The organism is Rhodobacter capsulatus SB 1003 (genome assembly GCF_000021865.1).
Classification (GTDB): domain Bacteria; phylum Pseudomonadota; class Alphaproteobacteria; order Rhodobacterales; family Rhodobacteraceae; genus Rhodobacter; species Rhodobacter capsulatus_B.
Window position 1 is genome coordinate 3,419,258 of sequence record NC_014034.1, and the last position, 54,218, is coordinate 3,473,475.

58 protein-coding genes (2 of these 58 running past the window's edge) are annotated in these 54,218 nt (G+C 67.5%); 20 read left to right on the top strand and 38 right to left on the bottom strand.

Going from position 1 to position 54,218, the window contains the following annotated elements; all coding sequences use genetic code 11:
* Positions 1-965, bottom strand: partial view of a YcjF family protein gene (locus tag RCAP_RS15905; protein ID WP_013068917.1) — the 5' portion only. Its footprint begins 40 nt before the window's first position; 965 of the gene's 1,005 nt are visible here — the first part of the coding sequence; it begins with the start codon at positions 963-965; its stop codon lies beyond the left edge, outside the window.
* The gene (locus RCAP_RS15910) at positions 962-2,386 is read right to left on the bottom strand and encodes a YcjX family GTP-binding protein (RefSeq protein WP_023911927.1); all 1,425 of its coding nucleotides are present in this window, start codon (positions 2,384-2,386) and stop codon (positions 962-964) included. The genes RCAP_RS15905 and RCAP_RS15910 overlap by 4 nt, the downstream gene beginning before the upstream one ends.
* 106 nt (positions 2,387-2,492) lie before the next feature.
* Between RCAP_RS15910 and truA the strand changes: the two genes are divergently transcribed.
* Positions 2,493-3,260, top strand: a complete 768-nt coding sequence (gene truA / locus RCAP_RS15915) for a tRNA pseudouridine(38-40) synthase TruA (RefSeq protein WP_013068919.1) — start codon at positions 2,493-2,495, stop codon at positions 3,258-3,260.
* Between the two features lies 1 nt (position 3,261).
* On the opposite strand, the gene RCAP_RS15920 is transcribed toward truA, so the two are convergent.
* The 3 genes from RCAP_RS15920 to RCAP_RS15930 all read right to left on the bottom strand — a co-directional run bounded on the left by RCAP_RS15920 (position 3,262) and on the right by RCAP_RS15930 (position 6,813).
* On the bottom strand, positions 3,262-5,142 hold the full coding sequence (locus RCAP_RS15920; protein ID WP_080514658.1) for a polysaccharide biosynthesis protein: 1,881 nt from the start codon (positions 5,140-5,142) through the stop codon (positions 3,262-3,264).
* A gap of 184 nt (positions 5,143-5,326) precedes the next feature.
* Entirely contained in the window at positions 5,327-5,932 is a 606-nt protein-coding gene (locus RCAP_RS15925; protein ID WP_013068921.1) for a sugar transferase, read from the bottom strand.
* The gene (locus RCAP_RS15930) at positions 5,929-6,813 is read right to left on the bottom strand and encodes an NAD-dependent epimerase/dehydratase family protein (RefSeq protein WP_013068922.1); all 885 of its coding nucleotides are present in this window, start codon (positions 6,811-6,813) and stop codon (positions 5,929-5,931) included. Before RCAP_RS15930 ends, RCAP_RS15925 begins: the two co-directional genes overlap by 4 nt.
* Positions 6,814-6,897: 84 nt before the next feature.
* On the opposite strand from RCAP_RS15930, the gene RCAP_RS15935 reads away from it, so the two are divergent.
* From RCAP_RS15935 to RCAP_RS15995, 13 genes are all read left to right on the top strand, one after another.
* The gene (locus RCAP_RS15935; protein WP_013068923.1) at positions 6,898-8,022 is read left to right on the top strand and encodes a polysaccharide biosynthesis/export family protein; all 1,125 of its coding nucleotides are present in this window, start codon (positions 6,898-6,900) and stop codon (positions 8,020-8,022) included.
* Between the two features lie 81 nt (positions 8,023-8,103).
* Complete coding sequence (locus RCAP_RS15940; RefSeq protein ID WP_013068924.1) at positions 8,104-8,970, top strand: branched-chain amino acid aminotransferase; 867 nt, start codon at positions 8,104-8,106, stop codon at positions 8,968-8,970.
* Between the two features lie 56 nt (positions 8,971-9,026).
* Entirely contained in the window at positions 9,027-9,482 is a 456-nt protein-coding gene (locus RCAP_RS15945; protein WP_013068925.1) for a universal stress protein, read from the top strand.
* Positions 9,483-9,545: 63 nt separating this feature from the next.
* Entirely contained in the window at positions 9,546-10,112 is a 567-nt protein-coding gene (locus RCAP_RS15950; protein WP_013068926.1) for a NifU family protein, read from the top strand.
* On the top strand, positions 10,102-10,734 hold the full coding sequence (tsaB, locus tag RCAP_RS15955; RefSeq protein ID WP_013068927.1) for a tRNA (adenosine(37)-N6)-threonylcarbamoyltransferase complex dimerization subunit type 1 TsaB: 633 nt from the start codon (positions 10,102-10,104) through the stop codon (positions 10,732-10,734). The genes RCAP_RS15950 and tsaB overlap by 11 nt, the downstream gene beginning before the upstream one ends.
* Entirely contained in the window at positions 10,734-11,153 is a 420-nt protein-coding gene (gene rimI, locus RCAP_RS15960; RefSeq protein ID WP_013068928.1) for a ribosomal protein S18-alanine N-acetyltransferase, read from the top strand. Before tsaB ends, rimI begins: the two co-directional genes overlap by 1 nt.
* Before the next feature lie 135 nt (positions 11,154-11,288).
* A complete protein-coding gene (locus RCAP_RS15965; RefSeq protein ID WP_013068929.1) occupies positions 11,289-12,383 on the top strand; it encodes a BMP family lipoprotein in 1,095 nt (364 codons plus the stop codon).
* The gene (locus RCAP_RS15970) at positions 12,383-13,975 is read left to right on the top strand and encodes an ABC transporter ATP-binding protein (protein WP_013068930.1); all 1,593 of its coding nucleotides are present in this window, start codon (positions 12,383-12,385) and stop codon (positions 13,973-13,975) included. Before RCAP_RS15965 ends, RCAP_RS15970 begins: the two co-directional genes overlap by 1 nt.
* Positions 13,975-15,078 carry an ABC transporter permease gene (locus tag RCAP_RS15975; protein ID WP_013068931.1) on the top strand — a complete coding sequence of 368 codons (1,104 nt, stop codon included), beginning with the start codon at positions 13,975-13,977 and terminating at the stop codon, positions 15,076-15,078. Before RCAP_RS15970 ends, RCAP_RS15975 begins: the two co-directional genes overlap by 1 nt.
* A complete protein-coding gene (locus RCAP_RS15980; RefSeq protein ID WP_013068932.1) occupies positions 15,078-16,052 on the top strand; it encodes an ABC transporter permease in 975 nt (324 codons plus the stop codon). The genes RCAP_RS15975 and RCAP_RS15980 overlap by 1 nt, the downstream gene beginning before the upstream one ends.
* Positions 16,036-16,836, top strand: a complete 801-nt coding sequence (locus RCAP_RS15985; protein ID WP_013068933.1) for a purine-nucleoside phosphorylase — start codon at positions 16,036-16,038, stop codon at positions 16,834-16,836. Before RCAP_RS15980 ends, RCAP_RS15985 begins: the two co-directional genes overlap by 17 nt.
* A gap of 72 nt (positions 16,837-16,908) precedes the next feature.
* Positions 16,909-17,829, top strand: a complete 921-nt coding sequence (locus RCAP_RS15990; RefSeq protein ID WP_013068934.1) for a sulfite exporter TauE/SafE family protein — start codon at positions 16,909-16,911, stop codon at positions 17,827-17,829.
* Complete coding sequence (locus RCAP_RS15995) at positions 17,826-18,584, top strand: TIGR02186 family protein (RefSeq protein ID WP_013068935.1); 759 nt, start codon at positions 17,826-17,828, stop codon at positions 18,582-18,584. The genes RCAP_RS15990 and RCAP_RS15995 overlap by 4 nt, the downstream gene beginning before the upstream one ends.
* 5 nt (positions 18,585-18,589) lie before the next feature.
* On the opposite strand, the gene RCAP_RS16000 is transcribed toward RCAP_RS15995, so the two are convergent.
* From RCAP_RS16000 to RCAP_RS16010, 3 genes are all read right to left on the bottom strand, one after another.
* Positions 18,590-18,826 carry an Lrp/AsnC family transcriptional regulator gene (locus tag RCAP_RS16000; protein WP_013068936.1) on the bottom strand — a complete coding sequence of 79 codons (237 nt, stop codon included), beginning with the start codon at positions 18,824-18,826 and terminating at the stop codon, positions 18,590-18,592.
* 72 nt (positions 18,827-18,898) lie between these two features.
* The gene (locus RCAP_RS16005) at positions 18,899-20,440 is read right to left on the bottom strand and encodes an ATP-dependent DNA helicase (RefSeq protein ID WP_013068937.1); all 1,542 of its coding nucleotides are present in this window, start codon (positions 20,438-20,440) and stop codon (positions 18,899-18,901) included.
* A 162-nt stretch (positions 20,441-20,602) separates the two neighbouring features.
* Positions 20,603-22,576 (bottom strand): protein meaA, encoded by a 1,974-nt coding sequence (locus tag RCAP_RS16010; protein WP_013068938.1) that lies wholly within the window; start codon positions 22,574-22,576, stop codon positions 20,603-20,605.
* Between the two features lie 209 nt (positions 22,577-22,785).
* Here RCAP_RS16010 and RCAP_RS16015 point away from each other — a divergent pair, with 209 nt between their 5' ends.
* The 3 genes from RCAP_RS16015 (at position 22,786) to RCAP_RS16025 (ending at position 25,947) form a co-directional block, all read left to right on the top strand.
* Positions 22,786-23,118: a hypothetical protein gene (locus RCAP_RS16015; RefSeq protein WP_013068939.1), complete on the top strand. Its 333-nt coding sequence runs from the start codon at positions 22,786-22,788 to the stop codon at positions 23,116-23,118.
* A gap of 178 nt (positions 23,119-23,296) precedes the next feature.
* Complete coding sequence (ccrA, locus tag RCAP_RS16020) at positions 23,297-24,589, top strand: crotonyl-CoA carboxylase/reductase (protein ID WP_013068940.1); 1,293 nt, start codon at positions 23,297-23,299, stop codon at positions 24,587-24,589.
* 149 nt (positions 24,590-24,738) lie between these two features.
* Positions 24,739-25,947, top strand: coding sequence for an ROK family transcriptional regulator (locus RCAP_RS16025; protein WP_013068942.1), 1,209 nt, complete (start codon positions 24,739-24,741; stop codon positions 25,945-25,947).
* Here RCAP_RS16025 and RCAP_RS16030 read toward each other — a convergent pair.
* The 6 genes from RCAP_RS16030 to RCAP_RS16055 form a co-directional block, all read right to left on the bottom strand.
* The gene (locus RCAP_RS16030) at positions 25,944-26,615 is read right to left on the bottom strand and encodes a glycosyltransferase family 2 protein (RefSeq protein ID WP_013068943.1); all 672 of its coding nucleotides are present in this window, start codon (positions 26,613-26,615) and stop codon (positions 25,944-25,946) included. The genes RCAP_RS16025 and RCAP_RS16030 overlap by 4 nt on opposite strands.
* A gap of 3 nt (positions 26,616-26,618) precedes the next feature.
* Positions 26,619-27,731: a ceramide glucosyltransferase gene (locus RCAP_RS16035; protein WP_013068944.1), complete on the bottom strand. Its 1,113-nt coding sequence runs from the start codon at positions 27,729-27,731 to the stop codon at positions 26,619-26,621.
* On the bottom strand, positions 27,728-28,525 hold the full coding sequence (locus RCAP_RS16040) for a UDP-2,3-diacylglucosamine diphosphatase (protein WP_013068945.1): 798 nt from the start codon (positions 28,523-28,525) through the stop codon (positions 27,728-27,730). Before RCAP_RS16040 ends, RCAP_RS16035 begins: the two co-directional genes overlap by 4 nt.
* A 184-nt stretch (positions 28,526-28,709) precedes the next feature.
* On the bottom strand, positions 28,710-29,282 hold the full coding sequence (locus tag RCAP_RS16045; protein ID WP_013068946.1) for a biotin transporter BioY: 573 nt from the start codon (positions 29,280-29,282) through the stop codon (positions 28,710-28,712).
* Complete coding sequence (locus RCAP_RS16050; protein WP_013068947.1) at positions 29,272-29,904, bottom strand: energy-coupling factor transporter transmembrane component T family protein; 633 nt, start codon at positions 29,902-29,904, stop codon at positions 29,272-29,274. Before RCAP_RS16050 ends, RCAP_RS16045 begins: the two co-directional genes overlap by 11 nt.
* Complete coding sequence (locus RCAP_RS16055; protein ID WP_013068948.1) at positions 29,898-30,602, bottom strand: energy-coupling factor ABC transporter ATP-binding protein; 705 nt, start codon at positions 30,600-30,602, stop codon at positions 29,898-29,900. The genes RCAP_RS16050 and RCAP_RS16055 overlap by 7 nt, the downstream gene beginning before the upstream one ends.
* Before the next feature lie 106 nt (positions 30,603-30,708).
* On the opposite strand from RCAP_RS16055, the gene RCAP_RS16060 reads away from it, so the two are divergent.
* Positions 30,709-32,454, top strand: a complete 1,746-nt coding sequence (locus tag RCAP_RS16060; RefSeq protein ID WP_013068949.1) for an ABC transporter ATP-binding protein/permease — start codon at positions 30,709-30,711, stop codon at positions 32,452-32,454.
* On the top strand, positions 32,451-34,112 hold the full coding sequence (gene cydC, locus RCAP_RS16065) for a thiol reductant ABC exporter subunit CydC (protein WP_013068950.1): 1,662 nt from the start codon (positions 32,451-32,453) through the stop codon (positions 34,110-34,112). Before RCAP_RS16060 ends, cydC begins: the two co-directional genes overlap by 4 nt.
* A 12-nt stretch (positions 34,113-34,124) precedes the next feature.
* On the opposite strand, the gene RCAP_RS16070 is transcribed toward cydC, so the two are convergent.
* Complete coding sequence (locus tag RCAP_RS16070; RefSeq protein ID WP_013068951.1) at positions 34,125-35,525, bottom strand: cytochrome P450; 1,401 nt, start codon at positions 35,523-35,525, stop codon at positions 34,125-34,127.
* A gap of 196 nt (positions 35,526-35,721) precedes the next feature.
* Between RCAP_RS16070 and RCAP_RS16075 the strand changes: the two genes are divergently transcribed.
* Positions 35,722-36,477 (top strand): Crp/Fnr family transcriptional regulator, encoded by a 756-nt coding sequence (locus RCAP_RS16075; RefSeq protein ID WP_013068952.1) that lies wholly within the window; start codon positions 35,722-35,724, stop codon positions 36,475-36,477.
* A gap of 6 nt (positions 36,478-36,483) precedes the next feature.
* Here the strand turns inward: RCAP_RS16075 and RCAP_RS16080 are convergent, their stop codons facing one another.
* The 23 genes from RCAP_RS16080 to nifX all read right to left on the bottom strand — a co-directional run.
* Positions 36,484-37,902, bottom strand: coding sequence for a cytochrome P450 (locus RCAP_RS16080; protein ID WP_013068953.1), 1,419 nt, complete (start codon positions 37,900-37,902; stop codon positions 36,484-36,486).
* An 85-nt stretch (positions 37,903-37,987) separates the two neighbouring features.
* A complete protein-coding gene (msrA, locus tag RCAP_RS16085; protein WP_013068954.1) occupies positions 37,988-38,656 on the bottom strand; it encodes a peptide-methionine (S)-S-oxide reductase MsrA in 669 nt (222 codons plus the stop codon).
* 11 nt (positions 38,657-38,667) lie between these two features.
* A complete protein-coding gene (locus RCAP_RS16090; RefSeq protein ID WP_013068955.1) occupies positions 38,668-40,506 on the bottom strand; it encodes a cytochrome c biogenesis protein DipZ in 1,839 nt (612 codons plus the stop codon).
* Positions 40,507-40,509: 3 nt separating this feature from the next.
* The gene (gene msrB / locus RCAP_RS16095; protein ID WP_013068956.1) at positions 40,510-40,980 is read right to left on the bottom strand and encodes a peptide-methionine (R)-S-oxide reductase MsrB; all 471 of its coding nucleotides are present in this window, start codon (positions 40,978-40,980) and stop codon (positions 40,510-40,512) included.
* Between the two features lie 87 nt (positions 40,981-41,067).
* Positions 41,068-42,033 carry an NAD(P)H-binding protein gene (locus tag RCAP_RS16100; RefSeq protein ID WP_013068957.1) on the bottom strand — a complete coding sequence of 322 codons (966 nt, stop codon included), beginning with the start codon at positions 42,031-42,033 and terminating at the stop codon, positions 41,068-41,070.
* Between the two features lie 129 nt (positions 42,034-42,162).
* Positions 42,163-42,369: a TOBE domain-containing protein gene (locus RCAP_RS16105; protein ID WP_013068958.1), complete on the bottom strand. Its 207-nt coding sequence runs from the start codon at positions 42,367-42,369 to the stop codon at positions 42,163-42,165.
* A gap of 159 nt (positions 42,370-42,528) precedes the next feature.
* Positions 42,529-43,362, bottom strand: coding sequence for an SIR2 family NAD-dependent protein deacylase (locus RCAP_RS16110; protein WP_013068959.1), 834 nt, complete (start codon positions 43,360-43,362; stop codon positions 42,529-42,531).
* Between the two features lie 2 nt (positions 43,363-43,364).
* Positions 43,365-43,577 (bottom strand): putative nitrogen fixation protein NifT, encoded by a 213-nt coding sequence (gene nifT / locus RCAP_RS16115; protein ID WP_013068960.1) that lies wholly within the window; start codon positions 43,575-43,577, stop codon positions 43,365-43,367.
* On the bottom strand, positions 43,574-43,927 hold the full coding sequence (locus RCAP_RS16120; protein ID WP_013068961.1) for a nitrogen fixation protein NifZ: 354 nt from the start codon (positions 43,925-43,927) through the stop codon (positions 43,574-43,576). Before RCAP_RS16120 ends, nifT begins: the two co-directional genes overlap by 4 nt.
* Positions 43,928-43,930: 3 nt before the next feature.
* A complete protein-coding gene (locus tag RCAP_RS16125) occupies positions 43,931-44,668 on the bottom strand; it encodes a 4Fe4S-binding leucine-rich repeat protein (protein ID WP_013068962.1) in 738 nt (245 codons plus the stop codon).
* A gap of 7 nt (positions 44,669-44,675) precedes the next feature.
* A complete protein-coding gene (gene nifB, locus RCAP_RS16130; protein ID WP_013066310.1) occupies positions 44,676-46,169 on the bottom strand; it encodes a nitrogenase cofactor biosynthesis protein NifB in 1,494 nt (497 codons plus the stop codon).
* Between the two features lie 168 nt (positions 46,170-46,337).
* Complete coding sequence (nifA, locus tag RCAP_RS16135; protein ID WP_013068963.1) at positions 46,338-48,077, bottom strand: nif-specific transcriptional activator NifA; 1,740 nt, start codon at positions 48,075-48,077, stop codon at positions 46,338-46,340.
* A 239-nt stretch (positions 48,078-48,316) separates the two neighbouring features.
* A complete protein-coding gene (gene nifW / locus RCAP_RS16140; protein WP_013068964.1) occupies positions 48,317-48,655 on the bottom strand; it encodes a nitrogenase stabilizing/protective protein NifW in 339 nt (112 codons plus the stop codon).
* Positions 48,656-48,684: 29 nt separating this feature from the next.
* Entirely contained in the window at positions 48,685-49,830 is a 1,146-nt protein-coding gene (gene nifV, locus RCAP_RS16145; RefSeq protein ID WP_013068965.1) for a homocitrate synthase, read from the bottom strand.
* An 11-nt stretch (positions 49,831-49,841) separates the two neighbouring features.
* Entirely contained in the window at positions 49,842-51,002 is a 1,161-nt protein-coding gene (locus RCAP_RS16150; RefSeq protein ID WP_013068966.1) for an aminotransferase class V-fold PLP-dependent enzyme, read from the bottom strand.
* A gap of 2 nt (positions 51,003-51,004) precedes the next feature.
* Positions 51,005-51,412, bottom strand: a complete 408-nt coding sequence (locus tag RCAP_RS18705; protein WP_013068967.1) for a NifU family protein — start codon at positions 51,410-51,412, stop codon at positions 51,005-51,007.
* A 10-nt stretch (positions 51,413-51,422) separates the two neighbouring features.
* Entirely contained in the window at positions 51,423-51,743 is a 321-nt protein-coding gene (locus RCAP_RS16160; RefSeq protein ID WP_013068968.1) for an iron-sulfur cluster assembly accessory protein, read from the bottom strand.
* Between the two features lie 166 nt (positions 51,744-51,909).
* Positions 51,910-52,359 carry a hypothetical protein gene (locus RCAP_RS16165; RefSeq protein ID WP_013068969.1) on the bottom strand — a complete coding sequence of 150 codons (450 nt, stop codon included), beginning with the start codon at positions 52,357-52,359 and terminating at the stop codon, positions 51,910-51,912.
* The gene (locus RCAP_RS16170) at positions 52,346-52,888 is read right to left on the bottom strand and encodes a nitrogen fixation protein NifQ (RefSeq protein ID WP_013068970.1); all 543 of its coding nucleotides are present in this window, start codon (positions 52,886-52,888) and stop codon (positions 52,346-52,348) included. The genes RCAP_RS16165 and RCAP_RS16170 overlap by 14 nt, the downstream gene beginning before the upstream one ends.
* Positions 52,872-53,177 carry a ferredoxin III, nif-specific gene (gene fdxB / locus RCAP_RS16175; RefSeq protein WP_023923722.1) on the bottom strand — a complete coding sequence of 102 codons (306 nt, stop codon included), beginning with the start codon at positions 53,175-53,177 and terminating at the stop codon, positions 52,872-52,874. The genes RCAP_RS16170 and fdxB overlap by 17 nt, the downstream gene beginning before the upstream one ends.
* A gap of 13 nt (positions 53,178-53,190) precedes the next feature.
* Positions 53,191-53,388, bottom strand: a complete 198-nt coding sequence (locus RCAP_RS16180) for a CCE_0567 family metalloprotein (RefSeq protein WP_013068972.1) — start codon at positions 53,386-53,388, stop codon at positions 53,191-53,193.
* A 1-nt stretch (position 53,389) separates the two neighbouring features.
* Entirely contained in the window at positions 53,390-53,860 is a 471-nt protein-coding gene (locus RCAP_RS16185; protein WP_013068973.1) for a NifX-associated nitrogen fixation protein, read from the bottom strand.
* On the bottom strand, positions 53,860-54,218 hold the 3' portion of the coding sequence (gene nifX / locus RCAP_RS16190) for a nitrogen fixation protein NifX (protein WP_013068974.1). 121 nt of this gene lie beyond the right edge of the window; the window shows 359 of its 480 coding nt (coding positions 122-480); its start codon lies beyond the right edge, outside the window; its stop codon occupies positions 53,860-53,862. The genes RCAP_RS16185 and nifX overlap by 1 nt, the downstream gene beginning before the upstream one ends.

Consider the following 54,218-nt stretch of genomic DNA (forward strand, 5'->3'; position numbering starts at 1 on the left):
GCGCCGCCGGTCAGTTGCGTGACTTTCGGGCGGGGCAGGGCCGCGAAGGGCATCGGCCGGCAGACCTCCATCGCGGCAATGCCGACGCGGGCGGTCAGCGCGCCGTTGATCACGCCTTCCCCGAAGCGGCGCGAGATTTTCGCGGCCAGATGGCCCCCGGTCATCGTCTCGATCAGATCATCGCCCGCCGAGACCGCGCCGGTGGCGATCACATGCGTCATCACCGTGCGGGCGAGCCGCAGCGCGCCAAGGCTGCCCGCGCGGCCGCCGTAAATCTCGGCGACGCCGCGGATCATCCGCAGGTTCGCAATCAGCGCGGTGGCCACATCGGCGAGCGCCAGCGGCACCAGCGCCGTCACCGTCGCCACCGTGCGCGCGGCCGCCTCGATCTCCAGCCTTGCGGCGGCATCGAGCGGCGCCATGAGTTCCGTTTCGGTCAGCCGCAGCAGGGTTTGCGTGTCAAGCTGCTCGGGCGCGCGCTCGCGCAGGCGGGCAAGCGACCATTTCATCTCGGGCCGGGCGGAATAGAGCTTCGCCATCCGGTCCACCGCCTTGCGCGCGGCGCGCAGATCGTCGCGATGGCCCGCCTCGATCACCTCCTGATGCAGCTTGTCGAGACGGCCAAGCTTGGCGAAGGCCGTCAGCTCGCGCAGACCGACCAGAGCGCAGGCGATCAGGAACAGGATCAAAAGCCCCGTCGCCACCCAGCCCAGCATGGGATTGGCGGCGAAGAGCCCGGTGACAAAGTTCCAAAGCGCGACCGTGATCAGAAAGCCCACCAGCGCCCCGGTCGCCTGCCAGAAGAACCGTGTCAGGCGGGACCGCGGTCTTGCGGCCAGTTTCGCCGCGATCTGCATGGCGCGGCCCTGCGGCGGCGCATCGAAGGCGGGTTGGTCGATCACCGGCGGCGCCTCGGCGGGCGAGGCGGGCGGGGCGTCCAGTTCCAGAATGACAGGTCGTTTCACAGCTTGTCCCCGATCAGGAATTCGGCGGCGCGGTCGATGCGGATATGCGGCGGGCCCTCGCCCGGGCGCAGCACGCCGGGCGCGGGCGCAAAGTTCATCAGGCCGAAATCGGCATCCAGCCACTCCTCGGCGCCGTCGCGGGCGGGGGTGAGGAGTTCCGCGGGATCGGCGGGCAGCTCGCCCGGATACAGCGCGACCGAGCGGCCATCGGCGAGCCGCCCCCGCACCGCGGGCAGGTCTTCGCCGGAATGGGGAATGATGTCTTCGGTCGTCGTGCGCAAGCTGGCCAGCGACATCGCCGCGGTTTCCGCCCCGGCAAAACTGGCCCGGTCCTTGGCCTCGCGCAAAAGCGCCTCGGTGATCGCGGTCAGTTTCGCATGCTGGATGTGGTGCAGATGGTCGGCCTTGGTCGCGGCAAAAAGGATGCGTTCCACCCGTTTCGCGCCCAAAAGCGTCAAGAGGAACCCGGGCACGCCGGGGCGGAAGGCCGTCAGGATCGCCGCCATCGACTGGCGCAGATCTTCCAGCGCGGCAGGCCCGGCATGGATGGCGCCCAAGACATCGACCAGCACCACCTGCCGGTCGATCCGAGCGAAGTGGTCGCGAAAGAAGGGCTTCACCACCTCGCGCTTGTAGGCGTCAAAGCGGCGTTCCATCTCGCGCCCCAAAGAGTCGCGCGGATAGCTGGCGGGCGGGATCGGCGCGAAGGTCAGAACGGGCGAGCCCGCCATTTCCCCCGGCAACAGGAACCGCCCCGGCGAGCAATCGGAAAACCCCGCCTCGCGCGCGGCGATCAGATGCTCGGTGAAGCTCTCCGCCAGCGCCTTGGCCGCGGTTTCCGAAAACCTTGCGTAAAGGTCGATCTCGTCCAGCGTTTGCAGGAAGGCATCCGAGCCCGGGCGGCCGGGCAGACGGTCAAGGACGCCCGCCGACCAGTCCTCGAAGCTTTTCTCGATCAGGCCAAGGTCCAGCAGCCATTCGCCGGGATAATCCACGATATCCAGATGCACGGTGCGGGGCTTGTAAAGCGCACCCAGCATCCCCGAGGGCTGCAGCCGGAAGCTGAGCCGCAGTTCGGAAACCGCCCGCGTGCCCTCGGGCCAGGCGGGCGCGGGGCCGGTCATGCAGGCGAGATGGTGTTCGTAATCGAACCGCGGCACGGTGTCGTCGGGCTGCGGCTTGAGATAGGCGGCGCGGATCCGCCCGGCCCCGGTCAGCGCGGGCATCCGGCCGCGGTCGAGCAGATTGGCGACCAGCGAGGTGATGAAAACCGTCTTGCCCGCCCGCGAAAGCCCGGTGACCCCAAGCCGGATCACCGGCTCGAACAGGGCTTCGGAAACCGAGGAGCCAAGCCCCTCGATGCTGCGGCCGATGTCCTCGGCAAGGTCGGTGATGCCCACTGCGCTGCCTTTCCCGGTCATTCTTGTCATGGCGAAGATAGGCATAGCGGCCGCCGATTCACAGAGGGGAAAGCAGCGCACCCCCGGGGGCATTGCGCAAAGCCAAAAGCCGCGCTATCGCCGGGACATGCCCAGATTTGCCTTCAGGATCGAATATGACGGCGGCCCCTTTGCCGGGTGGCAAAGGCAGGCCGTCCTGCCCTCGGTGCAGGGCGCGGTGGAGGCGGCGCTGGCCCGGCTTGAACCCGGAGAGCACACGATTGCCGCGGCCGGGCGGACCGATGCCGGGGTGCATGCGACGGCGCAGGTCGCCCATGCCGATCTGGCGAAGGACTGGGACCCGTTCCGGCTCTCCGAGGCGCTCAACCACCATCTGCGTCCCGATCCGGTGGCGATCGTGGCCTGTGCCCGCGTCGGCGACGATTTCCACGCAAGGTTTTCCGCGCGCGAGCGGCGCTATCTGTTCCGGCTGGTCAGCCGCCGCGCCCCCGTGGTGCATGACCGCGGCAAGGTCTGGCAGGTGCAGAACCCGCTTGATGTCGCGGCGATGCGCGAAGGGGCGGCGCAGCTGATCGGGCTGCATGATTTCACCACCTTCCGCGCCGCGATGTGTCAGGCGAAATCGCCGGTGAAGACGCTCGACGAGATCACGATCGAGGAGATCGCCCTGCCGAGCGGGCGGGAATATCGCTTCCATCTGCGGGCGCGCAGCTTCCTGCACAATCAGGTGCGCTCGATCGTCGGCACGCTGGAACGGGTGGGGGCTGGCGCCTGGGCGCCCGAGGATGTCGGCCGGGCACTGGCCGCGCGCGACCGGGCGGCTTGCGGGCCGGTCTGTCCGCCGCAGGGGCTTTACCTGTGCGGCGTCGGATACCCCGAGGATCCGTTCGCCTGAATCATTCGGCGGGCAGGTCCGCCGCCTGCTCGGTGCGTTGCGCCTGCACGACCTGGCATTGCAGCGCCGAAGCGGGCAGGCTTTGCGGCGCATATTCCGGCACCGCCCGCGCCACCACCGCGATCACGTCGGTATCCGAGCCGCGGTCGATCGCCTCGCGCAGATCGCGCAGCGCCGCCGCCGTGGCCAGTTCCGACAGGTGATCTTCCCGCACCGAGATGATCTTCGGATGCGCCGTCGTCTGCGCGCCCTTGCGCACCATCAGTTCCTCGTGCAGCTTTTCACCCGGACGCAGCCCGGTGGTGACGATCTCGATATCGCCCTCGGGGTTGCGCGCGTCGCGCACGGTGAAGCCCGAAGTCTCGATCAGCCGCCGCGCCAGATCGATGATCTTCACCGGCCTGCCCATGTCCAGCACGAAGACCTCGCCGCCCTCGGCAAAGGAGCCCGCCAGCAGCACCAGCCGCGAGGCCTCCTGGATCGTCATGAAATAGCGCGTCACCCGTTCGTCGGTCAGCGTCACCGGACCGCCGCGGGCGATCTGTTCCTGAAACAGCGGCACGACCGAACCCGAAGAGCCCAGCACATTGCCGAACCGCACGATCGAGAACACCGTCCGCGCCGGCCGCGCCGCCAGATCCTGCACGATCAGCTCCGCCAGCCGCTTCGAGGCGCCCATCAGATTGCCCGGCCGCACCGCCTTGTCGGTGGAGACCAGAACGAAGCGCTTGACCTGCGCATCCCGCGCCGCCCGCGCCAGCACGGCCGTGCCCAGCACGTTGTTCGCCATGCCCGCCCGGGCGTTGATCTCGACCAGCGGCACATGCTTGTAGGCGGCAGCATGCAGCACGATGTCGATGCCGTAGCGTTCCAGCACCTGCATCACCTGCACCCGGTCGGCGACCGAACCCAGAACCGCCACGATCTCGACCCCGGTCGCCTCGGCCAGAAGCCGCATCTCGGCCTCGGCATTGTAAAGCGCCAGCTCGGACAGTTCGTAAAGCACCAACGTCTTCGGACGGCAGGCGACGACCTGACGGCACAGTTCCAGCCCGATCGAGCCGCCGGCGCCGGAAATCAGCACATTGGCATCGCGATAGGCATTGCGGCCCGCGGTCAGCTCGTGGTTGAGCGGGTCACGGCACAACAGCGCCGCGGCGCCGACCGGGCGCATCAGGTCAAGCAGCTCCTGACCGCCGTGGATCTGCGTGAAGGCGGGCAGGCTGTGCACCTGCAGCCCCAGCTTTTCCAGCCGCTGCGACAGGAAGGTCTGCTTGTCGGTCGACACCGAGGGCATCGCCAGAATGACCTGATTGATCTTGTATTGCTCGATCACCCGGGCGGCATGGACGCCGGAATGGATCGGCACGCCGTTCATCGTCATGCCCGCCAGCGTCGCGTTGTCGTCCAGAAAGGCGCAGACGACGAAATCGTCGCTGTCGCGCAATTCCCGCGCCAGGGCCATGCCGGTGCGGCCCGCGCCATAGATCGCCACCCGCGACAGGGTGCGGGAATTGCGATAGATCGCGGTCAGGATCTGCGTCAGCGTCAGCCGGGTGAAGAAGAAGACGGTGAAGTAAAGCAGCCCGAAGACCACATGCAGCCCCGGCGACTGCTCGACCGCGGCCAGGTTCGATTGCACCGCCGAGGTGATCGCCAGCACCGAGGCGAGGACCGCCGAACGCCCCACCGCCTCGCCCTGATATTCGCGCAGCTTGATCCGCGACAGGCCCAGAAGGCTGCTCAGCACCCCGGCTTCGGCGATCAGCAGCGGCTGCTCGAGCACATGCGCCCGCAGAAGCGGCAAAAGGGCGGTGCCCTCGTTCAGCAGCACCAGCGCAAGGCAAAAGCTCAGCGGCACCAGCAGAAGATCGATCGCCATCAGGATCGAGGACTTCTGCCTGCGGCTGAGCGAGATAATGGACTTCAAGAGCACCGCCAGCCCCGCTCCGAGATATGTATTGCGAGTGCAGCATAGCCGGTGCCCGGTTTCGGTCAACGGGATGCATCCAAAATCAGCGGCTTGTCGCTAAACCATTGCAAAAAGGACGCGCCATCGGCGGCAATCAGCTTATCATCCGTGCAATGGTGCGCCCGATCAGCCGCAAATCGAGGCAGACAGAGGCGTGACGCGCATAAATCAGGTCAAGCTTCGCCTTGGCCGGGATGCAGATGCGGCAATAGAGGCGGTCGGTCTCGGCGGCGCTGCGCGAACGCGCCAGCAGCCATTCCTCGTGCCGGTGGTAGTGGATCGAGGCAAGCCCGGTCACGCCGGGACGCGATTTCAGCACCTCGGCATAGATCTCCGGGAAGCGCTCGACATAGGAGCGCAGCGGCGGACGCGGCCCGACAAAGCTGATGTCGCCGCGCAGGATGTTCCACAGCTGCGGCAGCTCGTCGAGCCGGAAGCGGCGCAGCACCCGGCCGACCGGGGTGATCCGCCCGGCCTTGTCGCCGCCCGAGACGCCCGCATCGGTGGCGACCACGGTCATGGTGCGGAACTTCCACAGCCGAAAGGCGGTGTCGGGCGTCTTCATCCGCTCGGCGGCGTAGAAATAGGGGCGGCCCTGGGTCAGCGCCAGCGCCGCCAGCACCACCGCCGCGATCAGCGCGATCACCGGCAGGATCAGCAGCGCGAAGCCGATGTCGAAAAGCCGTTTCGTCAAGGTCATGCCCGTCCCTCCTCCAGCCGCAGATCGGCGATCAGCCCCGCCGCGGTGACCGGCAGATCGGGCACCAGATCCAGCGCCAGCGCCCGCGCGACCGCCAGCTCCACCGTGGCGATCGCCCCGGGGGGCGCGGGATCGGCCTGCCAGCTTTCCCCCGCCGCGCGCAAGAGCGCCTCCATCCCCACCACCCCGGGCAGCGCCAGATTGATCACCCCGGGCAGGGCCGCGCCGCTGGCCGCCAGCCGCACCAGCCGCGCCAGCCCCCGCGCCAGCGCCTGCGGCCCGATATAGCTGCGCCGCGGCGCAAGACCGTCGGGGAAAACATGCAGCCGCCGCCCGCCCGGCGGCGCGGGCTGCCCCAAAAGCGCATCCGCCCCCGCGACATTGCCGATCCGCAGCACCACCGCGCCGGGCCGCCCGGCGGCCACCGCCTCCATCGCCACCTTGGCGCGGCCATAGTCCGAAACCGGCGCGGGCGCGTCTTCCTCGGCACAAAGCGGACCGGCGGGCCGTCCGTAGACCGCCGCCGAGGAGGCCAGCAGGACCGGCCGCCCCCCGGCGCAGTCCAGAACCGCCGCCGCCAGATCGCGATGCGCCGCCATCTCTGCCGCCGTGCCCCGGGTCGGACCGGCCAGCAGCAGCACCGCCTCTGCCGCCCGCACCGCGCGCACAAGGGCCTCGGGCGCGGCCAGCGGATCGAAGACCACCGTCGGCCCGCCGAAAGCGGCGAAGTCCCCGGGCCTGCGGGCCTGCCACACCAGAGGCGGCGCGGCGGTGCCGGGCAGGCTCCAGACCCGCCGCAACAGCCCGCCCAACCGCCCGGATCCGCCCAGAACGAGCAGGCGCGGAAACTCTGGCTTGAGGTTTGATGTGAATGACCGCATAGACTTGGCTGCCGTGGATCTGCTGACTCGTCGTTGCAGCGAGCCTTAGCACCCGATGCGCGGCGCGGAAACGGGGGAACGTGAATGGCTTCGAAACCGGGACTCATCGTCGCCGTGATGCTGGCTGTGGCCGCTTCGGGCTGCACCTTGCCACGCGGCGCGGCGATGCAAAGCGAGATCCTGAAGAACGCCTCCGACAAGACCCCGGAATTTTCGCATTATCCCGTCGATTCAAAGCTGCTCGCCGATCTGCCGCGCTGGCCCGCGGGCAAGGTCGCGTCGCACCGGCGCGCCTGGGTCAAGGGCGGCACAGGCGGCGCCGGGCAGGTTCTGGCGGCGGGCGACACCGTGTCCCTGGCGATCTGGGAAGGCGGGCAGAACAAGCTTCTGACCAGCGAGGGCGCCCCCACCACGCAGATCGCCCCCACCACCGTCTCGAACAGCGGCCAGATCTTCGTGCCCTATGTCGGCGCGGTGAAGGTCTCGGGCCTCAGCGTCGAGGCCGCGCGCGAAAAGGTGCAGCAATCGGTCACCGCGCTGATCCCCGAGGCGCAGGTGCAGCTGGCCGCGACGCCCGGCAAGGGCAATGCCGTCTCGCTGATCGGCGGCGTGTCGAACCCGGGCACGATCCCGCTGATCGACCGCTCGCTGACCGTGCTGGGCGCGATTTCCGAAGCCGGCGGCGTGCAGGGCGCGATCGAGAACCCGCAGCTGCGGCTTTACCGCGGCGGCAAGGTCTATGAAACCTCGTTGCAACGCGTGCTGGACGATCCGGCGCTTGATACCGGGCTGCGGCCGGGCGACAAGCTGATGGTGCTCAAGGACGATCGCAGCTTTCTGGCGCTCGGCGCCTCGGGGGTGGAGAAGATCATCCCCTTCCCCAAGGATCACGTGAACGCGCTTGAGGCCGTGACGCTGGCGGGCGGCATCAGCGACACCCGCGCCAATCCCAAGGGCGTGCTGATCTTGCGCGAATATCCGGCCAGCGCCGTGCGCAGCGACGCGACGCAGGGGCCGCAGAATGCCCGGGTGGTGTTCTCGATGGATCTGACCTCTTCCGAGGGGCTGTTCTCGGCGCAGAATTTCGAGGTGCAGGCGAACGATCTCGTGCTGGCCACCGAAAGCCCGCTGGTCAACACCCGGACGATCCTGGGTCTCTTCGGCTCGACGCTGGGTCTGGCGCGGACGGCGGACACGATCACGAACTGATCCCCTGTCCCCGATACAATCCGGTCTCTGGACCTTTGGGCGCGGCTGTGGCTAGGGTCGCGGCCGACAAAGGAGACCGTCATGGCATTCGGAACGAATATCCGCACCTGGTTCGAGGGACGCTGGCACGAGGGCGACGTCGCCGTCATGCGCGCGGCCGATCACGGCATCTGGCAGGGCTCGTCGGTTTTCGACGGCGCGCGGCTGTTCGACGGGCTTGTGCCGGATCTTGACCTGCATTGCGCGCGGGTGAACCGGTCTGCCACGGCGCTGATGATCACGCCGACGATCGATCCCGCGGAGATGGTCGGGATCGCCCGCGAAGGCCTGCGCAAATATGCGAAAGGCGCCGCGGTCTATATCCGGCCGATGTATTGGGCGCTTGACGGCTCCGATCTGGGCGTGGCCCCGCAGGAGGGCGCGACGGGCTTTGCGCTCTGTCTGGAAGAGGTGCCGATGCCGCCCGCCGACAGAACGACAACCCTGACGACGACGCAATTCCGCCGCCCGGTGCTGGCGGACAACGTCTGCAACGCCAAGGCGGGCTGTCTTTATCCGAACAACGCCCGGATGCTGGTCGAGGCGAAGCGCAAGGGCTTCGGCAATGCGCTGGTGCAGGACGCCATGGGCAATGTCGCGGAATCGGCGACGGCGAACGTCTTCATCGTGAAGGACGGCGTCGTGCTGACGCCCATCGCGAATGGCACCTTCCTTGCGGGCATCACTCGCGCCCGGCACATGGCGAACCTGCGCGCCGCCGGGGTCGAGGTGCGCGAAGCCGTGCTGACGCTCGAGGACGTGCGGGCGGCCGATGAGGTGTTCCTCTCGGGCAACTTCGGCAAGGTGACGCCGGTGACGGGCTTTGACGACGTGACCTATGCCCATGGCCCGATGACGAAACGCATCCGCGAGATCTACATGGACTGGGCGCTGTCGTCGCCGCTTTGAGCCAGTTGCCAAAGGGTCCGGTTCCGGTCCATGATGCCCGCAATCCGGAGGACAGGATGCGCAAGTTTCTCGTGGTGCTGGACCAGACCCGCGAATGTCTGAATGCGATGCGTTATGCCGCGATGCGGGCGGCGCATACGGGCGGGGGGGTCACCATCCTGTCGGTGATCCCGCCCGACGATTACCAGCACTGGATCGGCGTCGCGGAAATCATGCGCGCCGAGGCCCGGGAAACCATCACCGCGCATTTCGAGGTCTTCGCGAAATGGATGCGCGACAAGCAGGGGGTGAACCCCGATCTGGTGATCCGCGAGGGCGATCCGGTGACCGAAATCATGGGGCTGGTGCGCGAAGATCCGGAAATCGGCGTGCTGGTGCTGGGCGCGGGCACCGAAAAATCCGGCCCGGGGCCACTGGTGACGCAGCTCTCGCGCAGTTCCGGCAGCCTGCCCATTCCGCTCACCATCGTTCCGGGCGACATGTCCAAGGAACGGCTGGAATCGATAACCTGAGGCGCCAATCTTGACGGTTTCGGTCGGCGCGCGCATATAAGCCGCAAGCCAAGGCGGCATCCGATGTTCATCCAGACCGAGACCACGCCGAACCCCGCCACGCTGAAATTCCTGCCGGGCCTTGACGTGATGCCCGAGGGCGTGGCCGATTTCACCTCTGTCGAAGCGGCGCAGGTCTCGCCGCTGGCGGGGCGGATCTTCCGCGTTGCGGGCGTCAAGGCGGTGTTTCTGGGCGCCGATTTCGTCACCGTGACCAAGGACGAGGCCACCGAATGGGCCCATGCCCGCCCCGCGATCATGGGGGCGATCATGGAACATTACCAATCGGGCCAGCCGGTGCTGATGGGCGCGGCGGCGGGCGGCCACACGACGGGCGGCGCCGACACCGGCGAAGACGGGGCGATCATCAGCCAGATCAAGGAATTGCTCGACACAAGGGTGCGGCCTGCGGTGGCCCGCGACGGCGGCGACATCACCTTCCACGGCTTTGAAAAGGGCGTCGTCTATCTGCACATGCAGGGCGCCTGCGCGGGCTGCCCCTCCTCCACCTACACGCTGAAGATGGGGATCGAGAACCTGCTGCGCCACTACATCCCGGAAGTGAGCGAGGTCCGCGCCGTTGCGCAGTGAGCCGCTGGTTCTGGGCTTTGACACTTCGGCCGCGCATTGCGCGGCCGCTTTGGTTCGGGGCGGCACCGTTCTGGCCGCCCGCGCCGAGGACATGGCCAAGGGGCAGGCCGAACGGCTGATGCCGCTTCTGGAAGAGCTGCTGGCCGAGGCGGGCCTTGGTTGGCACGATCTGGACGCGCTTGGCGTCGGCACCGGGCCCGGCAATTTCACCGGCGTGCGGATTTCCGTCGCCGCCGCCCGCGGTCTGGCGCTGGGGCTGGGCATCCCGGCGGTGGGCGTTTCCGTCTTCGAGGCGCTGGCCCAGGATGCCCCCCGCCCGGTCGCGGTGGCGCTTGATGCGCGGCGCGACGAGGCCTATGCGCAGCTTTTCACCGCGACGGGCGCCGAGGCCCCGACCCTGACCCCCGCCGCCGATCTGGCGCAGGCTCTGGCCGGGGTCCAGGTGATCGGCCTCGCGCTGCCGCACTCGGCGCCGCTTGCCCCCCGCCATCCGCTGGCCGTGGCGGTGGCGCTGGTCGCAGCCTTTAAATGCGGCACGCCGCAGCCCCGCCCGGCGCCGCTTTACCTGCGCGGTGCCGATGCCGCGCCGCCCTCGGACCCGCCGCCGGTGATTCTCGACTGATGACGCCCGACGCCCTCGCCGCCCTGCATGCCCGCTGCTTCACCACGCCCCGGCCGTGGAACGCCCCGGAATTTGCCGATTTTCTGGGCTCTCGCTTCTGTTTCCTGCTGACCGAACCGGCAGGCTTCCTGCTTGGCCGGGTGATCGCCGACGAGGCCGAACTGCTGACCGTCGCCGTCGATCCGGCGGCGCGGCGGCAGGGCATGGGGGCGCGGCTGCTGACCGGCTTTGCCACCGCCGCAAGGGCCCGCGGCGCCACGACCGCCTTTCTGGAAGTCGCCGCCGGAAACGCCCCGGCGCAGGCGCTTTACCGGCAGGCGGGCTGGGTCGAGACCGGCCGCCGCCGCGGCTATTACCACGCCCCCGACGGCACCGCGGAAGACGCGCTTTTGCTGGGCTGCGACCTGTCGCGCGGCTGAGGCCGTGCCGCGAAGTCCCCCTTGACCCCCTGCCCCGGTTCTGGCCCTATCGGCGGCGGGTTGCCCCCTCGCCGGGCGGACCGAAACGGACAGAGGCCGCCAGAACCGGCGGCCATAGTCGACAGGAGAGATGTCATGAAGAACGTTTTGCTGGGAACCGTCGCTTTCCTCGCGGTGGCTGCGGTCGGTGGGTATGTCCTCGTCCTCAAGCCCGGAGCGTCTTCCGCCCCGCAACCCACCCCCGCCGCCGAACCCGCCCCCGCGGCCGCCACCCCGGCTGCCCCGGCGGCCGATGCCACCGCCGCGGCAGGTCCGGCGCTGATCTTCGATCTGGGCGGCAAATTCGACAAATCCTTCAACGAAGCCGCCTTCAACGGCGCGCAGAAATGGGCGGCCGAGACCGGCGCGACCTTCAAGGAACTGGAAATGCAGTCGGAAGCCCAGCGCGAACAGGCGCTGCGCCGCTTCGCCGAGGCGGGCGCGAACCCGATCGCGATGACCGGCTTCGCCTTTGGCGACGTGCTCAACACCGTCGCCCCGGACTATCCGAACACGAAATTCGTCATCGTCGATGCGGTCGTCGATCAGCCGAATGTGCGCTCGGTGGTGTTCCAGGAGGAACAGGGCTCCTATCTGGTCGGCATGATGGCGGCGATGGCCTCGAAGACCGGCACCGTGGGCTTTGTCGGCGGCATGGACATTCCGCTGATCCGCAAGTTCGAATGCGGCTATGCGCAGGGCGCGAAAGCGGCGAAACCGGATATCAAGGTCGTCTACAACATGACCGGCACCACCCCCGCGGCCTGGAACGACCCGGTGAAGGGCTCGGAGCTGACCAAGGCGCAGATCGCCCAGGGCGCCGATGTGGTCTTTGCCGCCGCGGGCTCGACCGGGCTTGGCATCCTGCAGACCGCCGCGGATGAAAACATCCTCGGCATCGGCGTCGACAGCAACCAGAACTTCCTGCATCCGGGCAAGATCCTGACCTCGATGATCAAGCGCGTCGATGTCACGATCTATGACGCCTTCAAGGAAGGCGCCGACATGAAGACCGGCAAGGTCATCGCCGGGCTGAAGGACGACGGCATCGGCTATGCGCTGGATGACAACAACGCCAAGCTGGTGACGCCGGAAATGAAGGCCGCGGTCGATGCCGCCGCCGAAAAGATCAAGTCGGGCGAGATCCAGGTGCACGACTACATGACGGACAACACCTGCCCGGTGAACTGATGGCATCGGCAACCGACACGGGGCGGCAGGCAACTGCCGCCCTCGCCGCAAGACCGCCTGCGATCGAGCTGCGGGGGATTTCGAAATCCTTCGGCGCGGTGCAGGCGAACAAGGATATTTCGATCCGCGTGATGCCGGGCACGATCCACGGCATCGTCGGCGAGAACGGCGCGGGCAAATCGACGCTGATGTCGATCCTTTACGGCTTTTACCGCGCCGATGCGGGCGACATCCTGATCGACGGCCGCCCCACCGTCATTCCCGACAGTCAGGCCGCGATCCGCGCGGGCATCGGGATGGTGTTCCAGCATTTCAAGCTGGTGCCGAATTTCTCGGTTCTGGAAAACGTGATCCTCGGTGCCGAAGAGGGCGCGCTGTTGCGCCCCTCGCTTTCCAAGGCGCGGAAAACGCTGGCCGATCTGGCGCGGGACTACGAACTTGACGTCGATCCCGACGCCCTTGTCGAAGACCTTTCCGTGGGCCATCAGCAGCGCGTCGAGATTCTCAAGGCGCTTTATCGCCACGCCGACATTCTCATTCTGGACGAGCCGACCGGGGTTCTGACCCCGGACGAGGCCGACCATCTGTTTCGCATCCTGCGCGGGCTGAAGGCGCAGGGCAAGACGATCCTCCTGATCACCCACAAGCTGCGCGAGATCATGGAGATCACCGATGCCGTCTCGGTGATGCGCCGCGGCGAGATGGTGGCGACCGTCACCACCGCCGAAACCAGCCCCGAACAGCTGGCCGAGCTGATGGTGGGCCGCAAGGTGCTGTTGCATGTGCCCAAGGGCCCCGCCAACCCGGGGCGCGAGGTGCTGCGAATTGACGATCTGCGCGTCACCGATGCGCAGGGCGTGGCGCGGCTCAAGGGCATCAGCCTGACGATCCGCGCGGGCGAGATCCTCGGCATCGCGGGCGTCGCGGGCAACGGCCAGTCGGAGCTGTTGCAGGTGCTGGGCGGCTTCGCCAAGGGCAAGGTCAGCGGCACAATCGCGGTCGAGGGCGTGCAGATCCCCGCCGCGGGCAAGGGCGCGACCGGCCAGACGCGGCGGCAGATCGGGATCGCGCATGTGCCCGAGGATCGCCACCACCTCGGCCTGATCCTGGATTTCGCGGCCTGGGAAAACATCGCTTTCGGCTATCATTCCGCGCCGGACTATCAGGCGAATGCCCTTTTCATGGACAATGACGCCATCCTGCGCGACACCAAGGGCAAGATGGAGCGGTTTGACGTGCGCCCGCCCGATCCGTCCCTGCCCGCGAAAAGCTTTTCCGGCGGCAATCAGCAGAAAATCGTGCTGGCGCGGGAAATCGAGCGCAATCCGGTGCTGCTGCTCGTCGGTCAGCCGACGCGCGGGGTCGATATCGGCGCCATCGAATTCATCCACCGCCGCATCGTCGAATTGCGCGACGCGGGGGCGGCGGTGCTGCTGGTCTCGGTCGAACTGGATGAAATCCTGTCGCTTTCGGACCGCATCGCGGTGATGTTCGACGGCCAGATCATGGGCGAGCGTCTGCCCGCCGAGACGAACGAACGCGAGCTGGGCCTTTTGATGGCCGGGGTCGCCAGCACCGCGGGGGCGGCGTGATGGAGAAACTTCCGGCTTGGGCCGATCTGGTGCTGGTGCCGCTGATTTCGCTTTTGCTGGCGGCGCTGATCTCGGCGCTTGTCGTGCTGGGCATCGGCGGCGACCCGATCGAGGCGGTCTCGGTGATGGTCAAGGGCGCGCTTGGTTCCGCTTACGGCTGGGGCTACACGCTTTACTACACCACCTCCTTCATCTTCACCGGGCTTGCGGTCACCGTTGCCTATCACGCCAGCCAGTTCAACATCGGCGGCGAGGGACAGGCGCAGCTGGGCGGCCTTGGCGTCGCGCTGGTGCTTTTGGCCTTTGACTGGCCGCATTGGTCGGTGGCGCTGATCGCCGCCAGCCTGGGCGCGGCGGCTTTCGGCGCGGCCTGGGCGGCGATTCCGGCCTGGCTGCAGGCGAAACGCGGCAGCCATATCGTCATCACCACGATCATGTTCAACTATATCGCCGCGGCGCTGATCGTCTATCTTCTGGTCGAGGTGCTGCGCCCGGTGGGTCAGATGGACCCGGCCACGGCGCGGTTCCCGGCGGCAACGCATCTGCCAAGCTTCGGCGAAATCCCGGGCCTGTCGCTGATCTTCTCGAAACAGGTGCCGGCGAATGTCTCGTTCTTTCTGGCCATTGCCGCCTGTGTCGCGGTCTGGGCGCTCTTGTGGCGGACCCGGCTGGGCTATGAGATCCGCGCCTTCGGCAAATCCGAAAGCGCCGCCGTCTATGCCGGGATCTCGCCCACCCGCGTCATCCTTGTCTCGATGCTGATTTCGGGCGGGCTGGCCGGGCTGATGGCGGTGAACAACGTCATGGGCGAGGCCGAACGGCTGATGCAGAACGCGTCCGAAGGGGCGGGTTTCATCGGCATCGCGGTCGCGCTGATGGGGCGCAACCATCCGCTGGGCGTCTTCCTCGCCGCGCTGCTCTTTGGCTTCCTCTATCAGGGCGGGGCGGAAATGGGGCTTTGGACCACCATCCCGATCGAGCTGCGCACGCTTCTGCAGGGCCTCGTGATCCTGTTCACCGGGGCGCTTGATACGATGGTGCGGATGATGCTGGCGCCCGCCTTCCGGCTGGTCGCGGCGAAGCGCATCGGGGGGGCGGCGTGATGGATTACATGACGCTGATCGAGATCCTCGGCTCGACCCTGCGGCTGGGCACGCCGCTTCTCTTGGCCTGCATCGCCGGGCTTTATTCCGAGCGCGCGGGCATTTTCGACATCGGGCTTGAGGGCAAGATGCTGATGGCCGCCATGGCCTCGGGCGCGGTGGCGGCACTGAGCGGCTCGGCCTGGATCGGGCTGGGCGCGGGCATCCTTGCGTCGCTTCTCTTCGCGGCGATCCACGGGCTTGCCTCGATCACCTTTCGCGGCAATCAGCTGATTTCCGGGGTGGCGCTGAACTTCGTCGCCTCGGGGGCGACGATCCTGATCGCGCAGACGGCTTTCGGACAGGGCGGCCGCACGCCGCCGCTGATGGGTGAGGCCCGGTTTCAGGGCATCACCCTGCCCTTTGCCGAGGCGCTCTCGGGGGTGCCGTTCCTTGGCCCCTTCTACGCCAAGGTGATCTCGGGGCAATCGCTGCTGGTCTATCTGGCGCTGGCCATCGTGCCGCTGACCTGGTGGCTGCTTTACCGCACCCGCTTCGGGCTGCGGCTGCGGGCAGTGGGCGAGAACCCGGAATCGGTCGATACCGCGGGGGTTTCGGTGGTGCGGCTGCGCTATACCGCCGTCGCGCTGACCGGGGTTTTGTGCGGCATCGCCGGGGCCTATATGGCGACCTCGCTGCAGGCGGGTTTCGGCCGCGAGATGACGGCGGGGCGCGGCTACATCGCCTTGGCCGCGCTGATCTTCGCGAAATGGCGGCCCTGGCAGGCGCTTTGGGCAACGATGCTCTTTGGCTTCCTGCAGGCGCTGGCGCTACGCCCCGACGTGATCGAGGCGATGTCGCCGGGCAGCCTGACCATCCCGGTCTCCTTCCTCGATGCGCTGCCCTATCTTCTGACCGTGATCGTGCTGGCGGGCTTCGTCGGCCGCGCCATCCCCCCCCGTGCCGGAGGCCAACCCTATGTCAAAGAGCGCTGAACTTGCCGATCTGATCCGCGCCCGCGCCGGGGCGGAACCGCCCGCGATCGGGCTGATCCTTGGCTCGGGCCTTGGCCATATCGCCGAAGAGGTGGAGGGCTGCGGCATCGATTACGCCGAGCTGCCCGGCTTTCCCCATGCCGGGGTGTCCGGGCACAATCCGAAACTGGTGATCGGCCAGCTGGAAGGGGTGCGGGTCGCGGTTTTCGGCGGGCGGGCGCATTACTACGAACGCGGAAACCCGGCCGAGATGCGGCTGCCCTTGGAAATCCTGCGCGATCTGGGCTGTTCGGAGCTTCTGTTGACCAATGCCGCCGGGTCTTTGCGCGACGATATCGGCCCGGGCGATCTGATGGCGCTCTGCGATCACATCAACTTCGCCGGGGCGAACCCGCTTGTCGGCGAGCCGCGCGACGCCCGCTTCGTGCCGATGACCGAAGCTTACGATCCGCAGATCCGCGCCGCGCTGCAAACCGCCGCCGCGGCCGAGGGGATCGCCCTGCCCGAGGGCGTCTATTGCTGGTTCTCCGGTCCCTCGTTCGAAACCCCGGCCGAAATCCGCGCCGCGAAAATCCTCGGCGCCGATGCGGTCGGCATGTCGACCGTGCCCGAGGTGATCCTGGCCCGCTTCCTCGGCCTGCGGGTCGCCGCCGTCTCGGTCGTCACCAACATGGGCGCGGGGCTGTCCTCCGAGGCGATCAGCCACGACCACACCAAGGCGATGGCCCCCCTGGGTGCTGCGAAATTCGAGCGGATCCTGCGACGGTTCCTGCGGTCTCGGTAACGTTACGGAAAGCCCCCCTTGCTACGCTATGACGCACGGGGCATGGTGGGGCAACCAAGCCGTCGGACACCCATGCAGATCTACCTCCCCATTGCCGAGGTATCGGTCAACATCTTCCTGTTGCTGGGTCTGGGCGGCCTTGTCGGGCTGCTTTCAGGCCTTTTCGGCGTGGGCGGCGGCTTCATTATCACGCCGCTTCTGTTCTTCATCGGCATTCCGCCCACCGTCGCCGTGGCCACCGGCGCCAATCAGGTCGTCGCCTCCTCGGTCTCGGGGGTGCTGGCGCAGTTTCGCCGCAAGGCGGTCGATGTGCCGATGGGGATGGTGCTGCAGGCGGGCGGCCTTCTTGGTTCGGGGCTGGGCATCCTCGTCTTCAACTGGCTGACCCGGCTCGGTCAGGTCGATCTGGCGGTGCAGCTGGCCTATGTCGTGTTTCTGGGCGGCATCGGCGCGATGATGCTGCAGGAATCGATCCGTGCGCTGCGCCGCGCCAACCGCCCCGGGGCGGTGCGGCCCCGCGATCAAAGCCGCAAGCTGGTGCACCGGCTGCCCTTCAAGATGCGGTTTCGCACCTCGGGGCTTTACATCTCGGTCATCCCGCCCTTCGTCATCGGCATGGCGGTGGGCGTTCTGGCCGCGGTGATGGGGGTGGGCGGCGGCTTCATCATGGTCCCCGCGATGATCTACCTGCTCGGCATGCCGACCAAGGTGGTGATCGGCACCTCGCTGTTTCAGATCCTGATCGTCTCGGCCTTCACCACGCTCCTGCATGCGATCACCAACCAGTCGGTCGATGTGATGCTGGCGCTTTTGCTGATCGTCGGCGGCGTCGTGGGCGCGCAGATCGGCACCCGCCTTGGCGCGAAGCTGAGGGCCGAACAGCTGCGCATCCTGCTGGCCCTGCTGGTTCTGGCCGTCGCGCTGAAACTGGGGCTGGATCTGGTCTTGCCGCCTTCCGAGCTTTACAGCCTGCAGACGGGGGCTTCGCGATGATCCTGCGCCTGCTTCTGCTGCTGCTCCTGACCGCCCTGCCCGCCCGGGCCGAACGGGTCGTGGCGGGCATCAGCGCCGACAATATCGGCATCACCGCGGCTTTCGACGGCTCCTCGGTGCTGATCTTCGGCGCGGTCAAACGCGATGCCCCCGAACCCGAGGGGCAGCTGGGCGTCATCGTCACGCTGGAAGGCCCGCAGCAAAAGGTCACCGTGCGGCGCAAGACCCGGGAAATGGGGATCTGGGTCAACAGCGACAAGATGGTGATTTCCTCGGTGCCCAGCTTTTACGCCGTCGCCTCCTCGGCGCCGCTGGACCGGATCCTGTCGCCCGAGACCGATGCGGCGGAACGCATTTCCGTGCCCGTCGCGGTCGAGGCCTATGCCGGGCCGCTCGGCCGCAGCGACGGCCGCCCCTTCGCCGAGGCGCTGTTGCGGCTGCGTGAGGGCACGGGGGCCTATTCGGTGTCCGAACGCGCGGTGACGCTGGCGGCCGACACGCTGTTTCGCGCCGATTTCGATCTGCCCGCGAACCTGATCGAGGGCGATTACACCGCGCGGATGTATCTTCTGCGCGAGGGCAAGGTGATCGACCAGACCCATGCCTCGATCAAGGTGCGCCGGATCGGGCTGGAACGCTTCACCTATGCGCTGTCGCGCGAACAGCCGCTGCTTTACGGGCTCTTGTCGCTGGGTCTGGCGATCTTCGCGGGCTGGGCGGCGGCGGCGGCGTTCCGGCTGATCCGCAATTCCTGACAGCTTCAGAACGCCCGAAAGGTCATCGTCGTCAGGGTGCGGGCGATGCCCTCGATGCCGAACAGGGTCTCGTTCAGCCAATGGCCGACATCGGCCTCTTCGGGGATGTAGACCTTGGCGATCAGGTCATATTCGCCCGAGGTGGAATAAAGCTCGCTCACCACCTCGCGTTCATAGATGGCATCGGCCACGGCATAGGTCTTGCCGGGCTGGCAACGGAACTGGACGAAAACGCAACGCATCGCGGGCCTCCTCGGGGCGGGGCAGATTGGGGTTGTCGCCAGATTAGGCGGCGGCAACGAAAAGGAAAAGCCTCACTCTTCCTCGGGGGCAAGCGTCAGCGCCGCGGTGCCCGCGGGCAGATCGTCGATGCCGAGCGGCGCCGAGGGCCGCGCCAGCATCGCCTTGGTGATCCACAAGAGCCGGTGTTCGGCGCGGGTGATCGCCACATAGGCGAGCCGCTTCCACAGCGGAATCCCGGCTTCCGAGCGCCCGGTGCGGAAGGCGGCATAGATGTCGGGGGCAAAGACCTGCACATCGGGCCATTGGCTGCCCTGCGCCTTGTGGATGGTGACGGCGGCGCCATGCAGGAAGGTCGCCCCCATCCGCGCCGCAAAGGGGATGAAGGGCTCTTCCTCGTCCGGCATCTCGATCTTGACGATCGAGGCGGCGGACAGCCGCGGGTCCTCGGCGCCGATCACATGCAGCCGCGAAAAGCCGGGCTTGCGGCCGGGACCCAGATAGATCACCTGCGCCCCCTTGATCAGGCCGCGGGCCTCAAGGTCGATGCGCTTCTTGCGGTGCTTGAGCGGCAATTCGATGCCGTCGCAGATCAAGGGCTCGCCGGGCAAAAGCGCATCGGCGGGGGCGCCATGGGCATTGCGAAACGCCTGAATGAGCCGGATCCGGGTCGCATTGCGCCAGACCAGAACCGGCGAGCGCGCCATCAGATCGCTTTCCACCCGCTCGGCCCGCACCACGCGCGGGTCACGCCGGGCGGCCTCTTCCACCATCCGTTCAAACGCATAGAAATCAAGGCTCTCATCGGCGAGGGCATGCGCCAGATCAAGGATCGGGTTGTCATCGGCCTGACGGTGGATGCGGTGCAGCGCATGCACCGAGGCCTCGGGCAGGCGCTCGAAGCTCATGTGGCCGGACTGGTTCACCGGCGCGAGCTGCGCCGGATCGCCGAACAAGACCAGCGTCGGGAAGATTTCCTTCAGATCGTCGAACTGGCGCTCGTCCAGCATCGAGGCCTCGTCGACAAAACCGATGTCGAGCGGGTCTTCGCGCCGCTTCCAGCCGGAAATGAAATCCGACCCGCGCAGCCCCGCCGCAGCCAAAGCCCCGGGGATCGACTTGTTCGTCTCGTAGAACGCTTTTGCGCGGTCGAGCGCCAGATCGGTCAGCCCCTCGATGCGCAGAAGGTCAAGGTTCGGCCGCTCGCCCTGCCCCGCCAGCCATTCCGCGATCGCCTCATATTCCGGGTGATAGACCGGGGTATAAAGGATGCGGTGAATGGTGGTCGCAGGCACCCCGCGCGAGCGCAGCACCGAAGCCGCCTTGTTCGTCGGCGCGAGGATCGCCAGCGTGCGCCGGTCCTTGCGCCGCTTGCCCTCCCAATCGCCCGAAACCAGCTCGACGCCCGCGGCCTCCAGCGCCTTGTAAAGCTCGGCCAGAAGCAGGGTCTTGCCCGAGCCAGCCTTGCCGATCACCGCCATCACCGAGGGCTCCCCGCCCTCGGGCATCACCGTGCCGTCAAGCAGATCGACCCCCGCGCGCTCCAGCGCGGCGGCGACGGCATCCCAGGCTTCGGCCTGATCTTCGGAGAAAGTGACGGTGGCAGGCAGGCTCATGGCGGCGACCCTACACGGCGCGACCAGCTTTCGAAAGACAGGAATTCGGCCTGCGGCCGATGCCTCCGGCGGGGATATTTGGGGCAAGATAAAGGGGCTTTGCTTTTATCTTTCCCCAAATATCCCGGGGGTGCGGGGGCAGAGCCCCCGCGCCGCCACGGTTCACGCCGCGACCGTCTCCGGGGTCGCCAGCGCGACGATATCCATCATGATCCGGTTCAGCTCGAAATCCTTCGGCGTATAGACCCGGGCCACGCCCATCGCCTTCAGCTTTACCGCATCTTCCTCGGGGATGATGCCGCCGACGCAGACCGGAATATGGTCCAGCCCCACCGCGCGCATCCGCTCCATCACCTCGGAGATCAGCGGCAGATGCGAGCCCGACAGGATCGACAGGCCGATCACATGCACCTCTTCGGCGGCGGCCTGGGTCACGATCTGCTCGGGCGTCAGGCGGATGCCCTCATAGGTGATGTCCATGCCGCAATCGCGGGCGCGGAAGGCGATCTGTTCGGCGCCGTTGCTATGCCCGTCCAGCCCCGGCTTGCCGACGAGGAATTTCAGCCGCCGCCCCAGTTTCGACGACACCGCATCGACCGCGGCGCGGATATCCTCCAGCCCCTCGGTCCGGTTCGACGGGCTGCGCGAGACCCCGGTGGGGCCGCGATATTCGCCATGGACGGCGCGCATCACCCCCGCCCATTCGCCGGTCGTCGCCCCCGCCTTCGCCGCCGCGATCGAGGCCGGCATGATGTTCTTGCCCGCCGCCGCATCGGCGCGGAGTTGCTCCAGCGCCACTGCCACCGCCACCGCATCGCGCGACGCCCGCCAGGCCTGCAGCCGGGCGATCTGATCGGCCTCCACCGCCGGATCGACGGTCATGATGCCGCCATCCGAGCCGACCAGCGGCGAGGGCTCCGCCTCGGTCCAGCGGTTCACGCCGACGATCGTGGTCTCGCCGGTCTCGATATTGCCGACGCGGGCGGCGTTGCTGTCGACCAGACGCGCCTTCATGTAGTCGATCGCCGCAATCGCGCCGCCCATCGCGTCGAGGGTTTCCAGCTCCTGCCGGGCCCCCGCCTTCAGGCTTTCGACCTTGGCCGTCACCACCGGGTTGCCGTCGAAAAGATCGCCATATTCCAGCAGGTCGGTTTCATAGGCCATGATCTGCTGCATGCGCAGCGACCATTGCTGATCCCAGGGCCGCGGCAGGCCCAGCGCCTCGTTCCAGGCCGGAAGCTGCACCGCCCGCGCGCGCGCATTCTTCGACAGCGTCACCGCCAGCATCTCGATGAGAATCCGATAGACGTTGTTTTCCGGCTGCTGCTCGGTCAGACCAAGGCTGTTCACCTGCACGCCATAGCGGAAGCGGCGGTATTTTTCCTCGGCGATGCCGTAACGCTCGCGGCAGATTTCGTCCCACAGCTCGGTGAAGGCGCGCATCTTGCACATTTCGGTGACGAAGCGGATCCCCGCATTCACGAAAAACGAAATCCGCCCCACCATCGCCGGGAATTCCGCCGCCGGAACCTTGCCCTTGAGGTCATCCAGAACCGCAATGCCGGTGGCCAGCGCAAAGGCCAGCTCCTGCTCCGGCGTCGCCCCCGCTTCCTGCAGGTGATAGGAACAGACGTTCATCGGGTTCCATTTCGGCAGGTTCTGCGCCGTATAGGCCGCGACATCGGTGATCATCGTCAGGGACGGTTTCGGCGGGCAGATATAGGTTCCGCGCGACAGATATTCCTTGACCAGATCGTTCTGCACCGTGCCCTGCAGCTTCGAGATATCGGCGCCCTGTTCCTCGGCCACGGCGATGTAAAGCGACAAAAGCCACGGCGCGGGCGCGTTGATCGTCATCGAGGTGTTCATCTGCTCGAGCGGGATCTGGTCGAACAGCGTGCGCATGTCGCCCAGATGGCAGACCGGCACGCCGACCTTGCCCACCTCGCCACGCGCCAGAACGTGGTCGCTGTCATAGCCCGTCTGCGTCGGCAGATCGAAGGCCACCGACAGACCCGTCTGCCCCTTGGCCAGGTTGGTGCGGTAAAGCGCGTTCGATTTCGCCGCCGTCGAGTGACCCGCATAGGTGCGGAACAGCCAGGGGTGATCCTTCTTGGGCTTGGTCGTCTCGGTCATGGCGGCCTCCGGCGTCGATTCTGATTTCGCAAGAATGTTGCTTTGATTGCCCTGATATGCGAAAGAATGTGTCCCTGTCAATTCGCCGCAGTGCGGCAAGACGGCAAGGGAAAATCTGCGCGGCCTTGCAACACGGCGCTTGCCGCCCATCACGTTTCTGTCATCCTTGCGGCGATGGCGCGCGACGCCATCCACACAGGGGGAAGAACATGTTCCACAAAAGACTTGTGACTGCGCTGGCCTTTGCGGCCATCGTGGGGTCGATTGCCTCGCCGGGTTGGGCGCTGAACCGTCACGTGACGGTCGTGAACAACACCGGGTTCACCATGGTGAAATTCTACGGCTCGAACACCGGCTCCGAAAATTGGGAGGAAGACATTCTCGGCGAAGACGTGCTGCCCTCGGGCTCGTCGGTCGACATCAATTTCGACGACGACTCGGGCTATTGCAAGTTCGACTTCAAGGCCGTCTTCGAAGATGGCGACGAACTGGTGCGCCAGAACGTCAACGTCTGCGAAGTCGCCACCTTCACCTACAACTGAGCCCCCGGGGCTTTGACGGCCGCGCCTGGGGTGCGGCCGTCTGTCCCGGAAATGCTGCATTCGCTCGGTCATAAAATTTCAAAAACCCAACGTCACCAATTGCATTGTTGCGCAGCCAAGTTTAATTACTCCTCGGAGCCCGGTTGATTCTGCACCGCGGCGAGAACAGGAGACGCTGATGGCCCTCGATCAGAACACCGGCATCGCGCCTTATGAGGCGCCCGAGAAAGACCTTTACGAAATCGGCGAGATGCCGCCCTTGGGCTATGTGCCCAAGAACATGTACGCTTGGGCAATCCGCCGCGAGCGTCACGGCGAGCCCGAACAGTCGTTTCAGGTCGAGGTGGTGCCGACCTGGGAGATCGACAGCCACGAGGTTCTGGTGCTGGTGATGGCCGCGGGCGTGAACTACAATGGCGTCTGGGCGGGTCTGGGCGTGCCGATCTCGCCCTTTGACGGCCACAAGCAGCCCTATCACATCGCGGGCTCGGATGCGTCCGGCATCGTCTGGAAGGTGGGGTCGAAGGTCAAGGGCTGGAAGGTCGGCGACGAGGTGGTGATCCACTGCAACCAGGACGATGGCGACGACGAGGAATGCAACGGCGGCGATCCGATGTTCTCGCCCAGCCAGCGGATCTGGGGCTACGAGACGAACGACGGCAGCTTCGCGCAATTCACCCGGGTGCAGGCGCAGCAGCTGATGCGGCGTCCGCCGCATCTGACCTGGGAGGAATCGGCCTGCTACACGCTGACCTTGGCCACCGCCTATCGGATGCTGTTCGGCCATCCGCCGCATGACCTGCAGCCCGGTCAGAACGTGCTGGTCTGGGGCGCCTCGGGCGGGCTTGGCAGCTTCGCCATCCAGCTGATCAACGCGGCGGGCGGCAATGCGATCGGCGTGATCTCGGACGAGGACAAGCGCGACTTCGTCATGGGGCTGGGCGCCAAGGGCGTGATCAACCGCAAGGATTTCAAGTGCTGGGGCCAGCTGCCCAAGGTCAACACGCCGGAATACAACGACTGGCTGAAAGAGGCCCGCAAGTTCGGCAAGGCGATCTGGGACATCACCGGCAAGGGCGTGAACGTCGACATGGTGTTCGAGCATCCGGGCGAAGCGACCTTCCCGGTCAGCTCGCTGGTGTGCAAAAAGGGCGGCATGGTGGTGATCTGCGCCGGCACCTCGGGGTTCAACTGCACCTTTGACGTGCGCTACATGTGGATGCACCAGAAGCGCCTGCAGGGCAGCCACTTCGCGCATCTGAAACAGGCGGCCTCGGCGAACCGGCTGATGCTGGAACGGCGGCTGGACCCCTGCATGTCCGAGGTCTTCCCCTGGGCGGAAATCCCGAAAGCGCATACGAAAATGCTGCGCAACCAGCACAAGCCGGGCAACATGGCGGTGCTGGTGCAGGCGCCGACGACCGGGCTGCGCACCTTTGAAGATGCGCTCGAAGCCGGGCCGAAAGCTTAAGTTTCCTCCGAAACGCTTGTGAACCCCGCGCCCTCTGGCGCGGGTTTTGCATGTCTGCCATGCGTTAAATCATCATAGTTTAGGTATTCCTTGACCGGCGCCCTCCTGCGCGTCATGCTTGGACGAAGCGGGGGGCAATCGTGCAACGGATGGTCAGGGACGAGGCGGACAGCGCGAAGATCGGCACCGACCATTCGGCGATGCGGGCCCGCAACGAGCGGCTGGTGCTGTCGCTGATCCGCCGTCACGGGGCCTTGGCGAAATCCGAAATCGCGCGGCTGACCGGGCTTTCGGCGCAGACCGTTTCGGTGATCATGCGCGGGCTGGAGGCCGCCGGGCTTCTGACCCGTCAGGCGCCGGTGCGCGGCAAGGTCGGCCAGCCCACGGTGCCGATGTCGCTGGCGCCCGAGGGGGCGCTGTTTCTGGGTCTCAAGGTCGGGCGGCGCCGGACCGAGATGGTGCTGATCGATTTCCTCGGCCAGGTCCGCGGCGCGCGGGTGATGCGGCATGACTACCCGACCCCCGATGGCGTTCTGGACTTTGCCCGCCGCTCGGTCGGTGCGCTGACCGACCCCCTGCCCGAGGATTTGTACAAGCGCATTCAAGGGCTTGGCATCGGCCTGCCGTTCCAGCTCTGGGACTGGGCGGGCACGCTTGGCCTTGCCTTCAACGCGATGGACGATTGGCGCCACCGCGATATCCGCGCCGAGCTGGCGCTGGAAATGCCCTGGCCGGTGCTGTTGGAAAACGACGCCTCGGCCGCCTGCAATGCCGAACTGATTTTCGGCAAGGGCCGCCTGCCCAAGGATTTCGTCTATGCCTTCCTTGGCTTCTTCGTCGGGGGCGGGCTGGTGCTGGGCGGCTCGATGTTTGCGGGCCACAGCGGCAATGCCGGGGCGCTGGCCTCGACCCCGGTGCCCGACGGCAAGGGCGGCGCGCGGCAGCTGGTCGAGGTGGCCTCGCTTTCCGCACTGGAACGGGCGCTGGCGGCGCGGGGGCAAAGCGGGGCGTTCCTGTGGGAATCCGCCCCGGATTGGGAATTGGACGAGGAGATCGTCGCCCCCTGGCTGGCCGAGGCGGCCAAAGGGCTGGCCCATGTCGCGGCTTCGGCCGGGGCCCTGTGCGATCTGCAGGCGATGGTGATCGACGGCTGGCTGCCGGACCGGCTGCGCACCCGGCTGATCGCGGCGATCGAGACGGAGCTGGACCGCATCGACCTGTCGGGCATGACGCGGCCGCGGATCCTGGCGGGCACGGCGGGGCCGCAGGCCCGCGCGCTGGGGGCAGCAAGCCTGCCTTTGTCGGCAAAATTCCTGGTCGAATTCGCCGCGCTGCCCGACGTGCCGGATCGCGACTAGGCCGCAAGGCCCCGCATCGCGACGATCTGCCCGACAGCGCGGTGCAGCGGCACGGTGCGGAACATGTCGGCCAGCATGCGGAAATCGGCCAGAACCCCCGCCAGACGGCCGCGTTTCGCCCCTTTCCACGGGCTGGCGACCTCGGGCCAGCGCACGATGGCCAGCCGCGCCCGCGCCGCGATCAGACGGCGGTTCAGGTGCATTTCCAGCCCGAAGCGCGGCAGCGCCCGCAGCGCCTGCGGCTCGCCGATCAGCGCCCGGCGCAACACCCGCTCGCCCGAGATGTAGTCGAGCCCGATCAGCCGCCACGGCCAGGGCGCATTGCCGCGCAGCGAGATCGCCACATCGGCCCGCCCCGCCTGCACCGGCGCGATCAGCGCGGCAATCGCCTCGGGCGCCAGTCCCAGAAGATCGCTGTCCAGAAGCAGGATCAGCTCGTGATGCGCCGCCTCGATGCCGACCGAGACCGCCCAGCTTTTGCCCCGGTTCGGGCTTTGCCGGATCAGCCGGATGCCGGGCACCTGCGCCGCCACCGCGGCGGTGCCGTCGCTCGATCCGTCATCGACGACGATCACCTCGTCGATCAGCGGGTGGCCGACGACGGTTTGCAGCACGGCGGCGATGCGCGGGGCCTCGTTATAAGCGGGAATGATGCAGGAAACGCCCATCACTTACGCCTTCGCCTCCTGCCCCGGCGCCAGCGCATTGCCGCGCCATTCGAACCCGCGTGACCGCCAGGTGGCGACCCAGAGCGGGGCGAGCAGAAGATCGCGCAGCACCATCGCGACAATGTCGATCCGCCGCGCGGGCCAGCCCGCGACGCGGTTCATCGCCACCTCGACCCCATACCAGAGCGCAAGGAAAGGCAGCGCCAGCGCCGCCGTGCCCCAGCCCAGCGCCGGGATCAGCGCGAAAAGCGGCACGAAAGGCCCGAGCAGGATTTCCGCGGCAAAAAGCGCCGGAAAGCCGTCGCGGCGCACCCGCGCCCAGCGCAGCTGCCGCTTCCAGACCGGGCCGAAGCTGCGCCTGCCGATCGGCTGGGTAAAGGCCTGCCGCGTCAGCCGCACCTTCAGCCCCTGTGCCCGCACCGCCTTGGTCGAGGCGACATCCTCGGCCAGATCACGGCCCAAAGCCACCAGACCGCCCGCGGCTTCAAGAACGTCGCGCCGCCAGGCCAGCGTCTTGCCCTGCGCGAAGCCATTGCCCAGACTGTCCGAGGCCAGCTGCCAGCGGTCCTGAAACCCGTCCAGAAACGCGCATTCCAGCGCCGCCCAGATCCCCTCGGCGCGGATGCCGACGGGGGGCGAGGTGACCAGCCCGGTATCGGGGCGGAAGGTGGCCAGGATCTGCTCGATATAGTCGCGCGGCAACAGCAGGTTCGAATCCGCCATCGCGACGATCTCGCCCCGCGACGCGATCCAGCCCTTTTGCAGGTTGTTCAGCTTCGGATTGCCGGTGATCCGATCCTCGCCAATGAGCAGCTGCGCCCGCGCCTGCGGATAGTCCGCGATCAGCGCGCGCAAAAGCGGCACCGCCGGATCCTCCTCGACCGCGGCGCAGAAGATGATTTCGAGGTTCGGATAGCTCAGTTCAAAGGACGAACGCAGCGTTTCCGCATCATGGGTGTCCAGCCCGCAGACCGGGCGCAAAAGCGTCACCAGCGGCGGCTTGGCGGGCAGAGCCACCGGCGCGGGGCCGCGATAGCGCCAGGCCGTCAGCGCGGCCGAAGAGACATGCAGGGCAGCGGCCAGACCGGCAAACCCGGCAAGCGTTTCGGCGATCATGCGTCCACCTCTTCCATCAGACCCTGGCGGGCCGGGGCGGTCTCTGCCTCGGGGCGCCATTCCACAAGTTGGAGCGCGCCCTCGAAGGTTTCAACCAGCGCGGTCCGGCTGTCGACCCAATCGCCGCAATTGGCATAGGTGATCGGGCCGCTCTGCCGCAGTGCCGCCTTGTGGAAGTGACCGCAAATCACCCCTTCGTGCCCGGTCGCGACCGCCATCGCGGCCAGACGCTTCTCGAAGCCGTTGCCGACCATCATCAGCGCATTGACGCCGCAGATCGCCCATTCGAAAATCCCGCGTTTCGCCCGCGGCCGCAGCCCGCGCAAGGCGTGATCGACCGCCCGCAGCGCCGCATCCAGCCGCGAGCCGATCCGGGTCATCACATGAAAGCGAAAGATCCGCGCATCGACTTGATCGCCGTGCAGCACCAGATAGCGGGTGCCGTCGGCGGCGACATGGGTCAGGCTGTCGGCCAGCTCGAAGCGGTCAAAGCGGCCGGTGGCGATCTCGCGCAGCGGCGCATCGTGGTTGCCGGGCAGATAGACGACGCGGGTGCCGGTGCCCGCGCGGGCGCCAAGCTCGGTCCAGATCGCATCCTGCAGCCCGCCCCAATGCACCCGGCCGGGGTGCCAGACATCGAGGATATCGCCGACAAGATAGATCGTCTCGGCCTCGACGCTGCTCAGGAAATCGAGGATCTCGGCGGCACGGCAGCCCCGCGCCCCCAGATGCAGATCGGACAGGAAGAGGCTGCGGTAACGACGGCGCAGACGGGTAGCGGAAGCGTCGAACATGATCATTCCCCGTTGTCGATGCGTTGTCACTATCAACAACCGGGAACGACGCTTCCGTTGCAGCTTCACGAAGATTTCATGACGCGGCGCCGCAATGCAGCGACAGGCTGTCGCAGCGGCGGGAAAAGCGCATGAAAAGGCCCGAAGCGCGGCGGCTTCGGGCGATTTCCGAGCTTGGACGGCCTCAGCCGCGGGCGAGCAGCGCCGAGGGGCGGTATTGCGCGATGGTGCGCGCGACCAGCCCCGTCACCACCACCTTGACCAGATCGCCCGGGATGAAGGGCGCCATGATCGCGGTCGCGGCCCAAAGGCTGATCGGCGCGTCTTCGGGTTTCAGCCCGGCGTTCTTCACCAGCCAGAAGCCAAGGATGCCCAGCGCATACATGATGATGATCCCGCCCAGCGTCGCGCCGATCCCGGCGGCAAGGGCGACCGGAACGCGGCGCAGGCGCTCGACGATCAGGCCGGTGACGAAGGCGGCCGGAAGCCAGCCGATCAGGAAGCCCGCGGTCGGGCCGACGAAGATGCCAAGGCCGCCGCGGCCGCCCGCCAGCACCGGCAGGCCGATCGCCACCAGCGCCTGCACCAGAAGCACGGCCAGCGCGCCGCGCCAGCTGCCCAGAACGGCTCCCGCCAGCATCACGCCCAGCGACTGCAGCGTGATCGGCACGCCAAAGCCCAGCGGAATCGCGGGCACGAAGCCCAGCGCGACGATCAGCGCCGCGAAAAGCCCGATCAGGGTTACGTTACGTTCCAACGGTGTCTCTCCCTTTGCGCGGCAGGGCCAATCCACCGCGTGCGCGCAAGGCATCGGCCATATGATCCGCATCGTCAAGCAGCGAAAACGTCAATGGCGCAAGGAGTTTCCCCCGCGGCTTGCGGGCGGACCGGGCCCGCCAGGCCTCGGCCAAGGTGTCGTGACGGGCGCGCAGAACCGGCACGAAGCGGATCACCAAAGCCACCGAAATCGCCGGGATGCGGGGGGAAATCCCAAACCGGGCAAGCGGTTGTGCCAGCCGTTCGATCAGCGCCACGATCTCCGGCAGGGGCGTCGTCAGGGTCACGGCATTGGCCAGACCGACCATCGCCAGCACCCGCAGACCGAACAGCACCCCCTGCGCCACCGCGCCCTGCAGGCTGTCCCAGATCAGGATCACCGCGACGATCCAGACCAGCGGACGCAACGTCACAAGGCTTTGCCGGATCGCCTTGCGGCCCAGGCTGGCGGTCAGCGCCGCCACGACCAGCACCGCCGCCCCCTGCCCCGCCAGACTGCCGATCCGCATCAGAGCGATCATCGCCACGGCGAGCAGGCCGAATTTCAGCGCCGCGGGCAGCCGATGCGCCCAGCTGCGACAGGGCAGCGCGAGGCTCAGCATGCGCCCGCCCGCGCCAAAGCCTGCATCGCCGCGATGTAGCGCGGCAGCACCTCGGCGGGCGGGCCGTCGGCCTCGATCCGGCCTCCCTCCAGCCACAGGATGCGGTCGAACCCGGTCAGCCGCGACGGATCATGCGTCACCAGAACGACATTCTGCGCCAGCCCCGCGATCCGCGCCTCGATCGACAGCGCCGTGGGCAGGTCCAGCGCGTTGAAGGGCTCGTCGAACAGGATCCAGTCCGGCTCCATCGCCAGGATCGACATCAGGCACAAAAGCTGGCGCTGCCCCTGCGAGAGCGTGTGACACAGCCGGTCGCCCCAGTCCGCGCGCCCCTGCGCCGCCAGAACGGCCTCGGCCCGGGCCAGCGCCGCGGCGCGTTTCAGCCCCTTCTGCTCCAGCCCGAAGGCGATCTCGTCGCGCACCACCGGAAAGATGATCTGATGATCGGGGTTCTGGAACAACAGCCCCACCGTGCCCAGGGCCCCGGCGCGGTCGGCGGCGACATCGACGCCGTTCACCACCACCCGACCCTTTTGCGGCGTCACCAGCCCGGTGATCAGCCGGATCAGCGAGGATTTGCCCGCGCCATTGCGCCCGACGATGCCGATGCGCCGCTCGGTCAGGCGCAGGGTCAGGTCGGAAAACACCCCGGTCCCGTCGCGCTCCAGCGTCACATGTCCGATATCGATTGCCTGCATCATCGCCTCCGGCTGCTGCCTTGCCCGCTTGGCTGCGCAAGGTCAACCGCGAAGCGGTGGCGATTGCGCGGCGGGGGTGATAAGGCTGGCCGTGGTGGGCGGAATCATGTCGCCGATCCTGACCCATCGCCTCGCAAGGCCCAAGACCGAAGGCTCGATGACCGAAACCTGTCTTTCCCCCGCTGACGCCAAGGCCGAACTGGCCCGCCTGACCGCCCCGGTATCGAAGCAGCTGCGTTCGGCCGGGATGCTGGCCTCGCTTTCCGAAGTGCTCTGGGCGGCGCAGGCGGCGCTGGTCGCGCTGGCCTTGGGCGGGCTTGTCGCCCCGCCCGCCAGCCTGAGCGTGCCGCAGGCGGCGCTGGGCTTCGTCTTCGTGATGCTGCTGCGCGCCGGGCTGGATGCGGCGGCGCAGGCCCGCGCCAACCGCGCCGCGACGACGCTGGTGGCGGCCGAACGCGCCCGGCTGCTGACCGAGGCGGCACGGCTGGATGCCCGGGCGACCGGCCTTGCCCCGGCGCAGCTGGCCAGCCTTGCGGGCGAGAAACTGGCGCTGCTTGGCCCCTATGTCTCGCGCTTCACCCCGGCGATGACGCGCTCGCGCATCGTGCCGATCGTGTTTCTGGCGCTGGTGGCGCCGCTCTCCTGGGTCGTGGCGGTGATCTTCCTGATCGCCGGGCCGCTGATCCCGGTCTTCATGGCGCTGATCGGCATGGCGGCGCAGCAGGCCTCCGAGCGGCAGATGGCGCATCTGGGCACGCTGAACGGCACCTTGGCCGATCGCATCGCCGCCAGCGCCGATCTGCGGCTGCTGGGCGCCGAGGACCGGGCGGGGCGCGAATTGTCGATCGTGTTCCATATCCTGCGGGCGCGGACGATGAAGGTTCTGACGGTGGCCTTCCTGTCCTCGACCGTGCTCGAGCTTTTTTCCGCGCTCGGTGTCGCGCTGGTCGCGGTTTACGTCGGCTTCAACCTGCTGGGCGAAATCACCTGGGGCTCCTGGGGCACGCCGCTGCATCCGGCGGGGGGGATCTTCCTTCTGATGCTGGCGCCGAACATGTTCCAGCCGATGCGCGATCTGGCCGCGGCCTGGCATGACCGGGCCTCGGCCTTTGCCGTCGCGGGCGAGCTCAAGGCCGCCAAGGCGATGCTGTCCGAAGAAGGCCAGATCATGGGCACGGGCGCCGCGGCCAGGGCGCTGCCGCCTGCGGTTCTGTCCTGGGCCGGGCTCGCGCTGCGGCCGGGCCCCGGGGCGGCGCCGATCGCCCTGCCCGACGGGCAGGTGGCGCCCGGAGAGGCCGTGGCGATTTCCGGCCCCTCGGGGGCGGGGAAATCGACGCTGATCGCGGCGCTGGCCGGGCTGATCCGGCCCGATGCGGGCGAAATCCGCTGGGGCGAGACCGTGCTGGCCGAGGACAGCGCCGATGCGATCCGGGCGGGGATGGGCTGGCTGCCGCAAGCGCCGCAATTCATCGCCGCGCCGCTCTCCGAGGCGATCACCTTGGGCCGTCCGGGCGATCTTTCGGCGGCGCTCAAGGCCGCCCATGCCGAGGAAATCATCGCCGCCCTGCCCGAGGGTCTGGCGACGCCCTTGGGCGATATCGGCGGCGGGGTTTCGGGCGGCGAGGCGCGGCGGCTGATGCTGGCCCGCGCCCATCACGCCCAGGCGCATCTGATCCTGGCCGACGAGCCCACGGCCGATCTGGATTCCGAAACCGCGCAGGCGGTTCTGGCCGGGCTGATGGCGCTGCGCGCGGGCGGTGCGGCGCTTTTGATTGCCAGCCATGACCCCGCGGTGATCGCCGCGATGGATCGGGTCATCACCCTGGGTCACGATGCGGAGGACCGGACATGATCGCGCTTTTCCGTCTGGCACGTCGTCTGTCCGAAGCCGAACGTCAGGCCTTTCTGCGCGGCCTTGCGCTGATGGTGACGGTTCTGGTCATGGGGGTCGCGCTGCTCGGCCTCTCGGGCTGGTTCGTCACCGCCGCCGCCGCCGCGGGCATCGCCGGGGTGATCGGCTTCGATTTCTTCCGCCCCTCGGCCGGGGTGCGGTTTCTGGCGCTGGGGCGGGCGATGGCGCGCTATGGCGAACGCCTTCTGACCCATGACGCCACTTTGCGCGCACTGGCGGGCATGCGCAGCGCGGTTTACGCCGGGATCACCCGGCTGCCGCATGAGGTGCAATCGCGGCTGCGCGGCGCCGAGGCGCTCAACCGCATCACCTCGGATATCGACGCGCTCGACGGGTTGATGCTGCGCCTGGTGCTGCCGCTTTCCGCCGCCGTGGCGGGGCTGGCGGCGGGCACGCTGGCGATCTGGTTTCTGGTCACCCCCGCCGCGGCGCTGGCCGTGGCGCTGATCTATGCGCTGGGGGGAACGCTGGTTCTGGCGGTCACCGCCCGCATCGCCCTGCGCCCGGCCGCCGCCGCCGAGGCCGGGCTGCAGGGGCTGCGCGCCGCGGGGCTTGATCTGATGCGCAACCGCGCCGATCTGGCGGTGGCCGGGGCGCTCGACCGGCTGACCGGGGTGGCGCTGGACGCGGTCACCGCCGAGGAAACCGCGCGCAACCGGCTCGATGACATCGAGCGGCAATCCTCCTCGGCGCTGGCGCTGACGGTGGGCACGGCCGCGGCCGCCGCGCTTTATCTGGGCGGCAGTGCCGCCGAGGCCGGGCTGATTTCGCCCGCCCGCGCCGCGATCGGGTTTTTCGTCGCGCTGGCGCTGGCCGAAAGTCTGGGCGCGCTGCGCCGGGGTCTGGCGGAATGGGGCCGGATGCAGGGCGCCGCGGTGCGGGTTCTGGCGCTGACCGACACGCCGCCGCGCCCCGATCCGCAGGTGGTGCCGCTGCCCCTGCCGGAAAAACCGCTGCTGCATATGACCGAGCTGCGCCACCGCCGCCAGGGCGCGCAGCGCGACAGTTTCGGGCCGGTCAGCTTTGAGCTGATCCGCGGCGAGACGCTGCTGATCACCGGCCCTTCGGGCGTCGGCAAATCGACGCTTCTGGCCACGCTGGCCGGGCTGACGGCGCCGGTTTCGGGGCAGATCCTGCTTTCGGGCGTGCCGCTTGCGGATTGGTCGGAGGAGCTGTTGCGCTCCTGGCTCACCCTGGTGCCGCAACGCTCGGCGCTGATGGCGGGCACCGTGGCCGAAAACCTGTCGCTGGCCCTGCCCGAGGGCCAGCCGGTCGATGAAGCGCAGCTGTGGCAGGTGCTGGAGGCCGTCGATCTGGCCGGGCCACTGCAAGCGCGCGAGGGGTTGGCCACCCAGCTTGGCCCGCATGGATCGGGGCTTTCGGGCGGTCAGGCGAAGCGGCTTGCGCTGGCGCGGGCGCTGTTGCGCCGCCCCAAGGTGCTGCTTCTGGACGAGCCGACCGAGGGGCTGGATGCGCCGACCGCCAAGGCGACGCTGCAGGGCATCCGCAAGCTTCTGCCCGAGACCGGGATCGTTTTCGTCAGCCACCGCAGCCCCGATGCCGATCTGGCCGACCGGGTGCTGCATCTGGCGGAATGACCTGCCCCCCGCTCAGGCGCGGGGGGTCAGTTTCAGCCTGATCCCGGCATCGGAGCGCACCGTCAGATGCGCGACCGGCATCGGCACCGCGCCCGGGACCGGCTCAAAGCGGAAGGCGCGCAGGAACATCGACAGGATCAGCGGCCCTTCGGCCATGGCGAAAGCCGCGCCGGGGCAGACCCGCGGCCCTTCGGAAAACGGCACATAGGCGTCGCGCAGCCCGGCCTTGCCGTTCTCCGTCTCCCAGCGGCCGGGGTCGAAGGCGTCGGGATTGTCCCAGATCCGTTCATGCCGGTGCAGGTGCCAGGGGGAGACGATGATCTGCGCCCCCTTCTTCACGCTTCGCCCGCGGAAGGTCATCGGGCAGGCGGCCTCGCGCACGAACATCGGCACCGGCGGGTAAAGCCGCATCGCTTCCCGGAACACCGCGCGCGACAGTTTCAGCCGGTTTATGATGGAAAACACCGGCACGTCATCGCCCAGCACCTCGGTTGCCTCGGCGGCCAGTTTATCCTGCCAGTCGGGATGGGTGGCGAGCAGGTAAAGCGACCAGGCCAGCGCCGCGGCCGAGGTCTCGTGACCGGCGAGGAAAAAGATCGCCACCTGATCGACCATCTCGCCGGTCTCGAAGACACGTCCGGTTTCGGGATCGGGCGTCGTCATGATCTTGGTCGCCAGATCATCGGGCGCGGTGCCGTTCTCGATCTCGCCCGCCCGCATCGTCGCCAGCTGCCCGATCAGCGCCCGGATCGCCCGGGCGGTGTCGCGCGTCTGTTTCGAATGGAACGCGGGGACCCATTTCGGCAGGGGCAGGATCGCCGCCAGATTGGCCACCGGATGCGCCGCCTGATGGGCGCGAAACCCCTCGAAGGCGGCTTGGGCGATCTCGTGCTCGATCGGCATCGAGAACATCGTGCGAAAGATCACATCCATCGCCACATGGCTGGTTTCCGCCTCGATTTCCAGCGGTTGCCCGTCGGCTTTCGCCCGCAGCCTCTCGACCGCCGCGACGCCGCTGTCCCACATCGCCGGAAAGACTTCGCGCAGCCGGCCGCCCTCGAAGGCCGGGTCGATGATCCGGCGCTGATGTTCCCAAAGCGCGCCGTTGGTGATGAAGACAGAGTCGCGCAAAAGCGGCTTGAGGCCAAAGCGGATGCGCTCGGATTTCGGGAAATCATGCGGCGAGCCGCGCAGGACGCGATGCACCAGCTCGGGCTCGTTGCACAGGAACGACCGGAAGAAGGGCGTCTTCATCTCGGCCATCCAGGCGCGGTAAAGATGCGCGGGCTGCGCCGAGAGGATGTCGCGCTGGAAGAGCCGCAGATATTCCAGAAGCGAGACCTTGCCCGCACGGGCCTGCGGTTTCGGCGGCAGAATCGCCCCTTGCGGCACGGCTGCGGTTTCATCGGTCATCGGCGCACTCCGGGTCTGCATCTTGGGGGTCTGCGGGGCCATCGGTCGGGTATCCAGAGGCGTTTCGGGCTTGTCAGTGACGGCTATCACAGGAAATTGCCCTTGTCCGCCCCGTGATACCTTGGGTCGCACTCGCCCGCGCGGTGAAAGCCGCGTAAACTCCGCCGACCCTCTCCGCCGCAAAGGCCGCTCGTCCATGCTCGACGCCCTCGACACCCCGGCGCATCCCTGCGGGAAGTGCCTCTTTTACGAAAAGAGCCTGTGGAACCCCGTGGGCCTTGGCGGCGTGTCGGTGCTGGCCTGCGGCTTTTCCCGCCGCGACATCGCCGCGGGCGAGGTTCTGTTCGAACAGGGCAGCCGCAACAAGGGCGTGTTCTGCGTCTCCAAGGGGCTGATCGCGCTGCGCAGCCACAATCCCGACGGCTCCTCGACGCTGATGCGGCTGGCCTATCCGGGCGAGATCGTCGGCTTCCGGTCCTTCCTCAGCCATGGCGAACACCAGACCGAGGCCCGGGCGCTGATGCCCGCGCGGGTCTGCACCGTCGCGCGCGGCAGTGCCGAAAGGCTTCTGCGCAACAATCCCGCGATCATGGAGCGGCTGATGGTGCGGGCGGTGGCGGAAATCGACCGCAGCCATGCGCGGATCATCGCGGCGGCCACCACCTCGAACAAGGACCGGCTGGAACAGCTTCTGGGCTGGCTGATGGCGCGGCATGGCGCCCGCGCCGGATCCGAGATGCGGATGCAGCTGCCGATGACGCGCTCGGACCTCGCCGATCTGATCGGGGTGCAGCGGGAAACGATGTCGCGGCTGATCAAGCGGCTGGAGGAAGACGGCATCTTCCGCTTTTCCGGCCGCGAGGTCTGGATGCGGGTGCCCGGCGATCTGATGGCGCAATGCTCTGACGCCGAACGCGAAGAGGTCCGGCTGCTGGTGCAACGGCTGCGCTGAGATCGCTCAGCGCGGGGTCAAGGACAGCCAGATCCCGTCGCGGCCACGCACGGTCAGCTGCGCCACCGGCATCGGCTCGCGCCCGGGCACCAGCGCGACGCGGAAATGCTTCAGCATCATGGCGAGCAACAGCGGCCCCTCGGCCATGGCAAAGCCCGCCCCGGGGCAGACCCGCGGCCCGGCCGAGAAGGGCACATAGGCCAGCCGCGAGCTTTCCCGCCCCTCGGGCGTGTCCCAGCGCGTGGGGTCGAAATCGTCCGGGTCCTTCCAGATCCGCTCGTGGCGGTGCAAATGCCAGGGGCTGACCACGACCAGCGCCCCTTTCGGCACCTTGCGGCCGCGGAAGGTTTCCTCTTGCACCGTCTCGCGCAGATACATCGGCACCGGCGGGTAAAGCCGCATCGATTCCCGAAACACCGCGCGGGCCAGTTTCAGCCGCGGCACCGAGGAGGCGTAGATCTTTTCAACGTCGATCACCGTCTCGGCTTCCTCGGCCAGCTTGTCCTGCCATTCCGGGTAAAGCGCCATCAGGTAAAGCGACCAGGCCAGCGCGGCGGCCCCGGTTTCATGCCCGGCCAAAAGGAAGATGCCGACCTGATCGACCATCTCGCCCGGGCTGAAGCACTTGCCATCCTCGGGGTCGGGGGTGGACATGATCCGCGTCGCCAGATCGTCGGGGGCGGTGCCCGCGGCGATCTCGGCCGCGCGGGCCTCGACCAGAGCGGAAATGAAGCCGCGGATCTGTTTCGCCGTCTTCGCCGTCGCGCCAAAGCGCAGCCGCGGCAGCCAGCGCGGCAGGCTGAACAGGGTGCCGGTGTTCACCATCGGCCTTGAGGCCTGATGCGCGCGGAAGGCGTCGAAGACGGCATTCGCCGTCGCATTCTCGACCGGGATCGAAAAGAGCGTCCGGAAGATCACATCGAGCGCAATATGGCTGGCCTGGCCCTCCACATCGACGGGGCGGCCATCGGCCAAGGGTTTCAGCCGCTCGACGCCCGAGAGCGCCGCATCCCACATCGCGGGCAGCACGTCCTTGGTGCGGCCACCGTCAAAGGCCGGGTCGATGATCCGGCGTTGCCGTTCCCATTCCGGCCCGTTGGTGATGAAGATCGAATGGCCCAGAAGCGGCGTCAGCCCCTCGAAAAGCCGCAAGGATTTCGGGAAATCCTCGGGGCGGCGGGTCAGGATCAGATCGACCAGATCGGGGTCGTTGCACAGGAAGGAGGTGAAGAAGGGCGAGTGAAATTCGGCCATCCAGGCGCGGAACATCCGGGCGGGCTGCACGGCCAGGATGTCCTGCCGGATCAGGCGAAAGAAATCGCGCGGGCCGACACGCTCGGGCCGGGGGGCGGGCTTGACCGGGCGGCGATGCGCAAAGGGGCATTGCGGGGCCTCGGTGGCGCGGTCTGCGGCGGCGTCTTTCATCGGCTATCCCCTTCACCTTCCTCGGCCTCTTGTGCCACGAAGCAGGCGCAGGTGTGGTGATGATCGTCAAGTTTGCGCTGTGATCTCAGTCCGCGACAGGCAGCAGCACCGGCACCTCGCGCCAGTCCTGCGGGAACATCCGCTCCAGCGCGGCGATCTTCGGCATGTCCACCTGAACGATATAGGGGTGGTCGGGGTTCAGGGTCAGGAAGTTCTGGTGATAGGCCTCGGCCGGGTAAAAGGCGGCGCCGGGGTCCAGCTGCGTGACGATCGCGGCGTCAAAGGCGCGGGCGCGGCCCAGCTGGTCGATATAGGCTTTCGCGATCCGGGCCTGATCCTCGGTCACGGGAAACAGGGCCGAGCGGTATTGCGGCCCGACATCGGGGCCCTGACGGTTCAGCTGCGTCGGATCATGCGCGACGGAAAAGAACACCTGCAACAGGTCGCCATAGCTGATCTGCTTCGGGTCGAAGACCACCTGCACGGCTTCGGCATGGCCGGTCTCGCCGCCCGAGACCTGATCGTAATGGGCTGTCGCCGCCGTGCCGCCCGCATAGCCCGAGGTGGCGCTGATCACGCCGTTCAGGTGCTGAAACACCCCCTGCACGCCCCAGAAGCAGCCGCCCGCGAAGATCGCGGTTTCCGGGCCGGTCAGCGCCGCCGCATCCACGGCGGGCGGCGGGATCACCCGGAATTCCTCGGCAAAGGCGGGGGTGGCAAGGGCAAGCGCAAGGGCAAGAACAAGGCGGCGCATCGGGCGATCCTTTATCCGAAGGTGAAGGCGAAGGCCTGAACGCCGGGGGCGTCGAAGCGGATTTCAAAGAGGTGGTCGGTGACGGGCCCCTTGGCGCGGTAAAGCTGATAGAGCCGGTCCTCGGTCACGATGCCCCGGCCCGCGGCATCGACGTCAAGCCCGGCATCGGCGCCGGGGGGCTGGCCGTCGATCGTCACGGTAAAGGGCACCGGCGCGGCCCCGGGCGCCAGCACCAGATGCAGGTCGCGGGCGTGAAAGCGCATCGTCACGCTGCCGGAGGGCGCAGTCAGCTGCGCGGCCTCGACCCCCACGGTCCAGTCGCCCGCCAGCGCCCATTCGTTCAGCCGCAGATCAGGCGCGGTGTAGCGATGCGGCTGATCGGCGATCAACCCCTCGGCATTCAGGTTCCCGCTGGCGCGCTCATGGCCCAGATAAGTCTCGGGCGAGAAGACCGCGCGCATATCGGCGGGGGCGGAAACGCCCGCAGCTTGCACCTGCGCCGTCGTGTCGGGACTGGCCCCGGCCTCGGCCAGAAGCGTGCGGATCACCTGTTCGGACTCCGCATAGCCGCCCTCGCCGAAATGGTGGTGGCGGATCTGCCCCTTGGCATCAATGAAGTAATGCGCGGGCCAGTAGCGGTTCGAAAACGCCCGCCACAGCGCGTAGTCGTTATCCAGCGCCACCGGATAGGTGATGCCCAGATCGCGGACCGCCTTTTCGACATTGGCCGGGTTCTTTTCAAAAGCGAATTCGGGCGCATGCACGCCGATCACCACCAGCCCCTTGTCGCGATAGGCGGCGTCCCAGGCCTGCACATGCGGCAGCGCGCGCAGGCAGTTGATGCAGGAATAGGTCCAGAAGTCGATCAGCACGACCTTGCCGCGCAACTGTGCGGCGGTCAGCGGCGGCGAATTGAGCCACTGCACCGCGCCGGTCAGATCGGGCATCTGGCCTTCGACCGGCAGGGCCTCGGGCTGGCCCTTGGCCACCATCGCCGGGCCCGCCATCATCGCGGGGCCTCCGGTCATCGCGGGGCCTCCGGTCATCGCGGGGCCACCCGTCATCGCGGGGCCACCCGTCATCGCCGGGGCGGTCATCGCCGGACCCGTCATGGCCGGGGCGGCCTGCATCACCGTGCTGCCCTCGGGGCCGAAGCGGGTGAGCAGCGCCGCTTCCAGCCGGTTCGTCGAGGCAGTCGAAAGCCGCGTCAAAAGCCCGGTATCAAGCCCCAAAGCAATCGCCGCGACGCCCGCCAGGACCAGCGCGCCCAGACCACGCCGCAGCCCCTCGCCCAGACCCAGGCTGCGCTTCATCAGCGCAAAGACCCGCCCCCCGGCCAGAAGCGCCACCGCAAGCGCCGTCGCCGCCCCCAAGGCATAGGCGAACAAAAGCCCCGTCGTCGCGACGCTTGCCCCGTTCAGCGCCGCCCCGGTCAGGATCAGCCCGAGGATCGGCCCGGCGCAGGGCGCCCACAAGAGACCCGTGGCCACGCCCAAAACGGCCGAACCGAAGACCCCCTCGCCCCGCCCCGCGGCGCGGTTGCCCAGCGCGACCAAGGGTCGGGTCAGCCGTTCGGACAGCGCGGGGAACAAAAGCATCAGCCCGAAGACAGCCAGAAGGGTCAGCGCAAGCCCCCGCCCCCAGCCATTCGCGGCCACCGCCCAGCCACCGCCCACGGCCGCCAGGCTTGCCACCGCGGCAAAGGCCAGCGCCATCCCGGCCAGCATCGGCAAGCCATTCGTCAAAAAGGGTTTTCCGGCGCGGGCAAAGACGAAGGGCAAAACCGGCAGGATGCAGGGGCTGAGGATCGTCAGCACCCCGCCCAGCCAGGCCAGAAGGGCAAGGGTCATCGTTCAGGTCTCCGGGGTGAAGGTCATCGCGACCCCGTTCATGCAATAGCGCAGCCCGGTCGGCGGCGGGCCGTCTTCGAACACATGGCCCAGATGACCGCCGCAGCGGGCGCAATGCACCTCGGTCCGGGTCATCATCAGCGCGCCATCAATGCGGGTGCCCACGACCTCGGGGCGGATCGGCTGGTAGAAACTCGGCCAGCCGGTGCCGCTGTCGAATTTCGTCTCGGACGCAAACAGCGCCTGCCCGCAGCCCGCACAGGCAAAGGTGCCCTTGCGGTGTTCCTGCTCCAGGGGGCTCGTGTAGGGATATTCCGTGCCCTCCTTGCGCAGCACCGAATAGGCCTCGGGCGACAGAAGCTTGCGCCATTCCTCGTCGCTGTGCACCACCTCGAAGGTTTCGGCCGCGGCCTTGTGGGGGGCCAGACCGACGGCGGCCAGCCCCACCGACAGCAAAAGATGTCTCCGGTTCATGCGCTCCTCCGCAGCTTGATCCGAAGCATCAGTTAGGGCGCTAACGGCCGCTGTCACGCGGCCGCGGGCAACGCTTTCGTGACTGGGTTAAAAGATCGCGTGATCGCCGCGGTCATCGGCAATCTCGCCGCGCAGCATCGCGGCGACGTAATCCTCGAACCGGTCGGTGCCGAATTCCGGCGTCGCATCAGCATCATAGCAACCCTTGACCGGGTTCCAGAGCAGCATCGATTCCGAGGCATAATAGCGCCCGATCCGTGCCAATTCGGCCTTGCCCGCCAGTTTCGGGGAAAATTTCCCAAGAACGCTCAGCACGCCGACAATCGCATCCATCAGCTTCGGCGTGACATGGCGGATCTTCACCGGCTGGCCGGTCAGCCGCTCCAGCATCGCCGCCTGATCCAAGGGCGTGATCGCAGGCCCCGGGCCGCCGATGGGCAGCACCTTCCGCACTTTCTCGGGATCGCTCAGACAGGAGGTGAGGAACCGCCCCAGATCGGCATCGGAAATCGGCTTGCAGGCGGTGATCCGGCCATCGCCGAAAACCAGAAACGGTTTGCCCTTCTGCACCCGCGGGATCTGCCCCGAAAGCGACTTGAAGAACGCCGTCGGCCGCACGATCGACCATTCCAAGGGCGAGCCGCGCAGCTGCGCTTCAAAGGCCAGTTTCGCCTTCTGGAATTCCAGATAGGGTTTTTGCACGCAGATCGCAGAAAGCAGCACGAATTTGCGCACCCGCGCCTCCATCGCCGCTTCCAGCGCATGGGCATGGGCGCGGTCGTCGATCGCCCAGGCATCGGCGGGCAGCCCGGTGCGCGAAGCAAGGCAGGAGACGATCGCGGCGCAGGGATGATCCTTCAGCACCCGCGCCACGGTGTCGGGATAGCTCACGTCGCCCTCGATCAGCGTGCAGCCGGGCAGCTTCGCCGGATCGGTCCCCGGCCGCACCAGCGCCCAGACGCCATGCCCCTCGGCCAGCAAAGCCGCGGCCGTCGCCCGGCCGATGGTGCCGGTGCCGCCCAGCAAAAGCACACGGAATTTCAGATCTTTCATCGCAAGGCCCCCTTTTCGCACCCGCAGCTTAGCAGGATGCACGGGCGCGGCCAGACGCAGTTTGGCGCAGGGCCAAAGGAAGGGGGGCAGCCGACCCCACCGGGCCGCCCCCCAACCCCGGTCGTTCGATCAGTTCTTGCCGACGATGACGTCAGAGGCCTTGATGATCGCGCAGGCCTCGTCGCCGACCTTCAGCGCCAGATCGGCGGCGGCTTCGTTGGTGATCGAGGCGGTGACCACGGTCCCGCCGATGTCGATCTTGACATGGGTGGTGACATTGCCGGTCTCGACGGCGGTGACCTTGCCCGCCAGAATATTGCGTGCGCTGAGTTTCATCGGGGTGTCCTTTCCCGGAACGATTGAGTCGATTTGTGCCAATTGCTTGCGGCAAGGCCAGTGTTAACCTTTGCTACCCCTTTGACAATATGAGAAAAATCCACATATCGCAGCCATGCGCGGGCTGCATGCCTCCTCTTCCGGCGGCGGGACGCGGGTTCAACCCTCGGGCACGGTCAAAAGGTCGGTCAGTGCCGAGAGCGGCAGATCCAGACGGCGGATCTGCATCTCCTCCAGGAACTTCTCTTCCATTTTCGTCAGCGGACCGGGGATCAGCGCGACATGTCCAGCGCCCGAACGCTTGGCGATCTGACGCGCGTAAATCCGCAACAGCTGATCGTCGAAGCGGCAGCCCAGGAACAGGAACGGCCGCCCGGTGCGACGCTCTCGCACCTCTTCCGGAATCGGGGTCTGGATGTCGATCTCGGTCAGCACCTCGACGTAATCGGCGTCCGACAGAAGGAAGGAAGACCCCATCCGCACCAGACCGTTGGGCTTGTAGATCAGCGATTTCCAGCCCGGATCGGCGGTCGCGACGGGTTCGCCGAAACTGTCGAAGGCGGCGGTGAAGGCCTCGGAATGCGTCCCCGCCCGGCTGATCCCCTGCACCAGCCCCCAATCGCCGTCACCCGGGCCGAAGGCGCGCAGGATGCCCTCGTCATACCAGGTGTCAACGACCATCGGCACCCGCATCGAGGCCAGCCAGTCATGCACCGGATTGGGCCGGTCGGGGCGGCCGACGAAAGCCTTGCGCACCAACGCGTCCAAGGTCGCGCGGAACTTCCGGCTTTCGATATATTGCGCCACCGCCCACAGATTGCCCGCGGCCCGGCGCGGCACCCGCACTTCGGCCTCCAGCCTGCGGCACAGCTCGGCCGTCGTGCCGGGCGCCTGCCCGCCCGACAAAGCCGAGACTTCGGGGCCCAGATAGGGGATGCGACGGCCCGCCCCCACCTCGGCCATGACGGTTTCCAGAAGCGCGATGTCGGTCATGCTCAGTCCTCGTCGGAAATCTTGCGCGCCTCGACCGTCACCGGCAGCTGCGGCGGGGTGTCGAACTCGGGCATGGCAAAGACCCAGCCATTGGCCAGCTTCGCCCAGCCGCCCCAAAGCCCGGGTTTTTCCTGCGCGACCACCATTTCCTCAAGGTCCTTCTTCGGCACATAGGCCTCGATCCCCTTGGCGGTTTCACGGATCATCACTTTCATCGGGAGAGGTCCTTTGCAGTTTGCGCAAGGCTTGCGCGGGTCACGATATGGGATTGCAGCGCCTGTTCGGCCTCGCGCGCGGCAAGGGTCCCGGCGGGCTTGATTTCCTTTTCGCGCATGCCGACGATCGAGCCGCGCTCGATGAAGTCGATGGCGTAGATGTAGAATTGCGACAGGAACACGCCGATGTCGCGGACATAGCCGACGTCGCCCTTTTTCACCACGATGTCGCCGATCTCGAACCCGGCCATGGTGCCGTCGTTCTTCACCTGCTTGCGGGCGATCACCTTGTCGCCCGGCCGGTAGACGGGGGCGCGGTAGACCTCGATTTCACGGTCGTCGGTCGACATGGGTCACTCCTTCAGATGGGCAAGCCGCTGGATCGCGGTCTCGCGGATGATGTCTTCGGGGTCAGAGACAAGGCGGCGCAATTCCTCGCGCCCGCCTTCCTCGGCAACGGTGTGGCGGACGCGGAGATCGTCATCCGCCACGAAAAGCCCGGGCCGCCGCCGCGCCGCCACCCGCCGCACCAGCGGCTCGGGATCGGTGCGGAAGCGGTCAAGAAAAGCGGGGTCGATGCGGCGGGCGACCTCGGCGCGGACCTCGGGATCGGGGTCGGCACAAAGCATCGGCAGCATCCCCGTCTCGGCGCGGCGGGCAACGATCAGCCGGACATGGCCGTCCTTGTCCTGCAGCATCGGCAGCAGCCCGCCCGGCGGCAACCGATGCGCGACGGCGATCCGCACGGCGCGGTCCGGGTCGCGGATCAGCCGTTCCGCATGCGCGGCGGGCAGGCGCAGCACCGCCATGCCCCGCACGGCCGGGTCCTCGTCGGCCAGAAGCCGCGGCAGCCGGAACACCGAGGCCGTCCGCGCCGCCTGCACCCGGGTCTCGAAATAGGGATGACCCAGGTTTTCATCCGCCAGTTCGGGGTTGAGCAGAAAGAACCGCTCGATCCGCTTGGCGTAGCGATCATTCAGGCAGGACCAGCCCAGCCCGCAATGCCCGCTCTCCAGCAGGTCCTGAAACCGGCAGGCGCCGCATTCCAGCGCCTGACCCGTCCAATCAAGGGGTTCGGGGCCTTCGGGCATCGGATCCTCAGGCGGTAATGGCTTGTTTCTGGGTCATTCTTTCGCGGTAAAGCGCAAGGATGGCGGGTTCGATGTAGTCGTGGGCCCAGCTGTCGCGGGCGGTGATGCCGGCGCTTGCCAGGCCCTCGCGCGGGCAGTCGCCGATCTTGGCCACCAGAACCGTGTCGATCCCGTCAAGCGCCGCGATGACGCGGTCAAGACGGTCTTCCGCGCCGCCGCCGTCGACGCAATAGTTGTCGCAGCGGCGGTGAAAGGCGAAGCGGACGCCCGTGGCATCGACCTCGAAGACCTGGAATTCCGTCGCATGGCCGAAATGCTGGTTGATCCGGCCGCCGCCCTGGGTCGTCACCGCGACCAGAAGTTTCGGCGAGCTGGCCGCGCAGGCCGCCTCGGTCGCGGCCTGGGCGGCCTCGGCGGCGGCGCGGCGGTCTTCGCGCTCGGCGCCCACCCAGTCGCGATAGGTTTCGCGCGCGGCGGGATCATAGACCGGCGCCTCGGGCACGAGGTCCAGGGTGAATTCCTGACCCCGATCCTCGCCCAGAAGCCCCACCGCATCGGCGCGGCACTGGCGGCAGTGCTTCATCAGATTGGCCCCGCCCGCGCAGGCCTCCTGCACCGCCAGAAGCTCGGCCGCCGTCGGGCCGCGCTGCCCGGTCAGGCCGAAATGCGTGCCATGTTCGGGCGCCGAAATCAGCGGCATGATGTTGTGCAAAAACGCGCCGCGGCGTTTGACCTCGCGGTTCACCTCCAGGAGATGCGCGTCGTTGATCCCGGGGATCAGCACCGAATTGACCTTGACCAGGATGCCGCGCGCGACGAGACCATCGAGCGCCGCCATCTGCCGTTCATGCAGGATGCGGCTCGCCTCGACGCCATAGATCCGTTTGCGGTTGTAAAAGATCCAGGGGTAGATCTTTGCCCCCACCTCGGGGTCGATCATGTTGATGGTGATCGTCACGTGATCGACATTCATCTCGACCAGTTCATCGAGGTGATCGGGCAGGGCGAGCCCGTTCGAGCTCAGGCACAGCTTGATGTCGGGGATCTGCGCCGTCACCAGCCGGAAGGTTTCCTTCGTCTTCAGCCAGTCATAGGCGCTGTCGCCCGGCCCGGCGATGCCCAGAACCGAGAGCTGCGGCACCTCATTCGCCACCGCAATCACCTTGCGCGCGGCCTCCTCGGGCGTCAGCCGTTCCGACACGACACCGGGGCGGCTTTCGTTCGAACAATCGTATTTGCGGTTGCAGTAATTGCACTGGATGTTGCAGGCGGGCGCCACCGACACATGCATGCGGGCGAAATAATGATGCGCCTCTTCGGAATAGCAGGGGTGATCCTTGACCTTGGCCCAGGTCGCCGGGTCCATGTCTTCGGGTTTTTCCTTGCTACCGCAGCCGGTTGCCGATCCGGTCGCGGAACAGCCGCCCGCGGCCAGCGCGGCCGAGAGGCTCTCCTTCGAGCCGATCGCCAGGGTGCCAAGGGCCACGACATTGTCCGACATGCTGCTCTCCGTTCTGGTCCCGCTTGGGTCATCAGGGATGCAGCAAGAACCGTGCCAGGCCCGCGGCGGGGCGATTGGCACAAAACCTGCGCTTTTGTCGGGAATGCGACAGGCGCGCAAACAAAAACCCCGGCCGAAGCCGGGGTCCGTCGCGTCTTCCAAGCGCCCTCAGATCTTGCGCAGCTCGATCTCGAATTTCTGCAGCGCATAGGCGATCTGGCGCGGGGTCATGCCCAAAAGCCGCGCCGCCTTCGCCTGCACCCAACCCGCGCTTTCGAGCGCCCGCAGCAGCTCTTCGCGGCTCAGCTGCGCGGTCTTGGTGCGCAGCGGCACCTCCTCGCGCGGCGGCGCTTCGGGCGCGGGCTCGGGCGCAGGGGCGGGTTCGGGCGGCGGCGCGCTCACCCGGACCGTCGGCGTGATCACCCGCCCCACCGCCAGCCCGCCGATCGGCGAGGTGCCGTCCTGCAGCCGGAACAGTTCCGCCGAAAGGCAGGCCCCCTGCCGACAGGCCAGTTCCTCGGCCAGAACGATCGCCCCATCCGAAAGCGCCGCGGCCCGGTTCACGCAGTTTTCCAGCTCGCGCACATTGCCCGGAAACTGGCAGCGGCAGATCTGGTCAAAGGCATCGGCGGCGAATTTGACATTGGTGGCGTTCTGCTTGTTGAACCGGTCCAGGAACAGCTGCGCGAGCGGCTTGATGTCGCTCTTGCGGTTGCGCAAGGGCGGCAGCACGATCGGCACGACGCAGATGCGGAAATAAAGATCGGCGCGGAACTGGCCCCGCGCGACGGCGTCTTCCAGGTCGCGGTTCGTCGCGGCGACGATGCGGGTATCGACCTTGATCGTCTTCGCGCCGCCGACGCGCTCGAACTCGCCCTCCTGCAGCACGCGCAGCAGTTTCGACTGAAAGGCCGGGCTGATCTCGCCGATCTCGTCCAGAAACAGCGTGCCGCCATCGGCCAGTTCGAACCGGCCCTTTTTCAGCGCGGTGGCGCCGGTGAAGGCGCCTTTCTCATGGCCGAAAAGTTCCGATTCCAGAAGGGTTTCCGAAAGCGCGGCGCAGTTGACGCGGATGAACGGGCCTTTCGCGCGGGGGCTTTGGGCGTGCACGGCGCGGGCGAACAATTCCTTGCCGGTGCCGCTTTCGCCGCGCAGCAAAACCGGCATCCGGGTGGAGGCGACGCGCTTGATCTGCGCCACCACCTCGGCGATGGCGGGGCTGGAGCCGACGATGCCATCGAGGCTGACCGGCGCCGCCGGGCCGCGCTGTTCGGTGACGGTCTGCAGCATGCGGCGGGTGTCTTCGAGCGCGCGTTCGCGGTCGCGCGCGATGCGGCGGCGAAAGCGCAGCGCCTGTTCGAGGAGCGAGGCGACCATCGTCAGCACCCGCACATCGGCATCGGAAAAGCCCGACCGGTTGTGGTCATGGCTGCGATAGGCGGCCAGGACGCCGAGGACGAAATGGCTGCGTTCGGGGTCGCGCAGCGGCACGGCGATCAGCGTCTGGCCCGCGTCGCGCAGCCGTTTCGGCACCGCCTCGGCGCCGAATTCGGCGGCCAGATCAAAGCTGACGAAAGGCACGCCGGAGCGAAAGACGATCCGCGCCACGGCATCGGGCAGCACATCCGCGGCGGGGGCCTCGGGGCTGCGCTGAAAGGCCGTCGCGGCGATGACATAGGGGTTCACCCCCGCGCCCTCGCCCGGCTCGGCCAGAAGCGCCAGCACCCCATGGCGCAGATCGAGGAAAGACGACAGCACGTTGAAGATCTGCGGCACCTCCGCCACCGGATCCGGCGCCGCCGCAAAGGTCTTCGCGATCTCGTAAAGCGCATCCAAGGCAAGGCGGTCGGCGATCGACTGCGTCGAGCGACGCCGCGGCGAGGCGGGGCGGGATTGTTGATCGGTCATGCAGTCACCCCCTCACAGGAAGGAATTTCCGCGGCGGATGACCCGGGGCAAGGGACTCGGGCGGCAGCCGCTGCAGTCGGGACTTCTGCACTGACCATAGGGCATGGGCGAAAAAAGGCACGTCTTCCGACGCGTCCGGCAGGCAAGTTCGGTTCATTTTTGCAAGGTCACCGGGTCGATTGCGCAATTATGCGGCGAACCGGCCCCGGGGGCCGGAAAATCTGGCAGATTGCAGGCGGTCAGGATTTGATCACTTTCAGCGTTTCAAGGCCGACGAAGCGGGCTTTGCGTTTCGCGGCCTCGGTTTCGAAGACCTTGAAGACCTTTTCCTTGAGCGGCGTCGAGGCGACGAAATCGGCCTGCGCCCGCAGCAGCGCATCGCGCGCGCGCTCAAAGATCCCGTCTTCGGTCAGGCCGGTCATGTCGGTCTCGCGCAGATAGGCGCCGAAGCGCTTCATGATGTGCAGCCGGGACGAGTTCAGCACCTCGCGGATCGGCTCGACGCCCAGGAAGGCGAAGATTTCCTCGGCCGAGGACAGTTTCGTCAACGCCGCAAGCGTGGGGCTTTCGGGGGTCATCTGGGTCTCCTTCATTCACGTTCGGGCAATCAGGTTCGGGGCGACGGGCGGGCGAGCCGCGCCACCATGCGGCGCAGATCCCCGGCCTCGACGGGGCGTTTCACCCGCACGGCATGGGCGCGCAACAGCGGCTTCAGCCGGTCGAGCACGGCATCGTCGGCGGGCAGGCCCGCCTCCAGCAGGGCGGCGCGCAGACCGGCGCTGCCCGAATGCTTGCCGATCACGATCTGCCGTTCGCGGCCAAAGCGGGCGGGGGCGCAGCGCGGGTCTTCGTAGGTGTCGGCGCGTTTGAGGATCGCATCGACATGGATGCCGGATTCATGCGCAAAGACCATCGCCCCGGTGATCGGCTTTTGTGGCGGCAGCGCCCGGCCCGAGGCCTTGGCGACGACGGCGGAAAGTTCGGGCAGCGCGCAAAGATCAAGCCCGGTGTCGATCCCCCCGGCTTCCAGCGCGGCGCCGACCTCTTCCAGCGCGGCATTGCCCGCGCGTTCGCCCAGCCCGTTCACCGTGACCGACAGATGCGTCGCCCCGGCATGGGCGGCCATGATCGTATTCGCCGTCGCCATGCCGAAATCATTGTGGGCATGCATCTCGATCGGCAGGGAGATCCGCGCCGAAAGCTCGGCCACAAGCCGAAACGCGCCCAGCGGATCCAGCAAGCCAAGCGTGTCGGCGATGCGGAACCGGATGGCGCCCGCGGCGGCGGCGACCTCGGCCAGACGGATCAGGAAGTCGGGATCGGTGCGGCTGGCATCCTCGGCGCCGACCGAGACCTGCAGGCCGCGATCACTGGCGCAAAAGACCAAAGCCGCGGTCTCGCGCAAGATCCAGTCGCGATCGACGCGCAGCTTGCCCTCCAGCTGCGCGGTGGAGGTGGGCACCGCGAAATGCACCCGCTTGACCCCGGTTTTCTGCGCCATGTCCAGATCATGCATCCGCAGCCGACACCAGACGACAGGCGTCGCATGGGCGATTTCGGCGACGACGGCGCGGATTTCGGCGACCTCGGCCCAGCCCATCGCGGCGATGCCGACCTCGATCTCCGCCACGCCCGCCCGGTCCAGCGCCCGGGCGATGGCCTTCTTTTCGGCCAAGGAAAAGGCCACCCCGGCGGTCTGTTCGCCGTCGCGCAGGGTGGTGTCGCAAAGCGCAAGCGTCCGGTCGGGTGTCATCCTCTTTCCCCTCAGGCGGTTACGGGAACGGGGCGCAGCTCGGCCAGGATCTCGGGCAGGATGGCCAGCACGCGGGACAGTTCGGCGGCGGTGGTGTCGGCGGAAAGCGAGAACCGCACGACGCCATGCGCCGCGGTAAAGGGCACGGCCATGGCGCGGGTGACATGGCTGGGTTCCATCGCGCCCGAGGCACAGGCCGAGCCGGTCGAAATGGCGATGCCCGCCCGGGCGAGTTTCGTCAGCACCGCCTCGCTGTCGATGCGGTCAAAGGCGAGGGTGCAGGTATTGGCCAGCCGGTTGGCGGGATCGCCCAGCCGCTGACAGCCGCCCAAGGCCAGGATTCCGGATTCCAGCCAGTCGCGCAGCGTCGCGATGCGCGAAAGATCGGCCGCCATCCGCGCCGCGACGATCTCGGCCGCCAGGCCCATGCCGACCAGCGCGGGTACGTTTTCGGTGCCTGCCCGGCGGCCGCGTTCCTGCTTGCCGCCGCGCAGAAGCGGGCGAAAGGCCACGCCCTTGCGCAGGTACAGCGCCCCTACCCCCTTCGGCCCGTGGAACTTGTGACCCGAAAGCGACAGCATGTCGATTTCGGTATCCGCAAGCGACATCGGCAGCTTGCCCACCGCCTGCACGGCATCGGTGTGAAACAGCGCCCCCGCCGCATGGGCCTCGGCGGCGAGCTGCGGCACCGGAAAGATCGTGCCGGTTTCGTTGTTCGCCCACATGATCGAGGCAACGGCCACCCGGTCCGACAGCGCCGCCCGATAGGCCGCAAGGTCCAGCCGCCCCAGATGATCGACCGGAATGCGATGCACCCGCACGCCCTCGGTCTTTTCCAGATCGGCGGCCAGCATCAGGATGGCCGGATGTTCGACGGCGGAAATGATGATCTCGCGCCGCCCGTCCTGCACCGCCAGCGCCGAGCGGATCGCGGTGGTATTCGCCTCGGTCCCGCCCGAGGTGAAGAGGATCTCCTGTTCCGAGGCGGCGCCGATCAGCGCGGCGACGGCAAGCCTTGCCTTGCGCAGCCCCAGCCCCGCCTGCGCCCCGAAGCCATGGCCCGAGGAGGCATTGCCGAAATGCTCGGTGAAATAGGGCAGCATCGCCGCCACGACCTCGGGGAAAACCCGGGTGGTGGCGTTGTTGTCAAGGTAGATGGCGGGCTGGGTCATGGTCAGTGCCGGATGTCGGGGATGACGCGGAAGGGGCGGCCAAGGACGTCGGTGATGCGCTTTTGCACGCCGTACAGGGTTTGCCCCGCCAGCATGCAGCCCGCACAGGCGCCCGACAGATGCACGATCACCTTGGCGCCCTCGACCCGCACCAGTTCGATATCGCCGCCGTCGCGGCGGAAGGTCGGGCGCATTTCGTCGATCAGGGCGCGGATGCGGGTCACCTCGTCGTCAGCGGCGGCGGCGGCATCCGTCGCCGCTTCGGGGGTGTCCGCCTGCGCGAGCTTGGCGAAGCGGTCGCGCAGCGCGCTGGCATCGGGGGCGGCCTGCCCGGCGGCCCGACGCGCGGCCGCGGCGGCGGCGGGCGGCGGCGCGGGCGATTTCGTGTCGTCGTCTTGCATGTCGCGCATCGCTTTCCCCTCAGCAGAAGGATTTGCCGCAGCCGCAGGCGCTTTTGGCGTTGGGGTTGTCAAAGGTGAACCCGGCGCCTTCCAGGTTGCTGACGAAGTCGATCTTCGTGCCCTCGATATGTTCGCGGGTCAGCGGGTCGATCAGCACGGTGACCTCGCCAAAGGTCAGGCTGGCATCGTCGGGCTGGGCTTCCAGCTCCAGCGCCATGCCGTATTTCAGCCCGGCGCAACCGCCTGCCTGCACCATCAGGCGCAGCCCGGCAACGGGTTGACCGGCGCCCTCGATGGCGGCCTTGATCGCTTCCTGGGCGGGTTGGGTGATCTCGATCATGACGCTCTCCCCTGTGATGCGTTCATCAGGGATGCAGCAAGAAGCGTGCCAACCATGCGGGCGGGGGAAAGCAAGCTTCGGGCCGGGCGCGGTGACGCGGATGCAAGTTTCGGGCCGACATTGAGGGATTTGCGACAGAGCCCGGGGGGGATTGTCGCATCGCGGTTCAGTCGTCCTCTCCGGCCTCGACGCGGGCCAGAAGCCAGGCGCCGCCGAAACGGTCGGTCGGGTCCAGCGCGGCTGCCTTGGCCAGCACCTGCCGGGCCAGATCGCGCTGCCCGGAACGCGCGGCGGAATAGCCCAGCCCGATCAGCGCCTGCAGATAAAGCCCGGGGGCAAAGTCATGCGCGGTGAAATCGGCGTCTTCGGGGCGCACCAGCGCGGGATCGGGCGGCAGGTTCAGCCGCAGCGCCGCCAGCCGCAAGACCGCCTTTGCCTGCGGCACGGCGGCGGCGTAATCATGGGTGAAGAAGTAAAAGCGATAGGCCGCCAGCCGGACCTCCAGATCCTCGGGCGCAGTTTCCAGCGCGCGGGCGATCACCCCGGCGCAGGCGGCGGTGTCGGACCGGGCGCCCTCGGCCCCGGCCAGAAGCCGGGCCGGATCAATCGGGGGCAAAGCAGGCGGCCCGTTCGTCGCAATCGTCGCAAGAGGGCGAAAGGCACAGCGAAAACGCCGCGTCCGAACAGATCTGCCGGTAAAAGAACTTTTTCCAACGCATGTTGCGGGCATTGGCCGCCGCCAGACCGGGCAGGAAATGCGCGATCATCCCGCTCAGCCAGGGCCGCGACGGCAGGCCCAGATCTTCCCACAGATGCCGCGTCTCCATCGACCGCCGCGCCAGGATCGCGGCCAGCCAGCGCGCTTCGGGCGTGGCAACCCCCGCCCGCCACAGGATCAGCGTCTCGATCGCCTGCTGGTCGGGCCCCGCTTCGGGGCGGGGCAGGTCCAGATCGGGCAGCTCAAGGCCCGGCGCGAAGCGATCGCGCAGGGCCGCCAGATCGGCGCCCGACAGGCCCAGCCGCGCCGTCAGCGGCCCCAGCCCCGCAGCGCATTCGCGCAGACCCTGGGCCAGGATGAAGCCGAGGGCCTCGGCCGGGATCACCGGCCCCGGGCCTGTCGCGAAAGGATCAGGAAAGTGCAGCATGGGTCTGGCATTCAGAGGGGCAGACCCGGGCGCAGGCGCCGCAGCCGATACAATTCTCGGCCCCGGTCAATGCCATGACCTTCTTGACGATCTCGTCCTCGACCTCGTCCCATTCATCGGTTCCGGGGGCAACGACCTGACCATCTTCGGTCAGCCCGTGCAGGCTCATCACGTCGCGCCCGCAGACCTTGAAGCAGCGGCCGCAGCCGATGCATTTCTGCTCGTCGATCTTCATCAGGTAAACGGGCGTGTATTCCGCCCCGCCACGGGTATAGGCAACAGTCGGCATCATTTCGTCCTTGTCATGCTTGCTTGGCGGCTTTGAGCGCCTTGCGGGCTTCGTCCAGATCCTTGAAAATCTGATAGGTCGTCGCGGCCACTTCGGGGATCTTCTGCCAGTCGGTCGGCAGCTCCTCGGACAGGTCGTGCAGGTTCATCTTGGCATCGGTCGCGCGCAGCGACAGCTTCTTCACCCGGGCTTCGAGTTCTTCGAGCGTCATCTCAGGCCCTCGCCGCTTCGGGGAATTCGTTGATCGTGGCGACGGCGCTTTCGACCAGCTTCTCGCCCGCCTCGGCCAGTTTCGCCCAGGTTTCAAAGCCGAAACGGTGCACGTCGCGCAGGTGTTTCGACACGACGACCAGCTTGCCCGCGATCAGGACGACGCGGCCGAAGCCCTCGTGGTGCATCTTCTGCATCTGGCTCGCCATGCAGCCGGTGCGCTTTTCGACCAGAAGCCCGATCGCGTCATAGAATTTCGTCATCCGCCAGATCAGCTCCGGGTCCGGGTCGCCGATGATCGGCATCGACCGGCGTTCCTCGGCGGTGACGATGAATTCGCGCAGGATTTCCGAATTCGTCTTGTCGTCCCACAGCCCGTGGCTGTCCTCGGCGCGGATCACCGCAACAAGTTGTGCCAGAAACGGGCTCTCCACCATCTCGCCGCCGCGGGCGGCATCCAGCGTCATCGTCATCAGACCTCTTCCTCTTCGAAATCGGCGGTGAAATCGGGTTTTTCCCAGGTGCCCAGAACCTTGCGCAGGAAGGGCGGCGGGGTGCCGTTCAGCATCACCTGCACCTGCTCGATCACCGCCGAAATCGGCTCGGGTTCCTTGCGCTTGATCGGATGCATCCCCGCCCGCACCATCCGCGCGGCAGACGGCCCGCCGACGGCCAGGGCAAAGACCAGCGTGCAGCCCGAAAGCGCCTCGAGCTTCGGGCCGATGCGGTCCTCCAGCTCGTCATGGCGGCCCTTCTGGTCGGTGGCCGAGGAAAACTGATGCACCTCGACGAAACGGGCGCCGGTCTTCCAGACCTCGTAAACCGCGATCT

What these genes read in the sequence shown, in the direction of transcription:
- RCAP_RS16040 (WP_013068945.1), bottom strand. Translation starts at nt 28,525, where the DNA reads ATGTTCGACGCTTCCGCTACCCGTCTGCGCCGTCGTTACCGCAGCCTC.
- nifT (WP_013068960.1), bottom strand. Translation starts at nt 43,577, where the DNA reads ATGAAAGTGATGATCCGTGAAACCGCCAAGGGGATCGAGGCCTATGTG.
- RCAP_RS15945 (WP_013068925.1), top strand. Translation starts at nt 9,027, where the DNA reads ATGCGCAAGTTTCTCGTGGTGCTGGACCAGACCCGCGAATGTCTGAAT.
- truA (WP_013068919.1), top strand. Translation starts at nt 2,493, where the DNA reads ATGCCCAGATTTGCCTTCAGGATCGAATATGACGGCGGCCCCTTTGCC.
- RCAP_RS16110 (WP_013068959.1), bottom strand. Translation starts at nt 43,362, where the DNA reads ATGACCGACATCGCGCTTCTGGAAACCGTCATGGCCGAGGTGGGGGCG.
- RCAP_RS16075 (WP_013068952.1), top strand. Translation starts at nt 35,722, where the DNA reads ATGCTCGACGCCCTCGACACCCCGGCGCATCCCTGCGGGAAGTGCCTC.
- RCAP_RS18705 (WP_013068967.1), bottom strand. Translation starts at nt 51,412, where the DNA reads ATGCGCGACATGCAAGACGACGACACGAAATCGCCCGCGCCGCCGCCC.
- RCAP_RS15985 (WP_013068933.1), top strand. Translation starts at nt 16,036, where the DNA reads ATGTCAAAGAGCGCTGAACTTGCCGATCTGATCCGCGCCCGCGCCGGG.
- cydC (WP_013068950.1), top strand. Translation starts at nt 32,451, where the DNA reads ATGATCGCGCTTTTCCGTCTGGCACGTCGTCTGTCCGAAGCCGAACGT.
- RCAP_RS16160 (WP_013068968.1), bottom strand. Translation starts at nt 51,743, where the DNA reads ATGATCGAGATCACCCAACCCGCCCAGGAAGCGATCAAGGCCGCCATC.
- RCAP_RS16120 (WP_013068961.1), bottom strand. Translation starts at nt 43,927, where the DNA reads ATGTCGACCGACGACCGTGAAATCGAGGTCTACCGCGCCCCCGTCTAC.
- RCAP_RS15970 (WP_013068930.1), top strand. Translation starts at nt 12,383, where the DNA reads ATGGCATCGGCAACCGACACGGGGCGGCAGGCAACTGCCGCCCTCGCC.
- fdxB (WP_023923722.1), bottom strand. Translation starts at nt 53,177, where the DNA reads ATGCCGACTGTTGCCTATACCCGTGGCGGGGCGGAATACACGCCCGTT.
- RCAP_RS16180 (WP_013068972.1), bottom strand. Translation starts at nt 53,388, where the DNA reads ATGACGCTCGAAGAACTCGAAGCCCGGGTGAAGAAGCTGTCGCTGCGC.
- RCAP_RS16035 (WP_013068944.1), bottom strand. Translation starts at nt 27,731, where the DNA reads ATGATCGCCGAAACGCTTGCCGGGTTTGCCGGTCTGGCCGCTGCCCTG.
- RCAP_RS15930 (WP_013068922.1), bottom strand. Translation starts at nt 6,813, where the DNA reads ATGCGGTCATTCACATCAAACCTCAAGCCAGAGTTTCCGCGCCTGCTC.
- RCAP_RS16010 (WP_013068938.1), bottom strand. Translation starts at nt 22,576, where the DNA reads ATGACCGAGACGACCAAGCCCAAGAAGGATCACCCCTGGCTGTTCCGC.
- RCAP_RS16125 (WP_013068962.1), bottom strand. Translation starts at nt 44,668, where the DNA reads ATGCCCGAAGGCCCCGAACCCCTTGATTGGACGGGTCAGGCGCTGGAA.
- nifB (WP_013066310.1), bottom strand. Translation starts at nt 46,169, where the DNA reads ATGTCGGACAATGTCGTGGCCCTTGGCACCCTGGCGATCGGCTCGAAG.
- RCAP_RS16005 (WP_013068937.1), bottom strand. Translation starts at nt 20,440, where the DNA reads ATGAGCCTGCCTGCCACCGTCACTTTCTCCGAAGATCAGGCCGAAGCC.
- RCAP_RS15935 (WP_013068923.1), top strand. Translation starts at nt 6,898, where the DNA reads ATGGCTTCGAAACCGGGACTCATCGTCGCCGTGATGCTGGCTGTGGCC.
- RCAP_RS15920 (WP_080514658.1), bottom strand. Translation starts at nt 5,142, where the DNA reads ATGGCGATCGATCTTCTGCTGGTGCCGCTGAGCTTTTGCCTTGCGCTG.
- ccrA (WP_013068940.1), top strand. Translation starts at nt 23,297, where the DNA reads ATGGCCCTCGATCAGAACACCGGCATCGCGCCTTATGAGGCGCCCGAG.
- RCAP_RS15965 (WP_013068929.1), top strand. Translation starts at nt 11,289, where the DNA reads ATGAAGAACGTTTTGCTGGGAACCGTCGCTTTCCTCGCGGTGGCTGCG.
- RCAP_RS16150 (WP_013068966.1), bottom strand. Translation starts at nt 51,002, where the DNA reads ATGACCCAGCCCGCCATCTACCTTGACAACAACGCCACCACCCGGGTT.
- RCAP_RS15980 (WP_013068932.1), top strand. Translation starts at nt 15,078, where the DNA reads ATGGATTACATGACGCTGATCGAGATCCTCGGCTCGACCCTGCGGCTG.
- RCAP_RS16105 (WP_013068958.1), bottom strand. Translation starts at nt 42,369, where the DNA reads ATGAAACTCAGCGCACGCAATATTCTGGCGGGCAAGGTCACCGCCGTC.
- RCAP_RS16030 (WP_013068943.1), bottom strand. Translation starts at nt 26,615, where the DNA reads ATGGGCGTTTCCTGCATCATTCCCGCTTATAACGAGGCCCCGCGCATC.
- RCAP_RS16070 (WP_013068951.1), bottom strand. Translation starts at nt 35,525, where the DNA reads ATGACCGATGAAACCGCAGCCGTGCCGCAAGGGGCGATTCTGCCGCCG.
- nifV (WP_013068965.1), bottom strand. Translation starts at nt 49,830, where the DNA reads ATGACACCCGACCGGACGCTTGCGCTTTGCGACACCACCCTGCGCGAC.
- RCAP_RS16170 (WP_013068970.1), bottom strand. Translation starts at nt 52,888, where the DNA reads ATGCTGCACTTTCCTGATCCTTTCGCGACAGGCCCGGGGCCGGTGATC.
- RCAP_RS16000 (WP_013068936.1), bottom strand. Translation starts at nt 18,826, where the DNA reads ATGCGTTGCGTTTTCGTCCAGTTCCGTTGCCAGCCCGGCAAGACCTAT.
- RCAP_RS15950 (WP_013068926.1), top strand. Translation starts at nt 9,546, where the DNA reads ATGTTCATCCAGACCGAGACCACGCCGAACCCCGCCACGCTGAAATTC.
- nifW (WP_013068964.1), bottom strand. Translation starts at nt 48,655, where the DNA reads ATGACCCCCGAAAGCCCCACGCTTGCGGCGTTGACGAAACTGTCCTCG.
- RCAP_RS16090 (WP_013068955.1), bottom strand. Translation starts at nt 40,506, where the DNA reads ATGACCCTTGCCCTTCTGGCCTGGCTGGGCGGGGTGCTGACGATCCTC.
- msrB (WP_013068956.1), bottom strand. Translation starts at nt 40,980, where the DNA reads ATGAACCGGAGACATCTTTTGCTGTCGGTGGGGCTGGCCGCCGTCGGT.
- RCAP_RS16080 (WP_013068953.1), bottom strand. Translation starts at nt 37,902, where the DNA reads ATGAAAGACGCCGCCGCAGACCGCGCCACCGAGGCCCCGCAATGCCCC.
- RCAP_RS15995 (WP_013068935.1), top strand. Translation starts at nt 17,826, where the DNA reads ATGATCCTGCGCCTGCTTCTGCTGCTGCTCCTGACCGCCCTGCCCGCC.
- RCAP_RS15910 (WP_023911927.1), bottom strand. Translation starts at nt 2,386, where the DNA reads ATGACCGGGAAAGGCAGCGCAGTGGGCATCACCGACCTTGCCGAGGAC.
- RCAP_RS16015 (WP_013068939.1), top strand. Translation starts at nt 22,786, where the DNA reads ATGTTCCACAAAAGACTTGTGACTGCGCTGGCCTTTGCGGCCATCGTG.
- msrA (WP_013068954.1), bottom strand. Translation starts at nt 38,656, where the DNA reads ATGCGCCGCCTTGTTCTTGCCCTTGCGCTTGCCCTTGCCACCCCCGCC.
- RCAP_RS16185 (WP_013068973.1), bottom strand. Translation starts at nt 53,860, where the DNA reads ATGACGATGACGCTGGATGCCGCCCGCGGCGGCGAGATGGTGGAGAGC.
- RCAP_RS15990 (WP_013068934.1), top strand. Translation starts at nt 16,909, where the DNA reads ATGCAGATCTACCTCCCCATTGCCGAGGTATCGGTCAACATCTTCCTG.
- nifA (WP_013068963.1), bottom strand. Translation starts at nt 48,077, where the DNA reads ATGACCGATCAACAATCCCGCCCCGCCTCGCCGCGGCGTCGCTCGACG.
- RCAP_RS16050 (WP_013068947.1), bottom strand. Translation starts at nt 29,904, where the DNA reads ATGCTGAGCCTCGCGCTGCCCTGTCGCAGCTGGGCGCATCGGCTGCCC.
- RCAP_RS16060 (WP_013068949.1), top strand. Translation starts at nt 30,709, where the DNA reads ATGTCGCCGATCCTGACCCATCGCCTCGCAAGGCCCAAGACCGAAGGC.
- RCAP_RS16025 (WP_013068942.1), top strand. Translation starts at nt 24,739, where the DNA reads ATGGTCAGGGACGAGGCGGACAGCGCGAAGATCGGCACCGACCATTCG.
- RCAP_RS15975 (WP_013068931.1), top strand. Translation starts at nt 13,975, where the DNA reads ATGGAGAAACTTCCGGCTTGGGCCGATCTGGTGCTGGTGCCGCTGATT.
- RCAP_RS16100 (WP_013068957.1), bottom strand. Translation starts at nt 42,033, where the DNA reads ATGAAAGATCTGAAATTCCGTGTGCTTTTGCTGGGCGGCACCGGCACC.
- RCAP_RS15940 (WP_013068924.1), top strand. Translation starts at nt 8,104, where the DNA reads ATGGCATTCGGAACGAATATCCGCACCTGGTTCGAGGGACGCTGGCAC.
- RCAP_RS15925 (WP_013068921.1), bottom strand. Translation starts at nt 5,932, where the DNA reads ATGACCTTGACGAAACGGCTTTTCGACATCGGCTTCGCGCTGCTGATC.
- rimI (WP_013068928.1), top strand. Translation starts at nt 10,734, where the DNA reads ATGACGCCCGACGCCCTCGCCGCCCTGCATGCCCGCTGCTTCACCACG.
- RCAP_RS16055 (WP_013068948.1), bottom strand. Translation starts at nt 30,602, where the DNA reads ATGCAGGCAATCGATATCGGACATGTGACGCTGGAGCGCGACGGGACC.